Below are 53,536 nucleotides of genomic sequence, written 5' to 3'. Positions count from 1 at the left end.
CGGCCCACCCGCTCCGCCAGCTGCGCCATCGCCTCCTCCAGACGGCCCACCCGCTCCGCCAGCTGCGCCATCGCCTCCTCCAGACGGGCTTGCGCCTCCACCAGCTGCGCCACCACCTCCTCCAGACGGGCCACCCGCTCCGCCACGCCCGTCTGCGCCTCGATCAAGCGGGTTTGCGCCTCTATCGAACGAGTAAGTGCTTCAGCCAGCTCGGCAAACCGGCGATAGACCTCCGCCCGGAACCCCTCAAACTCCTGAGGCATTTGCAGCAGCTCTTCGGAAAACAGAAGAGCTCGCAGCGCTTCCCGCCACTCTGGATGCTGTTCCAGCAGTTTCAGGAGGACAGGCAGATCCTTGGATGCGATCGACATCTGGGCCTCCGGAGCACGAATCCGTTCTCAATTATATGATAGAAATTGCGCATTGCACGGCTGGCTTTCCTCCCTAATCTTCCAGAGCAACGGAGAGGGACTGCGCTTTCCCCGAGACCTGTTTTGCGACATTGATTCGCCAGCGGAATAGACCGGAGATCGCGGAGGTTCGCATGCACATTGGGATCCCGAAGGAGCGTCGGACAGAGGAATATCGGGTGAGCCTCACCCCTGCGGGGGTGGAGATGCTGGTTCAGGCCGGCCACACCGTATGGGTGGAGAGCGGGGCCGGCCTTGGCGCGGGTTTCACCGATGAGGACTATCGCCATGCAGGGGCTCAGATTGTATATTCCGGCCTGGAGGTCTACGGACGGGCAGATCTGGTGGTCAAGGTGGCCCGGCCGACTCCGGAGGAGTTCGAATGGCTCCGCGAGGGGCAGGCCCTGATGGGTTTCCTTCACCTGGCGGCTGCCCGTCGAGATAAGATCGACCTCCTCCTCCAGCGGCGGGTCACCGCCATCGCTTACGAAACCGTGCAGGCCGATGACGGAAGCCTTCCGATCCTCGCCCCGATCAGCACGATCGCCGGACGGATGGCCGCCCATGTCGCCGCGACGCTCCTTCAGAACGACCGCGGCGGCAAAGGGATCCTGCTGGGCGGTGCCCCAGGCATCCCCCCCGCTGAAGTGGTGATCCTGGGAGCGGGAGTCGTTGGATCGAACGCCGCACGGGCTTTCGCTGGCATGGGGGCCAGCGTCTACGTGCTGGATAAGGACATCCGCCGGCTCCAGCGTCTGGAAGAGCTGCTCGGCGGCCACGTCGTGACTATGATCTCGCATCCCTACAACCTGCGTAAGGTCGTCCGCTTCGCGGATGTGCTGATCGGCGCGGTGCTGGTGCCCGGCGCCCGCGCCCCCATCCTCATCACCCGGGAGATGGTCCGGACGATGAAGCCGCGCGCGCTCATTATGGATATCTCCATCGATCAGGGCGGATGCGTCGAAACCAGCCGCCCAACCACTCATCGGGACCCGATCTTTGTGGAGGAAGAAGTGATCCACTATGCGGTGCCGAACATGACCGGCGTGTTGGGGCGGACGGCAACCCATGCGCTGACGAACGCCCTGTGGCCGTTCCTGGAGGAGATCGCCCGGCTAGGCCTGGAGGAGGCCCTGGCCCGGAACCCGGCCCTGGCCCGCGGCGTCAACACCCGGGAGGGCCGGGTGGTGCATCCGGAGCTGGCCCGTGTTCTGGAACTGGAAGCCTCGGTCCGTCACTGAAGAATCCCTTTCCGGGAGGCCTCGGATGTCGTGGATGGAGATCTACCGGGAAAAACTGATGACCGCGGAAGAAGCGATCCGCCGCCACATCCGATCCGGGATGCGGGTCTTCCTGTCCGGAAACTGTGGCGTCCCCCAGCGGTTGCTGGCTGCCCTGGTGGAATACGCCCCCAACCTGGAGAACGTGGAGATCGTGCAGGTCCTCACCGTGGGCCCCGCGGATTACGTCGCCCCCGGAATGGAGCGGCACATCCGGGTGAACACCCTCTTCATCAGTGATAACGTCCGCCGGGCAGTCCAGGAAGGCCGGGCGGATTTCACCCCCTGCTTCCTTTCGGAGATCCCCGGCCTGTTCCGCAGCGGTCGCCTTCCCCTGGATGTCGCCCTGATCCAGGTCTCGCCACCCGATGAGCACGGGTTCTGCTCCTTCGGTGTGGAAGTGGGGATCACCAAGCCGGCGGCTCATTCCGCTCGCATGGTGATCGCCGAGGTGAACGAGCACATGCCCCGAACCCTGGGCGATAGTTTCATCCATATCTCCCGGCTCACCGCCATCGTCCCCGTATCGTATCCTCTCCCCGAAGTCCATATGGCCGAGCAGTCCGAGGTCGCCCGACGCATCGCGGAACACATCGCCGCCATGATCCCGGACGGCGCCACGCTGCAGACCGGGATCGGAGCCATCCCGGACGCGGTGCTCCGGTCCCTCATCCACCACAAGGACCTGGGGGTCCACACCGAGTTGTTCTCTGATGGGATCATCGACCTGGTGGAGAGAGGAGTGATCACCGGGGAGCGGAAGACCCTTCATCCGGGGAAGATCGTGGCGGGCTTTATGCTGGGCACGCGGCGACTGTATGAGTTCGCTCACGACAACCCGATTATCGAATTGCATCCCACCGACTATGTGAACGATCCGTTCGTTATCGCCCAGAACGAGCGCATGGTAGCCATCAACTCCGCCATTGAGGTGGACCTGACCGGCCAGGTCTGCGCGGATAGCATCGGCCATTTGTTTTACAGTGGTGTGGGAGGCCAGCTGGATTTCATCTATGGCGCCTCGCGATCCCGTGGGGGGTTGCCGATCATCGCCCTCCCCAGCACCGCCCGCCTGAAGGACGGCACGGTGGTCAGCCGCATTGTGCCCATGCTGAAACCCGGCGCCGGGGTCACCACCACCCGCAACCACGTTCGCTTCGTGGTCACCGAGTGGGGAGTCGCGGACCTCTATGGGAAGACCATCCGCCAGCGGGCCCGCGCCCTGATTGGGATCGCCCATCCGGATTTCCGGGAAGAATTGGAGCGCAAAGCCCACGAGCTCCGTTATCTGCGTGAAGATTAAGAGAGGCCGGCAGCGTGAATCCAGTCAGGAAGATGGGAAAGCCCTGCGGCCTCCCCCACGGTTGGGTGATCGCCTTCCCGATTCGCGCTAAAATCTCCCATGCACCGGACGTTCCATTCCTCACCGCCTCAGGGGACTCCCAACCTGATCCCGGGGGGCCTTATGAAGGAGTTAAACCTTCAGATCACGTGGCGTCCCGATCCCCAGACCGTGGAACACAGCAACGTCTTGGCGCAGATGCGCCGTCTGGGTTTCCCATCCTATGAAGCCTTCCTCGAGTGGTCCTTTGCCGACCCCGCAGGGTTCTGGAAAGCGTTCTTCGAAGATACCGGTTTCCGCTGGCGGACCCCCTATCGCGAAACTGTGGATCTCAGTCGTGGGGCCCCGTGGGCGCAGTGGTTTGTGGGCGGAACCCTGAACGCTACGGAGAACGCGCTGGATCGCCACCTGGAGGCCGGGCGAGGGGATCGGCTGGCGCTGATCTGGGAAGGGGAAGAGGGGGAGATCCGTCGCTACACTTACCGCCAGGTTTTCGAGGAGGTCGCCCGACTGGCGAGGGCGCTTCAGGCGATGGGTGCGCAGCCCGGGGATCGAATCGGTCTGTTCCTTCCGATGATCCCGGAGGTCGCTTTCGCCCTGCTGGCCGCCATGCGGATCGGTGCTATCGTCATCCCTCTGTTCTCCGGCTTCGGCCCTGAAGCGGTGGCGGTGCGCTTGCAGGATGCGGGGGCTCGTTTTTTGATCACCGCCGACGGATTCCCCCGGCGGGGGCGAATCGTGCCGATGAAGGAGATCGCGGATGAAGCCCTTCAGGGGGCCCCAGGTGTGGAAAAAACCCTGGTCGTCCGCCGGGCCGGGAATCTGATCCCGTGGCATGAGGGTCGGGATCAGTGGCTCCATGAGATCACCGCCCCCCATTCCCCCGGTGGTGAAGCCCCCGCGTTCCCCAGCGAAACGCCGTTCATGATCATCTACACCTCCGGGACCACCGGCCGGCCCAAAGGCACCGTCCACGTCCACGGCGGGGCGCCGATCAAAGCGGCCCAGGATATGTATCACCTCTTCGACCTCAAGCCCGACGACCTCATCCACTGGGTGACCGACATCGGCTGGATGATGGGGCCCTGGCTGATCCTGGGCAGCCTCACCCTGGGCGCGGCCTGCTTCCTGTATGACGGGGCGCCGGATTACCCGGAGCCGGACCGGCTGTGGTCCATGGTGGAGCGCCACGGGGTGACGATCCTGGGGATCTCCCCTACCCTGATCCGGGCGATGATGCGATATGGGGAGGAATGGCCTGACCGACATCCCATGCCCTCCCTGCGGCTTCTGGGATCTACCGGAGAGCCGTGGAATCCCGAACCCTGGCTGTGGACGTTCCGCCATGTCGGCAAGGAGCGCTGCCCCATCATTAACTACTCCGGCGGAACCGAGGTCTTCGGCGGCATCCTCGGCTGCACGGTGGTCCGCCCGCTGAAGCCATGTTCGTTTAACACCGTGGTCCCCGGCGTCCAGGCGGACTGCGTGGACGAAGAAGGGAAGCCGGTGCGGGAGGAGGTGGGCCTCCTGGTGATCCGCAATGTCAACCCCGGGATGACCCGGAGCTTCTGGGGAGACCCGGATCGTTATCTGGAGACCTACTGGTCGCGATTTGAAGGAATGTGGTATCACGGGGATCTGGTTTACATCGATGAGGATGGCTTCTGGTATATCCTGGGGCGGGCGGATGATACGTTGAAGGTGGGCGGCAAACGGCTGGGGCCGGCGGAGATGGAATCGGTGCTCGTGGAGCATCCGGCCGTCGCCGAGGCGGCGGTGATCGGCGTTCCGGATGAGATCAGGGGCGAGGTCCCGGTGGCTTTCGTGGTGCTGCGACCCGGCCATGAGCCGGATGAAACCCTGCGAGCGGCCCTGATCGAGCACGTGGCGCATCGGATGGGGAAAGCCCTGGCACCGAAAGAGGTTCGCTTCGTTCGGGATATCCCAAAGACGCGCAACGCCAAGCTGATGCGCCGGGTGATCCGCGCCATCTATCTCGGACGGGACCCCGGCGATCTCTCCGCCCTGGAGAACCCTCAGGCCGTGGAGGAAATCCGCCGCGCCCGGTGATGGGAGGAACGTCCAGCGTGCGCGCCCGCACCGTATGGGAAAGCTTCGGATTCGCCTTCGCCGGGTTGCGCTATGCCTGGCGAACGCAGCGGAACCTCCGGATCCACACGGTCATCACAGCGATGGTGGTGGCCCTGGCAGGGTTGCTTCGCTTCGACGCGCTCCGCTGGGCCATCCTGGTTCTGACCATCGCCATGGTCTGGGCGGCGGAGCTGCTCAACACCGCGCTGGAGGCCGTGGTGGACCTGACCAGCCCGCATCCTCATCCGCTGGCCCGGATCGCCAAGGACGTGTCCGCCGGGATGGTCCTGCTCTGCGCGATCGCCGCCGTCCTGGTCGGTCTGGCCCTCTTCGGGCCGGCGCTCTGGGTGTTCCTGAGCCCATAAGAGAGCACATCCCTGTCCCTGCCACCAGTACCCTTTACCTATGGATCGGAAAGAATCGCCGATGCAGCGGGCTCCGCTCGTCTTCCCACCTTCTCTTCTGATAGAACGTCCCTTCCGGATCCGCAGAGCCTGGGGTGGGGGCATCCTCTTCCTCCTGATCTTCGCCCTTTACATGCCCGTGCTTTCCGTCGGCTTCTTCTCCGACGATCTCCTGTTTTCCGTCCTCGCCCATCGAGATCCCCGCACCCTTTTTCAGGGCGCTCAGGGTTTCCTGCACTACCGGCCGCTCTCGATGTCGGTGTTCTGGATGGTCCAGCGGGGATTCGGTTACGACGGCGCCGTTTTCCACTTCCTCACTCTGAGCACGCACATGCTGAACACGGCCATGGGCTATGTGGTCCTCCGGCGCCTGGGAGCCTCGCCCGCCCTCGCCTGGAGCGCGACGGCGCTGTTCGGCCTCTTCCCCTTCGCGCACGAACCCATCGCCTTCGTGATGGGATCTGTCCACAGCCTCGCCCTGTTCTGGATGCTGATCGCCACCCTGGTGATCCTCCGTCCCGGCTCCCGGGGGACCATGGGAAGCGTCCTCGCCGGCCTGGGAGCCTATCTGGCCGCCATCCTCTCCCACGAGACCGGCATCGTCTGGCCGGCGTGGCTGCTGGGGATCGCAGTGGCGCGCCCAGGCCGGTTCCCCGTTTTGGGTCGCGCGATCCCGATGGGCTTCGCCCTGGGAGCCGGTTACATGCTGTTCTGGCGCACCCTTCCCCGGGGCGACCCGGGTGTCCTGGCCCTGCCCCTCTTCACCCTGGAAAGCAGCCTCTACGCCATGCAGGGCTGGCTGCATCCTCTGGGGCCGATCTTCGGGGCCCTGTGGAAGGCCCTGTTCGCGCCCCGACCGATCCTCCTGCGGGCGCTGCGACCCGAGGATTGGGCCTTCCTGGGGCTGGGGTTCGGGATCACGGTGGGGATGGCCCTATGGGCCCGGCCCCGATGGACAGTCCCCCTGGGGTTCTGGGGGTTTGGGGTCAGCATCGCCCCGGCACTGATCTTCTGGGGTCCCGCTTCCGGTATGATGAACTATCCGCGAATGCTGCTCATCCCCGGTCTCTGGAGCGCCCTGGCCTGGGCAGGCGTCCTGGAGGGCACCCGGCAGCGGGGAATATGGGGTCGTATCGCGGCCGGAGCGATCATGGGAGGCACGCTGACGATTGCCTTTCTGTTCCTCACCAGCTCGCTGGGCTATTACCGGGATGCAACCACGATCCTCCGGGGAATGGCCCAGGCCGCTAGGGCAGCGGAAGCGCACCCCATGATCTTCGTGAACCCGCCTTACAACGTGGGCTATCGCTGGTTCCGAGCCCGTTACGATCCCTATCCCTATGGAGGAGCAGGGGCCGTGCTGATCACGGACGATCGGCAGCTGGCCTGGTATATCCGGATCAACGGCGGGCCGGATCTGACAGATCGGCCGGCGGGGTGGGTGCGGAGCGCGCGAGTAGAGGCGCTCTATCCGAACTGGTTCACGCCAGCGTCCCCCATGGGCTTCCACGAGCTCCGGGATGCGCTGCCGGATCACGCCATCTATGTGTTCCGGGAGGATCTGAGCTGGATCCCGTTGCATCGCATCTGGCTGGTGAGAGAGGCTTCCACGGGGGAGGAGGGATTCAACCCGCTGGATCCAGCCCCGCGCCTGGATGGGGGAATTGTGCTTCGAGGCTGGCGGGTGGAGAGATCAACTGGAGAGCTGATCCTGCTCTGGGAAGCGGAGGCGGCGCCTGGCCGTCGATGGCAAGTGTTCGTTCACCTCCTTGACCCGGAGGGGCGGATGATCGGCCAGGCCGATGGACCGGTGGCCGGCGGGCTCGCGCCAGCCGACGCATGGCGCCCGGGGGATCGGATCATCGATCGCCACCCGATCCCGGCCGGCATACGACCCGCTGCCTTTCGGATTGGGCTCTATGATCTGGAAACCGGGGAACGAGCTGCGGTCGAGTGGAACGGAAAACAGCCGGAGGATCGCAGCGTGATCCTTCCGGCCCCCTGAGCGCGTGTTTGAAAAGGGGTCAGCTGCCTCCGGCTATCCATTCCTTCACCACAATCCCCACTCCGCCAGGGCTTCCTCTTCCATCATAGAGGGATCCCACATCTCCATGCTCAGCGTCACCTTCGTCGGCCGGCCCGTGACCTGCTCGGTCACATAACGCACCTGCTCCAGAAGGTAGGGGCCTGCCGGGCAGAAGGGGGTGGTGAGGATCATGGTAATCTGAATGAGGTCCGGCTGGATTTCAATGTTCCGAATCAGGCCCAGCTGGACCACATTCATGCCGATCTCGGGATCCACCACCGCCCGGAGGGCCTCCCGGATTTTCTGGACCAGCTCTTCATGGGATTCCGAGGATGGAGAAGGAGAGGCCGCATTCGGATTCATCTCGCTCATCGGCATCCTCCTTGATATTAGGCTCGGGATGTTCTCCTGGGAGCTTTGGAGGCCGGGGCGGATGGCTCCTCCGAGCCGTTATGGAAGGCACAAACGCACATGCGGAGCCACCCGTCTCCCCTCCCGCCTATCCGCGGGTTCCAGACGGAAGCTCCACAGAGAGCGGGCCGGACTGCGGCTTGATGATGAAGGTGCAGCATATATCCCCACTTAAGATGCAACTGGAGCGCTCCACATCGGCTCCCAGCGTCAGGGCGATCAGGGTGCGATCCAGATCACACACTTCCGGATGGTGATGGACCACATAGTTATATGGGCAGTTGTATTGATGCAGGCGCAGCTCATTGCCCAGCTGCTCCCAGCGGGCCAAGAAGCCCTCCTCCCCCAGCAGCTCGACCAGCGCCTCCAGCTTCTCCTCCAGGGTCTTACAGGCCCGCACCCGTTCTCCGTGTTCCACCGCGATCTCCCGGGCCATCGCGATGAACAGGCGGTGGATTTCTTCCTCCGGCAAACGGGCTTTCAATTCGTTCAGGAGACGGGCAGCCAGTCGATGATAGCCATGGGGAAACTGGGAGAGGGCCTCCTCCCGCAGGAAGAAGATCAGCCGGGGCCGCCCTACACCCCGACGCTCCAGCTGGGCATCCACTAGCCCTTGACGTTGCAGGATATTTAAGTGATAATGAACCGTAACCGGCGTCAGCCCCAGCTCTTCCGCGAGCTGAGCGACAGTCATCCGCCCCCGTTCCTTTAAACGCTGCAGGATTTGCTGACGGGTCTGGCTCATCGCCCGCTCCTTCTCCTACTCCGTTGCCCGACCAAGAGTTTCCTGCCTTAGAGCCCGGATAGGACTTCCAGGCTTTCATCCGCCCCGGACGGCTCTTTCTCTATCTTACCGGACCGCGCTCCCATTGTCAATTTCTCTGATTTCTATGAAAAGTATTGACAAACACAGATCGGCGTGGTAAGATAAGGCCTGAGTTCGGGAGCCAGAGGCGGGGGTCTTCCCTGCCCCAGGAGATCGATCGCTGGCTCCGGTTTCTCCTCCCCTCTTTGTGCCGACGAGGGCGTGGCAAGAGAGGAAGAGATCCCACACCTATCGATCGGGAGGTCATGCGACGATGGAGGATGCGCTGATCATTCGGGACCTGCACGTTCGGGTAGAGGGCAAACCCGTCCTGCGGGGGGTGAACCTGACGGTTCGCAAGGGGGAGATCCATGCCCTGATGGGCCCGAACGGTTCCGGCAAGACCACCCTCGCGTATGTTCTGATGGGGCATCCTGCTTATACCGTGGAGCAGGGGGAGGTGCTCTGGAAGGGGCGGAACATCCTGGAGCTTCCCCCGGATGAGCGGGCGCATCTGGGCCTGTTCCTGGCCTTCCAGTATCCGGTGGCGGTGCCCGGGGTCACGGTGGCGAACTTCCTGCGCACCGCCCTCAATGAGCGCCGCAAGCGTCTCAACCCGGAAGACAAGGGGATTCCGATCCCGGAGTTCCGGAAACTCCTTCGGGAGAAGCTGGCCCTGCTCGGGCTGGAGGATTCCTTCGCCGCTCGCTATGTTAACGACGGCTTCTCGGGCGGCGAGAAGAAGCGCCTGGAGATCCTCCAGATGGCCGTGCTCCAGCCGGAGATGGCCATCCTGGATGAGACGGACTCGGGGCTGGACATCGACGGGGTGCGCACGGTGGCCGAGGGGATCAACCGGATCTTCGGCCCTCACATGGGGATCCTGTTGATCACCCACTACCAGCGGATCCTGAACTATGTTAAGCCCCACTTCGTCCACGTGATGTATAACGGCCGCATCGTGGCCTCCGGCGGGCCGGAGCTGGCCCTGGAGCTGGAGGAGAAAGGCTACGAGTGGCTGCGGGAACAGTTCGCCGAGCAACCCACGGCATAAGGAAGGGAGGGATCATGGCGGCGGAGACCTTCGATCTGAGCGAGCTGGGCACGTATAAATACGGGTTCTCGATGCCCGAGCGTTACGTTTACAAGGCCCGCAAGGGCCTCTCCCGGGAGATCGTGGAGGAGATCTCCTGGCTCAAGGGGGAGCCGGACTGGATGCGGGAGTTCCGCCTGCGGGCCCTGGAGATCTTCCTCGCCAAGCCCATGCCCACATGGGGCGCGGATCTCTCAGGGATCAATTTCGATGACATCTACTACTACATCAAGCCCACGGACAAAAAGAGCCGCTCCTGGGACGAAGTGCCCGAGGAGATCCGGCGCACCTTCGAGCTCCTCGGGATCCCCGAGGCGGAGCGCAAGTTCCTGGCCGGGGTGGGCGCACAGTATGAGTCCGAAGTCGTATATCACAACCTCCAGGAGCATCTGCGCAAGCTGGGTGTGATCTTCGTGGACACCGATACGGCGGTGCGGGAGTATCCGGACCTGGTGCGGGAGTATTTCGGCACGGTGGTCCCGCCCGATGATAACAAGTTCGCCGCCCTGAACTCCGCCGTCTGGTCCGGCGGCTCCTTCATTTACGTGCCGCCCGGGGTCCACGTGGATCTGCCCCTCCAGGCCTACTTCCGCATCAACGCCCAGAACGTGGGGCAGTTCGAGCGGACGCTGATCATCGCGGAGGAAGGGGCGTTCGTGCATTATGTGGAGGGCTGTCTACCGGCTGGGGAACAGGTGAGCACAGGCGACCGCTGGGTGAACATCGAGGCGGTGAAGCCAGGGGACTTCGTGGTCACCGAGACCGGCCGCAAGGCGAAGGTGCGCGCGGTGATGGTCCGACCGTATCGAGGAGATCTCATCGAGATCCAGCCGGTCTCCCGCTATAACACCTTCCGGCTGACTCCCGAGCATCCCGTTCTGGTCGTGCGCCGGGAGGACGTCCTGGTCCGACGGCGGCCGCGCAACGGATGGCGGCCTGAGGTGGATACCCGCCGCCTGCTCCAGGCCCGGCCCATGTATGTGCCGGCTGGAGATCTGCGGGAAGGGGACTTTCTGGTCTTCCCGAAAGTCCAGGCAGAGGGCTATCATCCGGCCTTCACGCCGGAGCTTCTGCGGCTGCTGGGCTACTATCTGGCGGAAGGCTCCGCATACGTTCACAAGACGCTTCGCCAGCCAGTGGTCGCCTTCTCCTTCGGCGAGCATGAGGTCCATGCGATTGAGGAGGTCAAGCGCCTCATCCAGCAGGTGACGGGGAAGAAGCCCCAGGTGGTCCACATCCGGGGCAAGCATGCCGTCACGATCTCCGTATATTCCCGGGAGCTGATGGAGTTCTGCCTGGAGCATGCGGGCAAGGGCGCCGCGAACAAGCAGCTGAGCGAGGCGATCATGGCGCTGCCGCCGGAGCAGGTGGCCCCTCTCCTGGAGGCCTACTTCGCGGGGGATGGGAACCGCTCGCTGCGGCGCTCCGGGGAGCTGCGCCGGATCGCCACGGCTTCGGAGACGCTGGCCCGGCAGATCCAGGAGCTGCTGGCCCGCCAGGGGATCTACGCCAGCATCCAAGTCCGCAAGGGAGGCCCGGATGACATTCGGGGTCGTTCGATCCGCCGCAGGGACCAGTTCATCATCACCTGGACGCACGGGCGGCGCATGGGGGAGGTTCGCGACGCCGGGGATTACTTCCTGGTCCCGATCAAGGCCATCCGACGGGTTCCTTATGACGGGTTCGTCTTCAACCTGGATGTTGAGGAACCCAACTCTTACTTGGTGCGCGGGTTCGCCGTGCACAACTGCACCGCGCCGATCTACACCACGGACTCCCTGCACAGCGCGGTGGTGGAGATCATCGTCAAGCCGGGCGCTCGCGTCCGCTACACCACGATTCAGAACTGGTCCACCAATGTCTACAACCTGGTGACGAAGCGGGCAGTGGTTTACCGGGATGCGGTGATGGAATGGGTCGACTGCAACCTGGGGTCCAAGGTGACGATGAAGTATCCGAGCGTTTACCTGATGGAGCCGGGGGCCCGTGGGGAGATCCTCTCGATCGCTTTTGCGGGCCGTGGCCAGCATCAGGACGCGGGCGGGAAGGCAATCCACGCGGCGCCGCACACCCGTTCCCGCATCATCTCCAAGTCCATCAGCAAGGACGGCGGACGCACCTCCTATCGGGGTCTGGTGCGGGTTTACCCGGGCGCCGAAGGGGCTACAGTCAGCGTCAACTGCGACGCCCTGATCCTGGATGAGATCTCCCGCTCCGACACCTATCCATATATGGAGATCGAAGAAGACAACGTCACCATCGGCCACGAGGCCACGGTGAGCAAGATCAGCGACGAGCAGCTGTTCTATCTGATGAGCCGGGGTATCCCTCAGGAGGAGGCGGCGGCGATGATCGTCACCGGCTTCGTCGAGCCTCTGGTGAAGGAGCTGCCGATGGAATACGCCGTGGAAATGAACCGGCTCATCCGCCTGCAGATGTCCGGCTCGGTAGGTTAATCCTGCCGGGGTTGCAGGAGGAGGTCGGGCGATCGGCGGCGCTCCGGCCTACGGTAAAGATGGGCCGGGGCGCCCCGCGCCCAGCGAACGCTGGCTTCGCTTGACGCCTTCCCAGCAGACCCATCCGATGCCCTCAGCATCCTGCGCGCATGTCCACTTAGGGCGCAAGCTTCAAGGAGGTTCAAGCATCCCATGGCGGAAGCTCACCTTCTTCGAGAGGCCCGGGGCATTGGCCCCGAAGCGTTCGAAGCGTTTCTGGAAACCCGCGAGGAACCCGAATGGCTCCGTCAGGCCCGCCGGGAGGCCTGGCAGATCCTGCGCGAGACCCCCAAGCCAGGGCCGAACGATGAGGCATGGCGGCGGACCGATATCCGGGCTCTGGCCATCGAAGAGCTGGAGACGGTAATCGTGAGCGATGGGGCAACCCCGCCGGAGGAGATGCGGCAGATCCCGGAGCGGCGGGACGACCTGGCCGGGGGGTTATTGCTGTTCAACGGTCGTCCTCTGCTTCGCTGGGCGGACGAACGGCTGGAGCGCCGGGGGTTGATCTTCACGGATCTGCTGACCGCGATCCGGGAGCATCCCGATCGGGTCGCCCCCTATCTGGGGGAGATCGTGCGACCGGGGGATGGATTCTTCGCGGCGATGAACGCCGCGTTCTGGCGCAACGGGATCTTCCTCTATGTGCCCCGGGATCTGGAGATCCCACTGCCTTTGCGCGCCGTGATCGGGTTGCAGGGCGCGCCCACGGATCTCTCCCGCATCCTGATTGTGGTGGAGCCCGGCGCGCAGGTGACCTTTATCGATGAGCGCCTGGCCGACGATGCGGTGGGGGCCGCCTTTCATAACGGAACTGTGGAGATCCACCTGAAGGAGAACGCACGGCTGACCTACATCGCCCTCCAGAACTGGGGACGCTATATGTGGAATTTCACCCACGAGCGGGCCTTCGTGGACCGCGACAGCACCCTCGATTGGGTGGTGATCGGGATGGGCGGAGGGATCACCAAGACGTTCCTGGAGGTCGCCCTGATCGGCCGTGGCGCTACCGCTTATATGTCGGGCATCTTCTTCCTGGACGGCCAGCAACATGCGGATTATGACACGGAGCAGGATCATATCGCCCCTTATACCAAGAGCGATCTGCTTTACAAGGTCGCCCTCAAAGATCGCGCCCGCTCCGTATGGCAGGGGATGATCCGTGCGCACCCGGGGGCTCAGAAGACCGACGCCTATCAGGCGAACCGCAATCTCATCCTTTCCCCCCACGCCCGCGCGGATTCCATCCCGGGCCTGGAGATTATGGCCAATGACCTGCGGTGCACCCATGGCGCGACCGTGGGGCAGATCAATGAAGAGGAGCTTTTCTATCTGATGTCCCGCGGGCTCTCTCGCGCTGTCGCCACCCGCCTGATCGTGGAAGGATTTTTCGCTCCGGTTCTGGATCGCATCCCGGTGCCGGATATCCGACGCCAGGCGGATGCCATTATTCACCGCAAGCTGGGCGTCCCGCCTGAGGAAGAGTTCTGAAGATCCCTGAGTCGCTAGGAGGGCCTTCCGCATCCGCGGGTGAGGGTCTGGAATGAATGGGGTGGGCGGCCAAGCCCCCTGCTCTATCTACAACCGGCCGGGAGAAGATGGTTCGAGAACGAGTCGCGTTAAAATGAGATCGGTGCGAATCCTTGCGGAGGGCCGTATGAAGAGCGTGGCGCTGCGAACAGAACTGGATGTCGAACGCATCCGGGCGGATTTCCCTATCCTCCAGCAGACGATCCGTGGGAAACCTCTGGTCTTCCTGGATAGCGCAGCCAGCTCCCAGAAGCCGCTCCCGGTGATCGAGGCGATGAACGAATACTATCGGACCACCCATGCGAACGTTCACCGGGGAGTTTACATGCTGAGCGAACAGGCCACGGCCCTTTATGAGGAAGCCCGCCGTAAGATCGCCGCCTTCGTCGGCGCTGCCTCCCCCAGGGAGATCATCTTCACCCGGAACGCCACGGAAGCTATCAACCTGGTCGCCTACGCCTGGGCTCGTCCTTTTCTCCGGGAGGGCGATGAGATCCTCCTCACCGAAATGGAACATCACAGCAACCTGGTCCCCTGGTTCCTGGTTGCTCAGGAAAAGGGCCTTCGCATCCGCTACATCCCGATCGATGAGGAGGGCCGCCTGCGGCTGGATCTCCTGGATGCACTGATCACCGAACGGACCCGCTTGGTGGCGGTGACGATGATGTCCAATGTGCTGGGGACCATCAATCCGCTGCGGCCGATTATTGAGAAGGCCCATGCCGCGGGGGCGATCGTGCTGGTCGATGGAGCCCAGGGAGTGCCCCACATCCCGGTGAACGTGCAGGAACTGGGATGCGATTTCCTGGCTTTCTCCGGCCACAAGATGTGTGGGCCGACCGGCATCGGCGTGCTATGGGGGCGGCGGGAACTCCTGGAGGCCATGCCGCCCTTCCTGGGCGGCGGCGATATGATCCGCCGGGTCACCTTTGAAGGCGCGGAGTGGAATGATCTCCCCTATAAGTTTGAGGCCGGAACCCCGGCGATCGCCGAGGCGATCGGCCTGGGCGCGGCGGTGGATTACCTGAGCCGCATCGGCCTGGAGGCCATCCACCGCCACGAGCAGATGCTGGCGGCCTATGCGATGGAACGGCTAAGCGAAATCCCGGGCGTCCGGATCGTTGGCCCTCCCCCGGCCGAGCGCGGGGGCGTGGTGTCCTTTGCGATGGATCGGGTGCATCCCCACGACATCGCGACGATCCTGGATCGGGAAGGGATCTGTATCCGGGCCGGCCATCACTGCGCCATGCCCCTGCACGAACGCCTGGGGCTCACTGCGACCGCCCGGGCCAGCTTCTATCTTTACAACACGCTTGAGGAAGTGGATCGCCTTATCGAGGGATTGGAGGTTGTGCGGAGGACCTTTTATCGGACGGCATGAATTCCCCGGGTTCCGCGGTTGGGCAGGGGCGCTCACGGGCAGCCTGCCAGGCCTCCGGATGCGCCCTACGCCGCCCGGCGCAGCTCCACAAGCTGACCGGCTTCGTTCAGCAACAGCGGCATCCGCTGCCCCCGGATGGCCTCGGCGGTGACGATGCAGCGGCGGATCTGAGGATGGGAGGGGATCTCATACATCACATCCAGCAGGGTCCGCTCCAGGATCGATCGCAAAGCCCGCGCGCCCGTGCCCAGGCGCATCGCTTCCTCAGCGGCCGCCTCGATCGCATCCGGCGTGAAGATCAGCTCCACATGATCCAGAGCGAACAGCCGCTGGAACTGCTTCACCAGCGCGTTGCGCGGCCTTGTCAGCACCGCTTTCAACGATTCCCGATCCAGCGGGTCCACCGGGATCACCACCGGCAGCCGCCCGACCAGCTCGGGGATCAACCCGAACTTGATGAGATCCTCGGGAGTCACCTGCTGTAACAGCTCAGCCTCCGATAGCGAGACCCGACCTCGAACTCTGGCCTCGCCCGGGAACCCTATATGTCCCCGCAACCCTAGGCGCTCGGCGATGATCTTCGAGAGCCCCTCGAAGGCGCCGCCGCAGATGAAAAGGATGTTGGTGGTATCGATCTGAATGAACTCCTGATGCGGGTGCTTGCGGCCGCCCTGGGGGGGAACATTGGCAACCGTGCCCTCGATGATCTTCAGCAGGGCCTGCTGCACGCCCTCGCCGGAGACGTCGCGGGTGATGGAGGGATTATCGCCGGATTTGCGGGCGATCTTGTCGATCTCATCGATATAGACAATGCCCTTCTCCGCCCGCTTCACATCGTAATCCGCCGCCTGGATGAGCCGGAGGAGGATGTTCTCCACATCCTCCCCTACATAACCGGCTTCCGTCAACGAAGTGGCGTCGGCGATGGCGAAGGGGACGTCCAGAAAACGGGCGAGGGTGCGGGCCAGCAGGGTCTTGCCGCATCCGGTGGGGCCAATGAGCAGGATGTTGCTTTTCTCGATCTCCACATCCTCCCATCGTCCTCCACTGGCGATCCGCTTATAGTGGTTGTAAACCGCCACGGAAAGGACCCGCTTGGCCCGATCCTGCCCTACCACATATTGATCCAGATAGGCGTAGATCTCGCGCGGGGAAGGAAGGCGATGGGGGGAACCCGGGGAGGGGCAGGCATCCCTGCCCTCTCCCCGGAGGAGGCGATAACTCGTCTCCACGCAGCCCTCGCAGATGTAAACCCCCTCCGGGCCTGCGAGGAGCCGGCCCGTTTCGTCCGGATCCCGTCGGCAGAAGGAGCAACGAGGCGCCTCCCTGCGCGCGCGTTGCATCCCTCACTCCTTGCGGCCATCCGGGGTGGCGACCGCCTGGGTCGGCAGCGGCGGGAGCTCCTTGTGCGGCGGCGGCTTGAGCACCTCGTCGATGATCCCGTATTTGACGGCCTCTTCCGCCGACATGTAGTAATCCCGGTCGAAATCATCGGCGATGCGCTCCACCGGCTGGCCGGTATGGCGAGCCAGCAACTCAAAGATCAGGTTCTGCATGCGCATCAATTCTTTATACTGGATCTCCACATCGGGAGCATAGCCATGGGCGCCGCCGCCGGCCGGATGCATATGGATCGTCGCATGCGGCAGGGCAAAGCGCCGACCTTTCGTCCCCGCCGCCAGGAGCACAGTGGCCATGCTGGCGGTCCAGCCCACGGCGATCGTAGAGATCGGCGCGCGCACTTGCTGCATCGTGTCGTAGATCGCCAGGCCCGGATAGATCAACCCACCGGGCGAATTGATGTAAAGCCGGATCTCCTCCTCCGGGTCCTCCCGATCCAGATAGAGCAGCTGAGCAACCACCAGGTTGGCCACCTGATCCGTGATCGGCGTTCCCAGGAAGATGATCCGCTCCTTCAGGAGCAGCGAGTAGATATCATAAACGCGCTCGCCGCGCCCCGTGTTCTCGATCACCATCGGAATCAGCATCTCCGGCCATCCCTCTCGGGCCATCACCAGCCTCCTTTCAGTTTCCCGCGCTGCACGGAACTCAAAGAGCTGCTCAAACGTCCCTGCGGGGCTCAGACCTGCCAAGCGACCTGGCCCGCCCCAACCCCACGGCCTATTTGGGGGCTCCCGAAGTGGAGGCCCGCTCCACCACAGGGGCTTCCGCCTCACTGGTGAGCTCGGCTTCCGCCGTGACCTCCACGTCGCCCCGGACGATCTCCACCAGGCGCTCCAGCGCCCGGCGGGCCAGAAGCCGGGATCGAATCGTTGCAGAGACCTGCGCCTCCAGGTTCTTCCAGGCCTCCTCAGAGGCCTGGACCCGCTGGCGGAGGGCCTGGGCTTCCTGTTCCACCGCTTCTTCGGGGACGGAGAGCCCTTCCTCCTGGGCCAGCTGGTAGAGGACCAGCCCCCGGCGAATCCGGCGCTCGGCCTGAGGCCGGAGCTCCTCCCGCAGCGCCTCCATCGTCTGATTCCGCTCTTTCAGATAGCTCTCCAGATCCTTCCCCCTCCGTCGGAGGGATCGCTCCAGATCCTCGAGCAGATCGTTAATCTCCTCCTCCAGCATCTGCGGGGGGAACTCCACCTCCGCCTGATCCACCAGCGCCTCCAGCGCGCGCTCGGCATACTCCGCATCGTATTGACGGCGCTTGTGGGCCGCGAGATCCTGACGGATCTTCGCCTTCAATTCCTCAAGGGTCTCGAACTCGCCAATGGTCTGGGCCAGGGCATCATCAAGATCCGGGAGAAAATACCGTGCAATCCCGGTGAGGACAGCCTCCACCTGGAGCACACGGGATTCATCTCCCGGCCAGGGCAACTCAAACTGCCGCTTCTCATTTAAGGCCATGCCCGCGATCCGCTCCGCCAGCCCGGGCAGAGGAGGCTCTTCATGACCCAGCACGAACGAGACCTCATCTTCCAGAACGATCTTCCCTTCCGCATCCCTTGCCTGCAGAGCCACCGTGACCATCATCCCCGGCTCCGCCACTCCCTCCGAAAGCGGCTCGATAATCGCGTGATCCCGTCGCAACCGCTCGAGGACCTCCATGACCTCTTCCGCGGTTGGCTCCGGCGGTTCGTAGGGCAGGCGCATGGATCGGTAATCCCCCAGCCGGACCTCCGGCTTCAGGGGGACGATCACGCGGAACGTCAGGGGTTCCGGATCGACCCGTTCCAGCTGGCCCGGCCCGTAGGGATCCAGGCCCAGCTGATCCAGGGCCTCCCGGTAGACTTCCTGGCTCAGGACCTCCACCGCTTCCTCAAAGATCACCTCACGGCCGAAGGTCCGGACCACGATTTCATATGGAGCTTTGCCCCGGCGGAAACCGGGGATGTCATACCGTTCGGCGAAGCGCCGGGCCACCTGGCGCATCGCCTTCTCCACGCGCTCCGGGTCGACTTCAATGGTTAACGCCACCTGGCGCTGCGGAAGGGTCTCCGTCGTGATCCGCACCGATCATTCCCTCCAGAACCAGAATCGCCGGCCTCCCCGATTCCTGCCAGAAGCGGCTCCTTCAAGCGATGGATCTCCTCCGCCCATCGCCGGAACCGGAGGCTTCCGGAGGGTTTTCCGGGCTAGAACCGGTCACGTGGAATTATAACGGGCTCATGGAGGCATCGCAACAAAAGGCGACCGTTCAAATAAAAGCCACCTGTTTTAAGCTGTATTCAGGGCCTCCCGCACCACGTGAAGAACAGCCCCTCCGGCCACCAGCCGGTAAGCCTGCTCCATCCACGGCGCCAGCACCGTATCCCCGGCCAGGAAAGGGATATGCTGACGGAGGACCCGGTAGGCAGCCTCCGTCCCCCTGCCCATGCGCAGGGGGCGCCCGGCCTGTTGCTGGCGCAGATCGATCGCCTGGCCTGCGGCGAACCATTCGGCCGCCACCACCCGCTGCGCGTTGCGCAGCACCAGCTCCGCATGGCGCACCGCCGTGGCTCCCATGCTCACATGGTCCTCCGTGCCCGCGGAGGAAGGAATCGTGTCCACACTCGCCGGATGGGCGAGCACCTTGTTCTCCGAAGCCAGGGCTGCCGCCGTATACTGCACCAGCATGAATCCGGAATGCAGGCCCGGCTCCAGGGCCAGAAAAGGCGGATAGCGGCCCTCGTTCTCCGCCGGATCCAGCAAGCGGTTCAACCGCCGCTCGGAGATGTTGGCCAGCTCCGCCAGCCCGATGGCCAGGTAGTCCATCGCCAGGGCGATCAGCTCCCCATGGAAGTTGCCGCCGGAAAGCACGGTCGGCTCCTCCTCCCCTTCCTCCCAGAAGATCAACGGGTTGTCCGTGGCGCTGTTCAGTTCGATTTCCAGGGCCCAGCGGGCATACGCCACCACATCCCGCACGGCGCCATGCACCTGCGGCATGCAGCGCAAGGAATACGCGTCCTGCACCCGCGAGGGGTTTCGAGGATCGCTCAGCAATTCGCTTCCTTCCACCAGCTGCCGCAGGAAAGCCGCACAATCCATCTGACGGGGATGCGGGCGCACGCGATGGAGGCGCTCGTCGAAAGGCATTGCAGACCCTTCCAGCGCCTCGAGGGTCATTGCTCCTACGATATCCGCGGTCCGCACGAGGACCTCCGCATCATAGGTGATCAGCGCACCCAGCCCGGCCATGAAGGCCGTCCCGTTGATCAGCGCTAATCCCTCCTTGGCCTCCAGGCGCAACGGCTGCAATCCCACGGCGGATAGCGCATCCGCCCCTGGCATGCGACGGCCGTTCACCATTGCCTCCCCCAGCCCGATCATGGGCAGCGCCATATGGGCCAGCGGGGCCAGATCGCCGCTGGCCCCGAGAGAGCCCTGGGCGGGGACCACTGGATGGACCCCCCGATTTAACATTTCCACCAGCAGCTGAAGGACCTCAGGGCGAACTCCAGAGTAGCCTCGAGCCAGGGTGTTCAGGCGGGCTACCATCATCGCTCGGACCTGCTCTTCGGAGAGCTCGGGGCCCACCCCCACCGCATGGCTCTGGAGCAGGTTGTGCTGAAGCTGAGATGCTTGCTCGGGGGAGATTCGAACGTTTCGCAGATGTCCGAATCCCGTGGTCACACCGTAAACCACTGCGCCCCGTTCCAGCAGCCGCACCACCCCCTCCCGGCTGCGCCGGACCCGCGCCCAGGCGGCCGGGGCCAGCGCCACCGGTCGCCGCTCCCGAGCGACGGCCACCACATCCTCCAGGGTCAGGTGCTCACCATCCAGCTCCAAAACGGACATTGGATTCCACCCCCATCCTTGATGTCTGTTTCTAAGTGTGTGATACGTTCGCCTCACCGACAAAGTCCGAGCGAAAGGCCGTTTGCGCCGATTGGAAATCGGCCTCGCAAGGCGCTCCGCGCCCCGCGTCGGCCTGCGCCAACGCGAGAGGCTTTCTTTGGCCGGCGAAGGCCGGCCATGGGCCGAAGGCCTATCCAGGTCGAATTCATTCGACGCCCTAAGGCCGGCCACCGGCCAGAGGCCCCCCAGGTCGAATTCATTCGACGCATCCCAAGCGGCTCCTGCTGGTTTCGATGGGCACCCCTCCGGTAGGAGGGCCTTCACCCTGACCCTTTGCCCCTCTTCCGCCCTAACCCAAAGCCGCCCCGCTGGCGATACGCGGCCCTTGACCTCGGTGGTATAATCAAAGAGTAAGAAGCCGGACGGCGTCGGTGGATGGAACCGGGGGAGGCTCCGATGATTGAAGTGGTGATCGACAGCATCCGCGCCAGCCTGATGTCCCAGCACCGGGTGATCATCCTGCGGGAACGGGAGAGCGATCGCTACCTTCCGATCTGGATCGGCCCCTATGAGGCGGAGGCCATCAATATCGAGCTGCAACAGATCGAAGTCGCCCGCCCCCTGACCCACGATCTGCTGAAGAACGTCATCACCGAAATGGGGGGGACTGTCCTCTACGTGGTGGTCAATGACCTCCGCAACGACACCTTCTACGCCCGCATTGTGATCCAGATGGATTCCCGGCGTCTGGAGATCGATTCCCGACCCAGCGACGCCATCGCCCTCGCAGTCCGGGCCAGGGTCCCCATCTACGTTGACGAAGATGTAATGGAACGGGCGGGAGTCAACCCGCGCGAAGAGGAAATCGAAAGCGAAAGCCTCGAAAGCCCCGAGGCCAAGCTAGAGGAATCCCCCTTCCGCGACCTGATTGAATCCCTCGACCTGGATGATCTGGGGGAAGCCGGGGAGGAATAACATTTGCCCTGCCGCCCGGATAGTGTCTGATGAACCTTTATCTCCATACCCGGACGCGGCGGGCCTCCGCCTGAGGGCTCCGGGGACAGGTTGACCGCAGGGAAAAAGCTCTTTCTCACCGTGGCGGGGAGGGCCCCATTTCGAGTCCGCAACCGGCCAGACCCTTCCCACTGGGGAACCCGGGTTCCCCCTCCTCGCTTTCCACCCTCATGCTCTGTCTTTGACCAGCCCGCTGTCCATGCCCACCCCGACCTTACCCGCGCCGTCCGGGCTCGGCCGGACCGTATGGGCGGATCCGTCCGAACTCCTGCGGGCGAAGCGGTCATCTCCCCTTCGAGGCCATCGGTGGGGGGCGCGGACGGTGGCGACTGTCGAGGTGCTATGGTGTATGCTAATGGTATATTTTAGAGTGACGCCACCGCGGGCCTTCAGGCAGCCTGTGCCCCCCACAGCCATCTGCTCCTGCGGATGGGGTCTCCGGTGCCCGGCGCCTCATCGGCGCGCAGAAACGGGGCGCCGGGAACCAGCTGGCTGTCATCACCCTCGCCAAGCAACAGAGATGATCTTCCACGAAATCATAGAAGGAGGCATCGCGGATGCCTGATCTCGAGCAAGTGGAACAGGTCCCCCTGGCGCCTCATAACCTGGAGGCGGAAGAGGCGGTCCTGGGCGCTGTGCTCCTGGATCCAGAGCTCATGCATACGCTGGCGACGATGTTGCGGCCGGAGGACTTCTTCCTGGAAAAACACCGCTGGATCTGGGAGGCCTATCTGGCCTTGCACGATCGCCGGGAGGCGATCGACCCGGTCACGGTGGCCGATGAGCTGGAGCGCCAGGGACGTCTCCAGGAAGCCGGCGGGCGGGGCTTCCTGATCGGCCTGGCCGCGCGGGTTCCCACCACAGTGCACGCGATGGACTACGCTCGCCTGGTGGAACGGGATTCGATCCGCCGACGCCTGCTGGAGGCCGCATCCCAGATCGCCCGGATGGCCTACGAGGATGCCCACGGCGATGTAGATGAGTTGCTGGACCGGGCGGAAGCCGCCCTCTTCGCCGTGGCCCAGCGTCGCCTGATCCGCGATGTCCAGTCCATCCGGGATCTCCTGCGAACCTATTACGAGCACATCGAGTATCTCTACGAACATCGCGGGGAGCCCCTGGGGATTCCCACCGGGTTCCGGGATCTGGATCGATTGCTGGGGGGCCTGCAGCGCTCGGATCTGGTGATCGTGGCCGCCCGGCCGGGAGTGGGCAAAACCTCCCTCCTGCTCTCCTTCGCCCTGAACGCCGCCAAACGTTACCGGCAGCGGGTCGCCATCTTCTCCCTGGAGATGTCCGCTGAACAGGTCGTCCATCGCCTGGTGGCTCAGGAGACCGGGATCGAGGGGCAGCGCCTGCGTCTGGGAGAGCTACGGGAGGACGAGTGGCCGCGCTTTGTCCACGCCGTGAGCACGCTATCGGAGCTGCCCATCTGGATCGATGATACGCCGGCCATCTCCGCCATGCAGCTGCGGGCGAAAGCGCGCCGGCTTTACGCCGAGCACGGACTGGATATGCTGATCGTGGACTATCTGCAGCTGATGACCGCCGATATCCGGGCGGAGAACCGGGTGCAGGAGATCTCTTACATCTCCCGCGCGCTGAAGAGCCTGGCCCGGGAGCTCAACATCCCGGTGGTGGCGGCCTCCCAGCTTTCCCGCGCTGTCGAACAGCGCCACGATAAGCGCCCGATACTGGCGGATCTCCGCGAAAGCGGCAGCATTGAGCAGGATTCGGATGTGGTGATCTTCATCTACCGGGATGAGATTTATAATCCAGATACGGACCGCAAGAACATCGCGGAGATCATTGTGGCCAAACACCGGAACGGCCCGCTGGGGACCATCGAGCTGTATTTCCGGCCCTCTCAAGCTCAGTTCATCGACCTGCATAAGCAGGAGATCCGGCTGTGAAGACCCAGAGGGAACAGAAACCGTTCTCCGGCTTTCCCTCGGGCAGGGCCCGCATGGTGCCGATCCCAGAAGTCTTCTTCACGGAATTGCTCCCCCAGATCGAGCACCCCGGGGAACTGCGGGTCACGCTGGCCTGCCTCTACCACCTGGCTCGCCGGAGCGGGCCCCTGCGCTACGTCCGGCGATCGGAACTGGAAACGGATCCCGCCCTGACAAACGCGCTCTCCGCCGCTGAGATCCGGGAGAGCCTGAACCGGGCCGTGGCTCGAGGGACGCTCCTGCACGTCCGCCTGGAGGAGGACGGGCGGACCGATGATCTATATTTCCTCAACACCCCCAGGGGGCGCATGGCTTACGAAGCCATCCGCCGGGGGGATCGCCCTTCCAGTCTGGATCTGGGGGAGTCAGCAGTGCTGGTGGCCGATCGCCCCAATCTCTTCGCGCTTTATGAGCAGAATATCGGGCTGCTGACCCCGCTGATCGCTCAGGAGCTGGAAGAAGCCGCGAAGACCTACCCGGCGGAATGGATCGAGGAAGCCATCCGGATCGCGGTCTCCCGCAACATCCGCCGCTGGTCCTATGTCCGACGGATCCTGGAACGATGGGCTATAGAAGGTCGGGAGGCTGGAGGGATGGATGAAACACATCGGCGACGTGTTGTCGAGTCGTGGAAAAAGCTCCGGCGTTGAGGGGAAGCCACAGGACCGCCGGGGGGAAGAGGCGGTGCACCGCGAACCCTCTCCTCCTGTTCCCGGGACCTCTCCTCCCGTATCGCCGGCTCCTGGAGCGACCCGCGCGGAAGCGGGGGCTGCCCTCCCCGCTGAGGCAGGCCCGGAGGCCTGCCCTTACTGCGGGGGGCTGGGATATGTCTCTTACGATGTGCCCCCCGGCCATCCGTTGTTCGGTCGAGCGGTGCTCTGTGTATGCCAGGCCGAGCGGCAGGCGGGCGAGCTCCGCCAGCGGATCCGCTCCGCCAGCCCCCTGCGGGTGCTCCAGGACAAGCGCTTTGAGACTTTCCTCCCCGATGGGCTGGGACTGCCTCCGGACCAGGCTCGAAGCGTCCGGCGGGCCTGGGAACGGGCACGAGCCTTCGCGGAACACCCGGAGGGTTGGCTGGTGCTTCGCGGGGGAACCGGATGCGGCAAAACCCACCTGGCCGCGGCCATCGCCCATCGCCTCCTGGAACGAGGGGTGCCCGCCCTCTTCATCCATGTGCCGGATCTCCTGGACGAACTGCGGGCGACCTTCCATCCAGAATCCGAAAGCTCCTATGAGAAGCGGTTCTGGGAGCTGCGAGAAGCCCCTGTGCTGATCCTGGATGACCTGGGCGCTCAGCAAAGCACGCCCTGGGCCCAGGAGAAACTGTTCCAGCTTCTGGACTGGCGCTACAACGCTCGTCTCCCAACCGTGATCACGACCAACCTTTCCATGGAAGCCCTCGAGCCTCGCCTGCGCTCCCGGCTTCAGGATCCCCGCCTGGTGGAAATCATCGTAATCCTCGCCCCGGACTTCCGGCAGGGCACGCCTTCCACCGGGTCGGATCTCAATCTTCTTCCATTGCTACGGGAAATGACCTTCGAAACCTTCCGCGATCGGCCAGAGCTCTCCCCCCGCGAGCGGGATAATTTGCGGGAAGCCGTCCGGATGGCCCGGGCTTACGCCGAGGACCCCCATGGCTGGCTGGTCCTGGCCGGCCCCTATGGCTCCGGCAAGACCCATCTGGCCGCCGCCATCGCCCACGTCGTCGCCTCCCGGGGGATCCCTGCCCTCTTCGTGGGGGTGCCAGATCTCCTGGACTGGCTGCGGGCCGCTTTCCACCCGAAAAGCGATCAGCCCTACGACCAGCGCTTTGACGAGGTGAAACGGGCACCGTTCCTGGTGCTGGACGATCTGGGAACCGAGAGCGCCACCCCATGGGCGCGGGAGAAACTGTATCAGCTCCTGAATTATCGCTATCTGGCGGGCGCGCCCACGGTGATCACCACCGCAACTCCGCTGGAACATCTGGACGCGCGGATCGCCGCGCGACTGAGCGATGAGACGCGGGTGACCGTGATCACCCTGGATCTCCCCCCCTACCGCACCCCTCTCCGGCGTCGCGAGCCCCGCCGTGCGGGACGGGAGCCATGATCACCCGCTCGAAGCCCCATAAGTGAGGAGGGGGAGGTAGCGGTCGACCGGGCTGCCCCCATCCCCCAGAACCCCACCCATACGGGGAGCCATGGATATCATCGCGCAAGCCGACACCCGGTGAGTTGGGTTAAAATAGGAGATACGCAGTGGATCCCCTGAGGGCTCTTGGGGATGCAGGGCACACCGAAGGGGTCCCATGCCGCTCTCAAAGAGGGCGGAGAAAAGAGCGATGAGGCCAGGCGGGCCGCCTTCAGCGGCCCATCCGGCCTCCACCCCCTCCATCGTTTGCTACTCCAACTCCACCAGGAGGTCAGGCCGAATGACGCTTGCACGTCCGAGAACGCGCCTTTCCCCGGGCGGATCCTCCCCGTGGAAATGGATCCTTGGGCTGGGCGCGGTGGCGATCCTGGCCCTGCTCGGAGTGGGTCTGTGGTGGGTTCAGTCCACCCAGGCGGCCTGTGAAACCGCCACGGCCCAGCAGCCCTTCCAGAGCCCCACCTTCCAGCTCGCCCCTGCCGATCCCGCTCAGAGCGTGCGGGTGGCCGTCTGGCCGCTGGCGGAGCCGGACGCTCCGCTGCGGGAAGCGTTGACCCGCCTGCCGCCAACCCTGAAGCCGGTCGCGCCGTATTACCGGCTGCGCTTCTGCGGCGAGGTCCGCACGCCGCTGCGCATGACGGTGTATATCCCGGATGGTCTCGAGCCGTGGACGATCGCGGATCTGTGGGGCTGGACCGGACAGGGGTGGACATGGCTGGGCGGGGAGCGAGAGGAATCCCAGGGGCTTCTGAGCGGCGAAACTCGCGCTACCCCCCAGTATGTCCTTGTCACGGCCGCTCAGATTCCTATTCCCGCCTTTGGAGCAATTCAGGAAGCGGGGATCGCCCCGGATGCCCGGACCCTGGAGGTCGTGAATGAGGTGAGTGTGGCGGGACTCACCCTGGGCCTGGGCGGCCGCCTGATGGGAGATGAGAACGCCCTTCCACCGCCAGATCCCCAGGGGCGCAATGTCACGTGGCTGCTGGTGCGGAACTACCTCCCGGGCGGAGCGCCTAACACGGCAGCCCTGGCCGCCCTGCTGGCGGATCCCGCGGTCTATCAGGCTCATATTAAGGAAATCCTGAACATCCTCCAGGCCCGCAACTATAACGGCGTCCTGGTCGATTATCGCGGCCTCCCAGCGGACCAGCAGCACGCCTTCATAGACTTCCTTGGCCGGCTCGGCCAGGCCCTCCACGAGCAGGGGAAGGTGCTGGCTGTCGCGGCTCCCCTTCCCCTGCCCGGAGAGCGAGGGCATTTCCTCACCGGCGGCTACGATTGGAAGCAACTGGGCCGCCTCGCGGATGTCCTCTACGTGGAAGCCCCGGATGACCCCATCGCATATATGCCCGGCGGGCTGGTCGAGCAAAGCGTGCGGTGGCTGATCGGCCAGGTGAACCGCTATCAGCTGCAGCTGGTGGGGCCGGGCCTGGCCGTGGATCTGGGCCCTGCGGGCGCGCGGCTCGTTTCCTTTGATGAAGCCCTCGCCCATCTGGGCCGGCTGGAGTCCGCCGGTCCGCTGACCCTCACCGCGGGCATCACCCTCACCCTCGCTCCCATCACCGCCGCTCAGGATCTTCAGTTCCTGGCCGAGGCGGGTGTGTATCGGTATCAATATGTCGACGAAGCGGGGCATCTCCACACCGTCTGGATGCCCACGACCGGCCTTCTCGATCGCCAGCTGTCCCTCATCCAGACGTATCGGCTCCGGGGGCTGACCTTGCGAGGGCTGCTCAGTGGAGGCACCGCGCCGGGCACCGTAGAGGCCCTGCAAGCCTATCGCCAGAGCGGCCAGGCTCCGGGTCTCTCTGCGATGGAATGGGTCTGGCGGATCACCGGGCCGGACGGCCAGGTGGTGGCTGAGATCGCCCGCCCCCTGGCCGATGGACGCGCGGAATGGTCCCCGCCCGGGGAAGCGAAGGGCCCCTTCCATATCGCGCTGATCCTGCGCGCAGGTCCCAGCGAGAAGGCGCAGGGGGAGACCACCGGGATGGTGGCGACGGGAACCCCCATGCCCACCCTGACCCCCACCCGCACTCCCGGGCCTACACGGACCCCGGGGCCCAGTCCCACGCCGGGCCCCACCCCGACGCCTCGCCCCACCAGCACACCGCGTCCTCGCCCCATCGGCGGCGGCTTTGAGCTGGGCGGCCATGTGGACAGCTTCTCCCGGCCGGATCTCATGCGCTACGCCGGCATGACCTGGGTCAAACGCCAGGTCCGCTGGTCCCCGGGCCAGGATCCGAGCAGCGTTGCCGGGCTGATCCAGCAGGCCCACGCCAATGGCTTTAAGATCCTCCTGGGGATTGTTGGCTTCCCCGAACAGATGGGGGCCCCCAATCCGGGTTACTTCGACGCTTTCGCCCAGTTCCTGGGTGGCGTGGCCGCCCTGGGAGCCGACGGGATCGAAGTCTGGAATGAGCAGAACATCGACCGGGAGTGGCCGACCGGCCACATCGATCCCGCGAGCTACACCGATATGCTGCGGCGAGCTTACAGCGCCATCAAGAGCCGCAACCCGGGGACCATGGTGATCAGCGGGGCCCCCGCCCCGACCGGTGCGGAGGGCGCTTTTGGCTCCCATCGGGTGTGGAACGATGATCGCTATGTGGCGGGGATGGCGGCGGCGGGCGCAGCGAACTACGCCGACTGCATCGGCGTCCACTATAACGAAGGGATCGTCCCGCCGGATTGGACCAGCGGCGATCCCCGGGATAATTACTACACGCGTTACTTCTGGGGGATGGTGAACACATACTGGAATGCCTTCGGGGGCGCTCGTCGTTTATGCTTCACGGAGCTGGGGTATCTTTCGGATGACGGATACCCGCCTCTGGAAGCCGTGGCACCTTCCTTCGCCTGGGCGAAGGACGTCACGGTTCAGCAGCAGGCGGAATGGCTGGCCCGGGCTGCGCAACTCTCGGCTCAGAGCGGGAAGGTGCGATTGATGATCATCTGGAATGTGGACTTCAAGAACTACGGGGCGGATCCCATGGCCGGCTACGCGATCATCCGGCCGGACGGCTCCTGCCCCGCCTGTGAGACGCTGCATCAGGTGATGGGGGGGCGTTAAACCGTTCCGCGCCGCCGGGCAGGGCGGGTGCGAAAAGGGCCTGCCACCGGCATGGCTTGCGCGCATAGCGCTTCGGGGTCGTGGGGCGGGCGGCCCAGCCGCTCTTCCCACGGCCCCCGCCTCGTGATTCTTGCGGTCCGAGGAGGAGTCGCGGTTGAATCGAGCCATTCGCCACTGGATCCTACAACTGGCCGTCATCCTGGTCGCTCTGGAGATGGGCATCCTGGGTTTCGCGCTCTGGCGCTCCACTGCGCCTCAGCTGAAGACCTCTCCCACACCTTCTGCCCTTCCTACAGCCTCTCCCGGACCATCACCGACTTCGCGCTCCAATCCCGAGCCTTTTCTCATCGGAGTTCAGGTGCACGGATATGTGGGAGATCCGCGGGATACCCTTCGCGTGGTCCGTCAGGTGGGATTCCCATGGGTGAAGCAGCAGGTCCTCTGGTCGATGCACGAGCCGGAGCCCGGCCGCTACGATTGGGGCATCCTGGAGGGATTCCTGATCGTCGCCGAACGGGAGCACGTGAACGTTGTGCTCAGCGTGGTCACGGCTCCAGAGTGGAGCCGTCGGGAAGGCGGGATCCGCGGACCGCCGGACCGGCCGGAGGATCTCGCCCGCTTCCTCCGGACACTGATCCGCCGGCATCGCGGGCGGATCCATGCCATCGAGGTCTGGAACGAACAGAACCTGAAACGGGAATGGCAAACCTCCCGGGGACTACGCCCGGAGGATTACGTGGAGTTGCTTCGGGTTGCCTACACGACGATCAAGGCGGAGGATCCCGGGATCATGGTGATCAGCGGGGCGCTTTCCCCCACCGGGATCGACGACGGGGTGAACGCGGTGGATGATTTCCGCTACCTGCAGGGCATGGTGCAGGCGGGTTTTTTGAACTACGCGGATTGCGTGGGGGTTCACCACAACGGTTACAACATTGGCCCGGATGTGCTGGCGGAGGAGGCCCCGCTCCTGCCGGAAGCCCGAACCGCCCGCTTTCGAGGCCCCTTTGACAACCCCCATCATAGCTGGAGCTTCAAGTCGACCCTTTGGGGCTACCGGGAGATCATCAGGGATGCGAAGCCGCTATGCGTCACAGAGTTCGGATGGGCATCCGCAGAAGAATATGGAACCGCACCGCCGGGGTTTGAATTTGCCCTGGATAATTCCCTGGAGAAACAGGCTCGCTGGATCGTGGAAGGGTTCGAGCGGATGCGCAACTGGGGATTTGTTCGAATGGCGATCCTGTGGAACCTGGATTTTGGGCCGAAGGGATTCGGACCGAAACGGGACGATAATGTGCTCTACAGCATTCTGGACACACGCGGGGTTCCACGCCCCGCCTTCAGCGCTCTCCAGGCTTACCTCGCTGGGCTTCGCACCGGGGATCGGTGAAGTATATGCGTTAAAATTAGTAAGAGATGCTGTTGATAGGTCCGTGGGAGCTTCAGGGGGTCTACAAGGCGCCAGAAGCGCCTCACCAGCCTCCCAACAGCTTCTTCAAGGCCCCCGAGCCAAGTGGTAATTCGCAAAAAGAGAGGAGGATCTGGATGCCATCGGTGGAGACCCTGATAAATCATCTGAAGGATGAGGGGACCCCGCTTTCGATCGCTCGCCTCTACTGGCTCTCCGATTTAAACGATGAGGAATTCGCCCGGGTCGCCCAGGTCTGGCTGACGCTATCGCCATCCCGGCGTCGGGCGATCATAAGCCACCTGGTGGATATCAGCGAAGAGAACACAGAAGTGGATTTCGGTCGTGTCTTCCGCATGGCCCTGAGCGATCCGGATCCAGAAGTGCGAGCGATGGCTATCGATGGGCTGTGGTATGAGGATCATGATCTTCATCTCATGCGCCGATTTTTCGAGCTCTTTGAACAAGATCCTGCACCGGAGGTCCGCGCCCGCGCCGCTATCGGCCTGGGGCGTTACTTCTATAATGCCTGCATTATGGAACAAATTCCGCTCTCCGCCGTGCAGCCGGCCATTGAGGCGCTGCGTCAGGCCTTCTATAACCCAGAAGAGCCCCTGGAAGTGCGACGACGCGCCCTGGAGGCCTTGGGGAACACCCTGGAGCCTGACCTCCCGCAGATGATTGAACGGGCCTATACGGATCCAGATGAACGGATGAGGATCAGCGCGGTCTTTGCGATGGGTCGAACCGGCGAGGCCCGCTGGACACCTTATGTGATGGAAGCACTGCGCAGTCCCAGCCCGGCTGTGCGCTATGAGGCCGTGGTTGCAGCGGGCGAGATCGGGATCCGGCAAGCTGTTCCCCTTCTGGAGCGATTGATTCAGGAGGGGGATGCAGAGATCCAAGAAGCGGCGATCTGGGCGCTGGGGGAGATCGGAGGCCCACGGGCTCGCGAGATCCTGACGGAGATCGCCCAGGGTGAGGATGAGGATCTGGCCACGCTGGCCGAGGAGGCGCTGGAAGAGCTGGAGCTGCTGGAGGGCGGAGAGACCCTCATGCCCCTCCTGGAGCTGGATCTGGAGGCTGAAGAGGAGGAAGCGGAGGACTGGCTGATGGAGTGGGAGAGGAAGCACCTGGGCCTGGAGGAGTTGGAATTGGAAGAGGAGGAGAAAGAAGATCCCGACCCGGAAGACCGAGATCACAGGCAGCGCAATCGGCGCTGACGATAGGAGCATTGGCCGGTGAGCCTTCGCCTCGTCGCCGAGATCTTTTTTCATGATCTCATGCCAGTCCTCCTGGTGATCGCGGCGGGCTGGCTGGCGGGGCGCTGGCTGAAGATCCCCCCGCATCCCTTGGCGCGTGTTTCCTTTTACATCCTCAACCCCGCTCTGGTGTATATCTCCCTCATCCGCTCCGATATTACCGGGGCGGAGCTGGTGCGTTTCCTGGGGTTCTCGATCTCTATCCCCCTCCTCGCTGGCAGTCTGGGGCTTCTACTCAGCCTCGCCCTGGGGTTCTCCGCATCGGAGCGGACGGCCCTGATGATGACGGCGATGTTTGTCAACGCGGGGAGCTATGGGTTAGGGGTGATCCAGCGCGCCTTCGGCGAAGCTGCTCTTGCCCGGGCCGTGCTTTATTTCATGACCAACAATATCCTATTGAATACGCTTGGGGTGCTGATGGCCGTGCACACCGGCGGCCGAACGGGATGGAGATCCGTGCTGATCCTTCCCAGCTTTTACGCCGCGTTGCTGGCCGCCATGGCGCGCCTCAGCGGATGGATGCTCCCAGAGCCCGTGGAAGCCGGGATTGCCCTCCTCAGCCGGGGTGCGATCCCCGTCCTCCTGCTCGTGCTCGGCCTGGAGCTGGCCCATATTCAGCTGGAGGATCGGTGGATTGCAATGGGTCTGGGGGCCTTCCTGCGTCTAATGGTCATCCCGCTGGTGGCCATCCCCCTGGCTACTGTCTGGGGGCTGGAAGGACCAGCTCGACAGGCCGGGCTGCTGGAGAGCGCAATGCCCGCCGCCATCTCCAGCGTGGTCATGGCGGCGGAATTCGGGGTTTACCCCCGCACCATCGCCGGGATTATTTTCCTGTCCACCCTGCTTAGCCCGCTCACCCTCAGCCTGTGGATCGCTTGGCTGCGGGGATGAACGCAATCCGTTTCCTTACCATACCATGGGGCTTTCCCGGTTGGCCCGCCTCCCGGACGAGAGCCGATACGTTTCCGAAACTATGCTGGCCAATGTGGATGAAGATGGTCTTGGGCGTTCCAGGTTCTCCTATAAAGTTCGGGTTTTCTGCATCCAGGTCCCCAGGGTGGATCGCGATGGGGCTTCTGGGGCTTCTGATGATCGCTCCCCCCCTCGAGGTTCAGAGCCCGCTTCCGGCCCGAGTGGAGCTGGATTACACCTTCGGTCAGCGCATGCAGTTTATCCTGGAGCTCGAAAGCCCTCTCCCCATTATGGAGGCCATTCTTTACTACACCCTCCCCGACACCGAACTCCCCCAGCGAGTGCGTGTGGTTCCGGGATCCCAGATCCCGTCTCGAATCACCTACGAACGGGATCTCCGCCGGGATCCTTTGCCGCCTTTTGTGCCGCTCACCTTCTGGTGGGAAGTTCAGGATCACGAGGGGCGCTGGTGGTCTACGGAGCGGCGGACGGTTCGATATCTGGATAACCGGGTAGCCTGGCGCACGATCTCCTCAGGCCCTCTACATCTTTACTGGCATGCGGGGGATCCCGGGCTGGCCCGGGCAGTGCTGGAGCTGGCCCGTCAGAGCCTGGAGCGAATCAGCGAGCCCCTGGGATATCGAACATCGGAGCCCATCGAGCTGTTCTGGTATACCGATCGCGAACTGGCCCAGGCGGCGTTTCGACTGGCAGGGCTGGAGATCGGGGGGGAGGCTCGCCCTCGCTGGCGAGCCGTGATCCTGATCGCCTCCGCAGACGGAGCCGGTCTGGAAATCCTCCGCCGCCTGATCCCCCATGAGCTCACCCATGTGATCCTGGACGATCTATCCGGGGGGCAGCCCCTGCCCGCGTGGCTGGATGAAGGCTGGGCGTTGCTGAACGAAGGCTGGCCGGATCCAGCCCTGCTGCGGGCTCTTCAGGAGCCCCGCCTGGAGGGCGTCTCCCTGGCGAGCTTATGCGGGGATTTCCCCTCCGATCCTTTGCGTGCTCCCCAGGCTTACGCCCTTTCCTGGGCAACAGTTCGCTATATCCGTGATCAGGAGGGACTCGGAGGCCTCCGGCGGTTGCTGGAGGCCTACGCGGGAGGGGTCTCCTGCGAGAACGGGGTGCGTCGGGTCCTGGGGCGCTCTCTGGCCCGCCTGGAGGCTGAGGCGGAAGCCGCCCTGCAACCCCAACCGCCCTGGCAGTCCCTGACGGAGCGCCTCGGGCCATGGCTTCTTCTGTTTTTCTTACTCAGCCTGGGCCCCATTTTCCTCCCCTTCAGCCAGCCTGAGGAAGCCAAGAACCCACCGGGCTCACCATCCGCTCAGAGCGAGAAGCTTTGAGAGATAGGAGAGCCGCCTTCAGCGGCTCTCCTGCCCCCTGGATGTTCCGAGGTCTCCCCTCCCTAAAACCGCCTCTCGATGAACCCCTTTTGGCGCCGCCATCGCCAGAGGGCCCGGCGTGTGCTGGCGAAAACCAGCGGCGATGGAAGGCCATCGGGAGGGAAGAAACCGGCCTCCAGCGCATCATCCCCAGGCTGAAGGGAACCCCCGATGGGGATCCCCTGATATACGATGAGGACCGCAGGGCCCCGCGGATCCATAGACACGGCGAAGACATCCAGCAGGCTGCAGATACGGATGAGGAGCCCGGTCTCCTCACGGCATTCCCGAATCGCGGCCGCAACCGGCCCCTCATCGATCTCCACAAACCCAGCGGGAAGCGCCCATCCCCCCTTCCCCGGATCGTAACGCCGCCGCACCAGCAGGACCTTCCCATCCTGTTCCACCAGCACTCCGACAGCGACCTTCGGATCATAGAAAACGACATACCCGCAGGCCGGACAAAACGGGCGCTCCCGGCCGAACAGGAACCGATGCGTCAGGCGGGCGCCACAACGAGGGCAGAAAAGAAAGGACTCGGAACCCATTCCCGGATTTCTCGCCCCGAGCGCGGGGATGATCCGTTCGTATCGGCCACTGCAGTTGCCTGAACAGCTCCTTCCAGGGCTGTATGAAATATTACCCGAACCGCAATACGGGACCCTCCAGGCACAGCACCACGCCCTCCCGCTCGCATGAGCCGCACAGCCCGATGCCGCATCGCATGTAAGCTTCGTAGCTGAGCTGTGCCGGGATGCCCAATGTGGCGGCCAGCGCCCGGAGCCCCTCCAGCATCCCTTCAGGTCCACATCCATAAAGCGCATCATAGGAACCGGAGCGCAGCAAACGGGCCGCCACCTCGGGAGCTCGCCCCGGCTCCCCCGCAGAACCGTCTTCCGTCGCGATCACAACGGATGCTCCCAGAGCCCGAAAACGATCCCCATAGAGCACATCCTCGGCGCGCCGGGCGGCCGTCAGGGCGGTCACCTGGATCCCCCGCGCGATCGCCTCACGGGCCAGGAAAGCGAGGGGGGCGACTCCGTATCCTCCGCCGACCAGGAGGATCCGCCGGCCCTCGATCGTGAACCCACGGCCCAGGGGACCCCGGATCCATAACCGGTCGCCGGGATGCAGGGCATGCAGGGCGGCGGAAAACGGGCCCACCCGAGCCACCGTCAGAGTGACCGGATCGACCTCTGCCAGGCTGAACGGCTTTTCCTCGTAGCCGGGCAGCCATGCCATCACGAACTGACCCGGCTGAGCCTCGATGCGCGCGTCCAGAATCAGCGTGCGCACGCGTGGGCTCTCTTGAAGGATCCGCATCACCCGGATCGCCCGGGGATGCCCCCCTGCCCACCAGACGCCGCAGCTCGGTGGGGAAAGGATCTCCTCCGCCATGCCAGAGGCCTTTACCCGGTTTGCCTTGGGATCATCGGATCAGGTCTTGCGTTTTCGTAAGACATTTCCTCCGAAAGCCCCATCATGAGGGACGAAGGATCGCCGGCGCGGCGGCCACCTGTTCGGCCAGGGAGCGGATCGCGGCGATCCGCTCCGCGATCTCCGCCCGGCCTTCTTCCCGCATCCGCGCCTCCATTTGCTGCAACCACTGCTGGAACTGCGGCGTCAACAGCCGGCGATTTCGCTCCAGAATCTGCCGGCGGTGCTCCTCCGAGCGGGCGTTCAGCAGAGCGTTCAGCAGCCGGAGCTCCGGCGGCAACGCCTGCTGGAGGATCGCCATGGCGATCTGCCCCAGCAGATTCAACGCCTGAGCCAGCTGGGTATCGCCTGCCTCCAGAGCCGCTTCCACATTCATCTGAAGGACATCGAAGAACACGTCATCGATCTCCGCAATGCGCTGGATCAGGCGCTCCTGCAGCTCCCGCTCCGAGGGAGCGGTCAGGAGCTCCCGGATCAGACGCGCCCGCTCCTCGTAAACCCGCCGGATCTCCTGGTCGACCGCTTCCCGGGCTTCCAAAATCTCCCGACGCAGAGCGATCAGGCGCTCGGCTTCTTCCCCCCGACCGGCCGCCTCCGCCTCCTCAATGCGACGGGTCAGGTTCTGGAAGAACCGGTAATCCAGGAAGGGACGGCCCAGCGCCACCAGCGTCCGACGGGTCTCGGGATCCGGAGCTTCCAGAAGAGCCTCCAGCAAGGTCTCGCCGCTGGGGGCACGGGTGAACTTCTCAATGATCTGCGTCCGGGAACGAACCGTCCGCCCATAAGGCGTCAGCTCGAGCAGCCGGTCTCGAATCGCCATGATCCGGGCGAACTCCTCCGCCGATCCCTCCTCCTGAACGGTCGCCAGCGCTTCATGGAAGAGGCGGAAGAACTCCGCGTCGATTTTCTCCGCATTCTCTCGGATCAACTCCTCCACGTCCTCCATGCGCCGGGCGTTCAGGATCCGTTGCAGGAGGAGCGTCCGCTCCTCCATCGCCTTCAGATCTTCATCGGTATAGCCATCGGCCCGCAGGATCGCCTCCAGGAGGCTCTGAATGGTGAAGAACTCCTTCGGTTGAAGGAGATAGGCCTTGCGCTTCTCCCGGGGGAGCTGCCGCAGGATCGTATCCGTGAGCTGCCCGACGATCCGCTGGCGATCCACCTCTTTCAGGTTCGCCTGGATCGGGATGAACACGAGGGCGAGCTCCTTCTCCGGGTCGTGATAAAGGAAAGGCGCCGCGAAGCTCACCCGGTTGCCGCATCGGGGGCAGATAAAGGCGTTCAGACGCCCGGTGAGAAGCAGACGTTTCAGATGGGGCTCTTCGGAAACGTCGATGATCTGGCGAACCTGCACCTGAACCGGTTGGCCGCAGAAGGGACAACGAATGGTCATAGAAGTGGGTGGAAAGGGCATGCCGTTCCTCCTGATCTGAATACAGGGAAAGTAACCGGGTTAATTTTAACGCAACCTGCCCTCGCATAGACTCCAGTAAACCACAGGACCCCCTTCGAGAGCCAGATGAGCAGGCGGGGGACATCCCCCGCAGCTCCCCGGCAGGGGGCTTTGCCCCCTGCACCCCCATGGATGTTGCCCTTCGGTTGGAATTATTGAAAAGCCCCGGAGAAGCAGGATAGCCCCTCCCCCTGAGGTCAGCGGCGCGACTCGGATAGAGGCAAGTTGAACCTTTCTGAATCGCAGGAATACGCTCAGGTCCCGCCAGCGCCCCAACCAGCCTCCAGAACGCTCTTCTGGAGATCTCGCCCCAGGATCCCCCGGATCCGTGGAGGATATGATCTCCCTCATGGCGAATCCGTGAGGAATAACACTACTCGTCTGTGCCGGAAAGGGCCTATCCTCAAAGCGGACCACGTCGGTCCACAATGTCTGAATTTCACAGGAGGGGCGATGGAGATCAGCCGGCGGGCCGATTACGCGATGCGGGTGATTCTGGATCTGGCGATGCTCCCGCCGGGGATGCGCGCCCGGGCCCGGGATATCGCACGGCGACAGGCGATCCCCTACGCATTCCTGCAGAAGATCATCCGGGATCTCTGCACCGCAGGTTTCATTGAGGCCAGTCGGGGCCGGCGGGGTGGGGTGCGGCTGGCCCGACCAGCGGAATCCATCACCCTGCTGGAAGTCCTGGAGGCCATGGAAGGTCCCATCCGCCTGAACCGCTGCTCCCGGGAACCCCACCTCTGCCCCCGCTGGAGCTTCTGCGCCATCCACCCCATCTGGGCCCAGGCGCAGGCCTATCTCGAACAGCTTCTGGGCTCCACGACGTTCGCTCAGGTGGCGGAGCGGGGCCGTGAGATCCGGGCGATGCAATCCCGTAACGGGGCTAACGGCGCTGTCCCATCGATTCCAGAGGCCCTCACGGCTCACACTCTGGAGATCCGATGAGTGCCGCCTATCTCCAGGATCCTGGGGAAGGAGGTGAAGGATGCACGAGATGTTCCAGCCCCGAGCTGCCTTGCTTCTGTTCCTCAGTATGATTGTGTTGTTCGCGGCCATGTGGTTCGGCCTGTATCTCACCATCCTGCTTCCTCGAGGGATGACGGCATTCTGAACCCTCGGTGCGTCCCACGACCGCTATCGGGAGGTTCCACATGGTGAAAGATCCATTCGAGCGGGCAGCGATCTTTGGGGCCGGTTTCTTGATGACCGCTTTCTTTGTCGCCATTGTCATCAGCGCCTTCGGCCTGGGGATCCGCGTCCCTACCTGTGTCACCGACATCCCCCCCTTCGATCAGCCCGCCGTGGTGGAAGCCGCCCCAGGCCAGTATGTGGTGAACGTGGTCGCTCAGATGTGGGCGTTCAACCCTCGTGAGATCCGAATCCCCGCCGGCTCCACCGTAACCTTCAACCTCACCAGCAAAGATGTCCAGCACGGCTTTAAGATCCTCAACACCAACGTTAACCTGATGGCCATACCGGGCGTGGTAAACCGGGCGCAGGCCCGATTCGATCAGCCCGGGGAATATCTGATCGTTTGCCACGAGTATTGCGGGCTGGGCCATCACGCCATGTCAGCGAAGGTGATCGTCGAGCCGCGGACGGCGGAGGGGCCCTCTCTCCCGACGCCCCGGACGATGGCCTCAGCCCTGGCATGCTGGGCCCGTTGAGACATCCACACAGGGGGTGCGCCATGGGATTGAAGGCGAAGGACATCATGACCACCGAGGTGGTGACCATTGAGCCATCGGCCACGGTGGCCGAGGCGGTGGCGCTCATGAAGGAGAAGGGCCTGCGGGCGCTCATCGTCGAGCGGGCCAATGAGGAGGACGCCTACGGCATCGTCACGGAGACCGACATCGTTTATAAGGTAGTCGCCCAGGGCCTGAGCCCGCAGTCGGTGCTGGTGCGGGAGATCATGACCAAGCCGTGCATTGTGGTGAACCCGGATCTCTCGGTGGAGAACGTGGCCCGTCTCTTCGCCCTGGCCAGGATCCGGCGCGCGCCGGTGATCCGGGAGCGGCTGCTGGGAGTGATCTCGGTGACCGATATCATCCGTAAAGCCCTGTAAGAGGCATCCCCCCAGGTCAGCGAGGGGATGTCAACGAAAGTTAGGGCGGGCAAGCCGGGAAGCAGCATGGGCTGCTTCCCCAGCCGATGGGATCTCGGAAAAGCCATCGGGCGGATCCGATCGCCGGTCTCTACTCTATGGGGAGGTCACCATGGGAGCCTTCACGATGTTCGAGAGCGAGAAGCGATTGATCCGCTGGCATCTTTACATCGCTTATATCGCTATCGCGGTCGGCATCTTCTTCGGCCTGCTCCAGGCCCTGAGCCGGGCGAAGCTGTTGCCGCCCATGCCCTGGTATGATTACTATCAGGGCCTGACTTTCCACGGGGTGCTGAACGCCCTGGTGTGGACCACCTTTAACATCGTGGCCCTGCTCGCCGTGGCCGTGCGGGCTTCCCTAAGGCGGCCCCTTTACAGCCTGGCCCTGGGGTGGACCGGCTTTGGGTTGATGACCGTGGGGGTTGCCGCCGCCGGCTACGCCATCCTCACCCGTCAGGCGAATGTCCTCTACACGTTCTACCCGCCCCTGATGGCCCACCCGGCCTTCTACCTGGGCGCCACGCTGCTCATCGTGGGCTCCTGGATCAGCGGGGCCAACCTGATCCTCACGTATGTCGCCTGGCGGCGGGAGAACCCGGGGCAACGCACGCCACTGATGACCTTCGGCTCCATCGTCACTTTCACCCTGTGGTATATCGCCACTCTGGGGGTGGCCATCGAGGTCCTTTTCCTGTTGCTCCCATGGTCCCTGGGCCTGGTCAAGCAGACCAACCCGATGCTGGCCCGCACCCTGTTCTGGTATTTCGGACATCCCCTGGTTTACTTCTGGCTCCTGCCGGCCTACGTAGCCTGGTATACAATGGTCCCCCGGCTGGCGGGCGGCAAGCTATATAGCGATCCGATGGCCCGCCTGGCCTTCCTGATGCTGCTGATCTTCTCCACTCCCATCGGCCTGCATCACCAGTACACAGACCCTGCCATCGGCCAGGAATGGAAGCTGCTGCACGCTTTCGGAACGTTCCTGGTGGCCATTCCCAGTCTGCTGACCGCCTTCAACCTGATGGCCTCCCTGGAGCATGCCGGGCGGCAGCGGGGCGGGCGGGGGTGGATCGACTGGATCTTTCGCCTTCCGTGGGATGAGCCGGCCTTCGCTGGCGCAACGCTCTCCATGATCGCTTTCGTCTTCGGCGGGATCAGCGGGATCGTCAATGCCTCCTACAACGTCAACTTGGTGGTCCACAACACCTCCTGGGTCCCCGGCCACCTGCACCTCACCGTGGGCACCGCAGTGACCCTGACCTTCATGGCCATGGCCACGTGGATGGTTCCCTATCTCACCGGCCGGGCCCTGTGGAGCCGGAAGGTGGCCCTGGCGAACATGTACCTGTGGTTCATCGGCGTGATGATCTTTGCGGTGGGGATGATGCGCGGCGGGCTGGAAGGGGAGCCCCGACGGACGAATCTGGGATTCTCGCCGTATCTGTTGCCGGAGTGGAGGCCCTTCCTGATCATGGCGGCGGTGGGCGGGACCCTGATGTTCATCGCCGGCGTGCTGTTCCTGCTGAATATGGCGATGACCCTGTGGTTCTCCCGACAACCGGCCCGGGTGGAGGTGCCGATCGCCGAGGCTCTGCATACGGCTGCGGACGCGCCCACTGCCTTCGAGCGCTGGCGGGTGTGGCTGGCCGTGGCCGTCATCCTGATCGTGATCGCCTATACGCCAGTGCTCACTCAGGTGCTGCAGACTTCACCCTTCTCCGCTTACGGCTTCCTGCCCTCCAGCGCAGTGCCCATCCGGTAGAACCGATATCATATTCCAGAGAGGCCGATCGCTGGTTTGTCCGTAGGGGCGCACGGCCGTGCGCCCCTACCCTGGACCTCACCCCCCGGCCCCCTTCCCTACAAGGGAAGGGGGAGCCTAAAAAATCCCCCCTCCCCGAAGCGGGGAGGGGCCGGGGGAGGAGTCGCTTCTCTCAGAGGCCCTCTGGGTCTCAGACAGAGGGAAATCAACCCGAGGAGGCTTGAGCAGAATGCCGCGCTGGTTCTGGGGGGGAGTAGGCATCGGTCTGCTCTTTGTCGCCGCCGCGGGAGCGGTGAAGATCGCCCTGGACGTCCGGGCGGAATCCCTCCCGGTCTACATGACCATCCCGGACTGGCCGTTCACAGATCAGGAGGGCCGCACCTTCTGGCTGGGCCAGACCCGGGGCAAGGTGGTGGTCCTGGGGATGATCTACACCCATTGCCCGGACGTCTGCCCGCTGATCACCGCCCGGATGCGGGAGATCCAGGAACAGGTTGCCGCAGAGGGCCTGTCGGATCAGGTTTTCTTCGTCACCATCACCTTCGATCCAGAGCGGGACACGCCGGAGGTCATGCGCCGATACGCCCAGGCCCGCAAGGTGGATTTCACGAACTGGGCCTTCCTCACCGGCGATCCCTCCACTATTCGCCACCTGACGGAGGTCCTGGGGATCTACACGGAGCGGGTGTATCTCATCAACGGCACGCCCGCCGCGGAGACGCCGCAGGCCTCGGGCGGCGCCGCGACTTATTTGATCAACCACACCGATCGCATCTTCCTGGTGGACCGCCAGGGGCGGGTGCGGGCGCTCCTGCCGGGAAGCCGAACCGAACTAAAGGATGCGATGGAGAAGATCCGCCGGCTGGTGCGGGAACGCTCCGGCTCGTGATGGGTCTCTCCTCATGGGGTGATCTGGAGACCTGTTTGAGAGGAGGCGACCATGTCAAAGCTCATTCGTTCAACCATGATCCTGCTTGGTCTTCTCGTCGCCGCATGCGCCGCTCCGGCAGCCACCAGCCCGAAGATTCACATTCAGGACGCATGGGCGCGCCCCGGGGCCATGGGGATGGGCCAGGAGATGGGGCATGGGATGAGCCATGGAGGGGAGAGCACCAGCGCTGTCTATTTCGTGGTGGTGAACGATGGCGGCCAGCCCGATGCGCTGATCCGCGCTGTTTCCGATGTGGCCGAAAAGGTGGAGTTTCACGAAACTCGCATGGAAGGGGATGTGGCAAAGATGCAGCCGGTCCCCCGTGTGGAGATCCCGGCCCGGGGGCGGGTGGAGTTTAAGCCCCGCGGCCTGCACGTTATGCTGATTGGCCTGAAGCGGGAGCTCCAGGTAGGGGACACCTTCACCCTTACGCTTCGTTTTGAGAAAAGTGGAGAGATCCCCGTAACAGTGACGGTGAAGGAGATGAACCCATAACGGGAGGCACGGGAGATGAACCGGTGGCTGCCCTGGATTCTCCTGCTCTCTTCGGTCCTGATGGGAGCCAGCGCGTGCGGAGGCGGCCCGCCTGCGCCCCGCTCCCCCGGCGCGGGGGAGACCGCACCGGTGGCCCTGAAGGGGAACGCGGAGCGGGGGAAGGAGCTGTTCCTGGGCACATGTGCCTCATGTCACGGGCCGGATGCCAAAGGATTGCCCGGGTTGGGGAAGGATCTGACGGCGAGCGCCTTCGTGCGGCAGCAGACCGACGCCCAGCTGCTGGAGTTCATCAAGAAGGGGCGGCCGGCGACGGATCCGGCGAATACGATCGGGGTGGATATGCCGCCGAAGGGCGGTAACCCGGCTCTGACCGATCAGGATCTGGCCGACATCATCGCCTTCATTCGCACCTTCAATCCGCACCAACCCTGAAGGCGGGAGACAGAACGGTGGTTGGCCCCGAAGGCGACGCTGCGCTATAATGAAGGTGAGCCTTGGGGAGTCGTCTAAGGGGCAGGACACCGGCCTTTGGAGCCGAGGGTGGAGGTTCGAGTCCTCCCTCCCCAGCCAACCGGGCCCGGCGAAGGCTGTCGGGCCCGGTTGCGTTCATGCACCATGGCAAAGAAGGGCTTTCACGCATGCCATCGCCGCAAGATCTCCCGGGCCATCCCCTCGATGTAGCGGGCATCGGAGGCGACGGCCAGGAACTGGAACCCCTGAGCCCGCCGCTGCAATGCCTCCTCAACAGACACGCACATCATCCCAGCCGGCCGGCCGGCCCGCTGGGCCGCCCGCAGGACGGTTTGGACCGCTTCCTCCCAATCGGGGTTCTCCCGAAAATCGGTTCCCCGCAGGCCCATCGAGGAGGCCAGGTCATTGGGGCCGATGAAGATCACGTCCACCCCTTCTGCCGCGCAGATCTCCTCCGCCCGCTCCACCGCCTGGATGTGCTCCATCTGGACCACCACCAGGATCTCCTCGTCGATGGCCTGCAGGTAATCCTCCCCATGCAGGCGGGGCCCCAGCCAGGCCCCCACCGAGCGGATCCCGCGAGGCGGGAAGCGGGCGGCCTCCGCCGCCCGTCGAGCCTCTTCCCCATTCATGACCATCGGCACCACAATCCCCAGCGCCCCGGTGTCCAGGGCCCGTTTGATCCACGCGGGATCGTTCCACGGCACCCGGACCAGGGGAGTGGTGCCCGTGGGGAGAATCGCCATCACGCTCTGGACCATCGCATCGTAACCGAAGGGGCTGTGCTCGACGTCCACCACCAGCCAGTCGAAGCCCAGGCGGGCCATCAGGGCGGCTGCATACGGGCTGCCCAGGCCCAGCCAGGCGCCGATGGTCGCTTCTCCCCTCCGCAACCGATGCAGAGCCTGATTGGGGATCACGGAGAAATCCCTCCCGGATCGATATGAATGACGCCGAAAAAAGGCTATCATAATATAAGAGGGGCCCCGCGAAGCTGACAAGCCCTTATATCATCCGAATGCGGGAGGTGGTTCGTGCCCTTCAACACCGGGGACTTCCAGGATCTGCTTCGGGCATTAAAGGAGCACCCGGAGTGGCAGGAGGAGCTGCGCCGTCTCCTGCTGGCCGAGCCCATGGCGGAGCTGGCCGGCGTTCTGCGCGCGCTGGTGGATGCGCTTGACCAGATGCGGGAAGTGATCCGCACGCTGGCGACCTTCCAGCAACAAACCAGCGGGGTCCTGAACCGCCTGATCGAAGCGACGATCCGCCTCGCCGAGGCCCAGACCCACACCGAGGAACGCCTCGCCCGCCTGGAGGAAGCCCAGGCCCGCACCGAGGAGCGCCTCGCCCGCCTCGCCGAGGCTCAGGCCCGCACCGAGGAGCGCCTGACCCGCCTGGAGGAAGCGATGGCGCGCCTCGCCGAAGCCCAGGCCCGCACCGAGGAGCGGGTGGCCCGTCTGGAGGAAGGCCAGCGCCGCCTGGAGGAAGCCCTGGCCCGCCTCGCCGAAGCCCAGGCCCGCACCGAGGAGCAGGTCGCCCGCCTCATCCAGACTCAGGAGCACATCCTGCAACGCCTGGATCGCCTGGAGGGGATGCGGCGGGAGTTTGAATCCTACAAGGCGATGTTCGGGGCGACCCTGGAGGAGGAAGCAGAGTCGATGGTGCGCTGGGTCCTGGAGCAGAAAGGATATCGGGCCATCGGCCAGGGCCATCCGGTGATCCTGCCGGTCTACGAGGAGGGGGAGAAAGGGGAAGTCGATGCGGTGATCCCCGTGCAGGCGCCGGATCGGCGGATCCTGTGGGCGGTCGTGGAGGCAAAGGCCCGACAAAGCCCCCGGTCCATCCAGGCGTGGGCTAACCGGATGCGGTCGGAAGGATTCCGCAAACGCCTCGCTGAGGCCGGCGTCACCGGACCTTATCTGGTCTACGCCTATGGGATCCGCGTGGATCCCAGCTGTGAGGCGATGGCCGAACAAATGGGGATCGGGCTGGTAACCGGCCGCGGGGAGCGGGTGCCGCCCGCGGAGGAGATCCCAGCGGTTTCGTAAAACATCGGGGTGGGCCGCTGGTGGCCCACCCCTCGCTTGGTTCAGCGCTTCCCGCGCCGCCGCCCGTTGGAAGAGACATTCCCCCCTCGAAGGATCCGGCGCAGGAATTGCCCGGTATATGAGGCCTCCGCCTGAGCAACCTCTTCAGGAGTGCCCTCCGCCACCACATACCCGCCCCGCTCTCCCCCCTCTGGCCCCAGATCGATGATCCAGTCGGCCACCTTGATGACATCCAGATTGTGCTCGATGACGATCACCGTGTGGCCCTGGTCCACAAAACGCTGCAGGACATCGATCAATTTCTGGACGTCGGCCGCGTGCAGACCCACCGTGGGTTCATCCAGGATGTAGAGGGTATGGCCGGTCGGCCGGCGGGAGAGCTCCTTCGCCAGCTTCACCCGCTGCGCCTCGCCGCCGGAGAGGGTCGGCGCTGGCTGGCCCAGCCGGATATAACCGAGCCCGACGTCCCGGAGGGTCTGGAGCTTCCGACGGATGGAGGGAAAGGCCTCGAAGAACTCATAGGCTTCGTCTACCGTCATGTTCAGCACATCGGCGATGCTCTTCCCGCGATAACGGATCTGCAACGTCTCCTTGTTGAAGCGCGCTCCCCGACACACCTCGCAGGTCACAAACACATCGGGGAGAAATTGCATCTCGATCTGGATCTGGCCCTGGCCTTCGCACGCCTCACAGCGGCCACCCTTGACATTGAAGGAAAAACGCCCCGGGCCATACCCCCGCAGCTTGCTCTCCGGCAGGCTGGCGAAGAGATCGCGGATGTCGGTGAACACACCCGTGTAGGTCGCCGGGTTGGAGCGCGGGGTTCGTCCGATCGGAGACTGATCGATGTGGATCACTTTATCGATGAACTCGACGCCTTCGATCGCCTCATGGACCCCTGCCGGGTCACGGGCACCGTAGAGGATCTGAGCCAGACGCTTGTAGAGGATCTCCACCACCAGGGTGCTCTTGCCGGAGCCCGAGACGCCGGTCACACAGATGAAGCAGCCCAGGGGGAAGCGCACGTCGATGTTCTTCAGGTTGTGCTCCCGAGCCCCCCGGACGATCAGGGAGCGTCCGTTGCCGGGACGACGGCGGGCCGGGATCGGGATGGTGAATCGACCCGTTAGGTAGGCCCCGGTGAGGGAGCGGCGGTTGCGCATGATGGCTTCAACCGGACCCTGGGCCACCACGTAACCCCCATGCTCCCCTGCCCCCGGCCCCAGGTCGATCACCCAATCGGCAGCCCGGATCATGGCTTCGTCGTGTTCCACCACCAGCACCGTGTTCCCCAGATCCCGGAGCCGCTTCAGGGTCCGGATCAGGCGCTCATTATCCCGCGGGTGCAGGCCGATGCTCGGCTCGTCCAGCACGTAGAGCACGCCGGTGAGCTGGCTCCCAATCTGGGTGGCCAGGCGGATGCGCTGCGCCTCGCCCCCGGACAGGGTCGCCGTCGGCCGGTCCAGCGTGAGATAATCCAGGCCCACGTCCACCATGAAGCGCAGCCGGTTGTGCAGCTCCTGCAGCACCTGACCCACGATGGCCCGCTGCCGCTCGGAGAGCAGCGGCGGCTGCCCGTGATCCCCCCGCAGGGCCTCAACCCAGCGCATGGCCTCGACAACCGACATCCGGGTGACTTCGTAGATGTTCTTGCCCGCTACGGTGACGGCCAGGGCCTCCGGGCGCAGCCGCGCTCCGCCGCAGGCCGGGCATGGCCGCTCGCTCATCCATCCCTCCACCCGCGCCCGGAAATAGTCCGAAGTGCTCTCCTCATACCGGCGGCGCAAGTTGGGGATCACCCCTTCGAAGGGTGCCTCATAAACCCGCCAGCTCCCATCCCGGGCCTGATAGCGAACGGGGACCCGCACGCCCTCGCCCGCCCCATAGAGGAGGAGGTGCAGCTGATCCGGGGAAAGGGTCCGCACGGGAACGTCGGTGGGGATGCCGAAGGCGCGGCAGGCCGCTTCCAGCAGCTGCCAGTAATAGCCGCCTTCCTCTTCCCCACCCCAGGCCACAATGGCGCCTTCTGATAAGGAGAGGTCCTTGTTGGGAATGAGGAGATCCGGATCCAGCTCCAGCTGCACCCCAAGGCCTTCGCAGGTCGGGCAAGCGCCCTTCGGGCTGTTGAAAGAGAACAGGCGGGGCTCCAGCTCAGGCAGGCTGAGGTTGCAGTAGGGGCAGGCGAAGTGCTCGCTGAACAGCAGGTCCTCCGGCGGCTCCGCCGAGGCGTTGTGCACGATCACCAGCCCATCCCCCAGCCGCAGGGCCATCTCCACCGAGTCCTGCAGCCGCGAACGATCCGCCCCGTCCCGACGCACGACCAGGCGATCCACCACCGCCTCGATGTGATGGATCTTGTAGCGATCCAGCTCGATGGGCTCATCCAGATCCCGGATGGCTCCATCCACGCGGGCGCGGACAAAACCCATGCGGCGGAGCTCTTCGAAGACGGGACCGTGGTGGCCCTTGCGGCCCCGCACCACGGGGCCCAGGATCATGATGCGGGAGCCCTCCGGGAGGGCGAGGATGGCCTCCACGATCTGCTCCGGGCTCTGCTTCTGGACCTCCCGGCCGCAGCGGGGGCAGTGGGGGATCCCGGCGCGGGCGAAGAGCAGGCGGAGATAGTCGTAGACCTCCGTCACCGTCCCCACCGTGGAGCGAGGGTTATGGGACGCGCCCCGCTGATCGATGGAGATGGCCGGGGAGAGCCCCTCGATCTGATCCACATCCGGCTTCTCCATCAGCCCCAGGAACTGACGGGCGTAGGCGGAGAGCGACTCCACGTATCGCCGCTGGCCTTCGGCGTAGAGGGTGTCGAAGGCCAGGCTGGATTTCCCGGAGCCGGAGAGGCCGGTGATGACCACGAGCTTCTCGCGGGGGATCTCCACCGTGATGTTCTTGAGGTTGTGCTCGCGGGCGCCACGAACGATGATCTTCCCCTTCGCCATGGCCGCACGGCCGCCTTCTCACCAGGATGGGCCAGTTTCTCAGCATAGCACGGCCCTTTGTTCCTTTCCAGTTCAATCGTTCAATCGAACCGGGCTTGAGGGAGGCTCAATGGGGGAGGGAGACCGCCGCGCGATCCCCCTCCCCTGGAGGCTGGGACGGAGGCTTCGGCTCAGCGGGGCTCCGGCTGACCCAGCAGGGCGCGGACAGCTTCCAGAACCGCATCGTAGTTGGGATGCTGGGCGATCTCCGGAACATATTCTGCATACCGGATCGTCCCATCGCGGTCCAGCACGAAGACGGCGCGCTGCTCCAGGCGAAGCTCCTTCACATATGTGCCGTAGGCCTGCCCGAAGGCCATCTCCCGATGATCCGAGGCCAGGATCCCATGCTGGGCGTTGGCCTCAGCCGCCCAGCGCCGCTGGGCAAAGGGGAGATCGGCGCTGACGGTGATCAGCACGACTTCGTCCCCCAATCGGGCTACCTCCTGATCGAACCGGCGGGTCTGGGCATCGCATACCCCGGTGTCCAGCGAGGGGACCACGCTGAGGATTCGGATCTTTCCGTCGGTGCTGCGGATCCGGAAGGGGGTCAGATCGGGGGCCACCAGCTCCACATCGGGGGCCGGATCGCCCACCCGCAGGGGCTCCCCGATCACCGTCAACGGCTTGCCGCGAAACGTGACCGCTCCAAAGCGCTCCACGGCCATGCGACACCTCCTGAGGGGTTCAGATCCACCCGGGCCGGAAAACTCCTCCGAGGCGGAAGGAGCGCCCGGATTTCGGATAACCGGGGTTATTGTAATCGGGGCGCAGGATAGCGGCCACTTTTCCCTGGGGGAAAAATACGTTCTGGGGTCCGCTCCGGGAAGATCCCGGATGAACGCTACGGAGCGGACAGAGACTCCGCGATCCGCACGGCTTCCTCCATCCCCAGATCGGTCTCCAGCCGGTAAGTCACCTCCCCCTCGGTCCAGAGGAGCACATGGCCTTCCACCAGCCGCCGCAGCTCCCAGCGGCCGGATCGGGTCTGCAGGAGGTAAGGGCCTTCCGCCCACAGGGCCGGCCGGCCGTGCACCGTGGTGGCGGTGAGCACCTGCGGCGTGATCTTTTCAATCAGCGCTCCCGGGCCGATCTCGAACAGGGCCAGCCGGATTCGATCCGGCCGCATGGGATCCCGCCACACCAGGATCACCGCCGGCCCGCCCATGCCTTGCAGATAAACATGATCCGGGCGCCCGAGATCCGGCGGATAAGTGGGCAGACGAATGGGGAAAGGCACGCGGGCCTGCGCCGCCTCCAGGGTCGTCTCCCCCGCCAGGTCCAGGATCCCCGGCATGCGGGTCTCCGGGATGGCCTCGGAGGCCGGCGAGGGAGTTGCGGCCGGCTTCGATGGGGTTGGGAGAGGCTGGAGCTGGATCCGCACGGCTCCGATCTGGAGGAACTCCAGGAGCCCTGCGCGGGCCGGGGAGGCCAGGAGGATCCCCAGCGCCAGCATGAAAGCGCCGAAGGCCCCAGCCGCCCAGGCCCCGCGCCGGCCTCGGGGCCGCCTCACCCCGGGACGCAGGATCCGGCTTCGGAGATCGGGAGCCGGAGGGTAAGGGAATTGCCGGGCGAGCTCCCGGACGCGATCTTCCCATTCGGAAGGCGGACGAGGCTCCATTTCAACCCTCCCCATGAGGCCTGCCGATGAGATCAGGGAATTCCCGCTCCACCACGGCGCGCAATCGATGGAGCGCGCGATGCAGACGGGATTTCACCGTGCCGATGGCCACGTTCTGGACCTGAGCGATCTCCGCTTCGGACAGCTCCAGGAAATAGCGCAGATAGATCGTCTCCTGATCGATGAGCCCCAGACGCCGGATCGCCCGCCAGAGGCGCTCCGCCTCCTCCTGCCGCGCGACGGTCTCCAGGATTTCATCCCTCATTCCCGAGGGCGGGCTCTGGAGCCGGGCCCAGCGCTGGAGGGCCCTCCAATAACGCCCGAGGGCACGGCGGCGGTTCCGGGCCAGATGGGCGGCGATGCGGAGCAGCCAGGGACGAAGCGGGCGGTTCGGGTCCCGACGGTCCCAGGCCCGGAACGCCCGGAGGAAGGTCTCCTGGGCCGTATCGGCGGCCTCCTCGGCGTCGCCCAGCATGAGATAGAGCAACCGGAAGACCGGCTCCTGATGCTGGCGGATCACCTCTTCCCACAGCGCCTCATCCGGCCCCTCCAGCGGATGCACCCGATGCTCCCGCTCCAACCGCACCTCCCGACCGTGGGGATTTCAAGGAGCAACAGGGTGGAAGCTCTTCGAAGATCCGGGCGGTGTCTCCCTTCGCAGGCCCTCTTAGAGAAGGCTGGACCCCGGCGTCAAGGGCACAGCCGCCTTGCGTCCCCACATCCCGTCTCTGAAACAATAACCCCGGGAACGAAGCGGGTGTTCCCATTCCCCGGGAATCCTTTGTCCACCGGCCGGTGGACCGGATGCTCCCTTGCCCGATCGATCTCCAGGGCCACGGAAGGGCTATCATGGGAAGCAGGAATCGAACAGGGGCCAGGAGGGCGCCCGGGTCCTTTTCGCGGGGGCTCTCCGGGCAAGCGTTCGGATGGCAGGTTCCTCGGGCGGCGACCACCGGACCGGCTGGGGGATCGCGTTCCCAGGTGCCATGCTCGCCCGGCCCTGGGATCCGGGGGCTCTGACCTGAAGACGATGCGTGGGACAGCCTGCTAACGATCGCCCGCTTCGGCTCCGCCGTCCCCGCCCATGTGGATGCGGTGCGACGGATCTTCCGGCGCGCGGCCCGGACCCCCGACGGCCAGCCCGAGGTCTGGTCCACCCAGTGGGAGCTGCATACGGTCAGCAACAACCTGAACTGGCGGGGAATCGACTGGCGGGCAGCGCTGGCCGCTGTGGAGGCCCGATCCGTCGGCGAAGGAGATGCCTACTTCCCTCTCCATCGGTCAGAATAGAGCATGGACACGTTCTCCCTGATCCTGGCCCTCGTGGGGCTGCTGGTTCTTTTCCATAGCGTGCTGTTGTGGCGGATCTTCGTCTGGTTATCCGCATCCACGCCGCCCGTGGATCCGCCGCGGCCGATCCCCCGGGTGGGCGAACCGGCTCCTCTGTTCCGGCTGCGGTCTTTCGAAGGGGAACAGGTGGAGAGCGCGGCCCTGGCCCATGGCCCGATGGCCCTGCTCTTCGTCTCCTCCGACTGCAGCGCATGCGCGGAATTCCTCGAGGCCACGAAGAGATTGCCCGCTCCTGTCCGGCGCTTCCTCGTGGGGATCTGCGAAGGGGAAGAGGCCGCCTGCCGCGATCTGCAATCGGCCGGGGCTTCCGAGATCCGCTGGCTCCATGATCCGGAGGGAGATCTGTGACGACAATACGGATTCAACGTCTTGCCAGCTACCGCGGTTCTGGATCGATCCCACCGTCTCCACGCATGGGGATGGATCCCTCTGGAGGATCTGGAGCGAATCCTCGAGGAGCTGAACGAAGAACAAGAGTAAGGACGTGGGCGCTCCATGCGCAGGAGACTGCACAAAAGTCCACGCCTCTTATGGGGAATACGCGGGCCGTTACTGCCAGGGCGCCTCGCCGGCGGAAAGGTAGGAGCGCCATCCTGTCGTGGAAGTAGGGCCACTGCAAGCAGTGGCCCTACTCGGTTCTCGTATTAAGGTGGTTCGTGCGGCAGCATCCCCGCGAGGGCGGAGACTGCGGCGGAGGTTGAGCGCTGCGAGAGGAGGTCCGGCTCCCGACCGGCGAGATACGCCTCAATGGCTTCGGACCAGCCGATCCTTCCCTCCTCGAACCGCACGATGCCCAGCTCATGGGCCAGGAGGGCAGCGGCCCATCGGTCCGCTACTCCCAACCGTCGATATAGCCGCAGCAATCCCTTCACCGCTCCCTGGCGAGACAACCCCCAGCGGCAGGCCAGAGCTTTCACCGGCAGCCCAGTGGTCAGATCCCGCCATCGCTGCCAGTCCGCCGGGCTCAGGCTTCGCAGCCGCCTCCCCCAGGCCGGTTCGAAGGCCTGCCGGGCGGTCCAGGAATGGGGGGACCAGGCGGGCTCCCCCCGGAGCAGGGCCTCCACCCGCTCCATGAAGCGAGGCCAGGGCTCCTGCTTATCGATCACCCCCTCCAGGCCCAGCTCCCCGATCACCCACCCCTCCAGGGGAGTAGGGTTGGTGGTCATGACGGCAAGTAGTGCTGGTATTGTATGCATTCCGACGGTCTTTGCTACAAATGCTGCGAATGCATCATGCCTGGTGCTCAGGCGATGTGTGCGCGAACATGTCAGAATGTAGTGTCCTCTTATCTGGAATATGCCGGTCGTTATTGCCAGGGGGCCTCGCCTGGGGAGGGATAGGGAATGCGCCGGGCGCTGGGGACCATCATGATCGTATTGCTCGGGATGGAAAGCTGTTGCGCCGGAGGACGTTCCTCTCCAAATGGCTGGCTTCCGTGGGAGGAAATCCGACGTCTCGCCCGCTCCTGCCCGGTTAGCCGGCCCATGCCCTTCCTCCAGAAACCCCTTGGAGTGGGCGGCAATTACAGCAATCCGCAGCGCACCTTGTTTACTGATGTCCCGGAGGGCGGAAAGTTGCTGTTCACGCCTGAATATCATCTGCAGCCGGGTGGATCTTTGCGGATGAAGTGGGGATGGGATCGAGTGGGCATCACCGGGACCCTGCAGATCGAGGGGCGGCGCCTGGATGCCCCGGCTCCGCCCCTCCGGGCGGATATCCCCCCGGGCTATGGTGACACCGGCTTTCAGGTCTCCACACTCATCTTCCCAACCGAGGGCTGCTGGGAGGTCACGGGCCGGGTGGGAGCCCATTCCGTGACCTTCATCCTTATGATGCTGCGCCTTCCCGTTCCGCTCTTGAGGATCGATGCCCACTCCATCCCTTCGGGGTGGGAACCCATCGACAGTGACGTGATCTTTCTGGATGCCCCCTATCACGTGCGGCGAACCTTCCGATTCCGCGAACAGCTGGGAAAGCGGGAAGGCATGTTGTGGGTTGATCTTCTGTATCCCCCTCCGTTCCCATGGCCGCCCGTTCCCCCTGGAAGGGTCGCCCAGGCTCTGACCGTTCAGGGAGCGCCGGCGCGTTGCTGGCAAAGCGCAAACCAGGAAACAGTGGTCGAAGGTCCGATGCTGGAGGGGGAATGGCCCGCTCGCGGTTATGGCTATCGGGTTGGTCAGCAGGGATTGGGATGGGATTGCCTGGTTCTGGCCCGGATCGCTGATTCCCTTTCACCCCTTCGGGTCGAGGGTTCTACTCTCCCATAAAGGGCGAATGAGGGGATTAAGGACCTACCGGCTTGTAGGCTAAATGCACCATTCCAGGTGGATCCATGGGGCTCTGGGGTGGCTAGGATGGGAGTGAGAGCGGATCCCCTTCGCCGGCTATAGAAGGCGAGCTGGTTTCTGACCTGGCAGGGGGACAGCGCCGCAGTGGTTTCCCAGCCTGACGGTTCCGTTGGCTGGAATGGACGCCGGGAGCGGCAACGCCTGCATTTCCAGGACCTGCATCGGCCAGGGCAGGACTTGAGGATCCTCGGGCTCTTTGGACGCATCAGTGGCCGGGCGTTCCCTCGAATGGAGGAGGCGGGGATGTTCTTGAAAAATCCGAATACAGCCCTGCTTGGGATCATCGGGATCAGCCTGATGGGGCTCAGCCTGCTGGGCTGGATGCAGACTCCGGATCCCGCCCTGGCGAAAGGGCCGCCGGACAAAGTCACCATCCGCGCCCCAGGGATGTCCGAGGAAGTGGAGATCACAGATCCCCAGCTCCTTCAGGCCTTCGCCTTCTTTGGCTTCGAAGACATCCCCCATCCCGTGGATCCTCCCCTCCATCCGGGAGAAGGCGTGGTCATCACCCGCTACATCCGGGAAGGAGAGCAGCGGATCCCATGGGATCGACTGATCTACTATCCGCCCCGGAACGGCGCTCCGGGCGTGGTGTTCCTGGAAGGCCTGATCGGTCCCGCTTCCACCCCGTTCGACGGCTCCTGGTATTTCGCCTCTCCGGAAGGCGATCGGGCGATGCGGCAGATCCTCCAGGAGCGGGGCACCCGGGGGACTCCAGGAGCGAACCTTCGAGGGCTCGCGCTGGGGGGAGCCCTCCTGTTGCTGGGAGTTCTGGGCATCTTCCGGGCCTGGCGAAGGAGCTGAAAGGATAAAGGACAGAAGACATCCTCTTGCCCCGCCATGAATCCCATCCTCTCCGTGTGGAAAGATGATTTGACGTTGAATTCATT

45 protein-coding genes, 1 tRNA gene and 2 pseudogenes are annotated in these 53,536 nt (G+C 64.4%); 32 read left to right on the top strand and 16 right to left on the bottom strand.

The window, feature by feature from the left end; translation table 11 throughout:
* Positions 1–371 (bottom strand): annotated as a pseudogene (locus tag VAE54_RS11530) (hypothetical protein); the annotation flags it as partial.
* A 173-nt stretch (positions 372–544) separates the two neighbouring features.
* Between VAE54_RS11530 and ald the strand changes: the two are divergent.
* The 5 genes from ald to VAE54_RS11505 all read left to right on the top strand — a co-directional run bounded on the left by ald (position 545) and on the right by VAE54_RS11505 (position 7,532).
* On the top strand, positions 545–1,651 hold the full coding sequence (gene ald, locus VAE54_RS11525; RefSeq protein WP_322802113.1) for an alanine dehydrogenase: 1,107 nt from the start codon (positions 545–547) through the stop codon (positions 1,649–1,651).
* Positions 1,652–1,685: 34 nt separating this feature from the next.
* Positions 1,686–2,993 (top strand): acetyl-CoA hydrolase/transferase family protein, encoded by a 1,308-nt coding sequence (locus VAE54_RS11520; protein ID WP_416223799.1) that lies wholly within the window; start codon positions 1,686–1,688, stop codon positions 2,991–2,993.
* 162 nt (positions 2,994–3,155) lie between these two features.
* Positions 3,156–5,102, top strand: a complete 1,947-nt coding sequence (locus tag VAE54_RS11515; RefSeq protein WP_322802111.1) for an acetate--CoA ligase — start codon at positions 3,156–3,158, stop codon at positions 5,100–5,102.
* A 17-nt stretch (positions 5,103–5,119) separates the two neighbouring features.
* Positions 5,120–5,488 carry a diacylglycerol kinase family protein gene (locus VAE54_RS11510; RefSeq protein WP_322802110.1) on the top strand — a complete coding sequence of 123 codons (369 nt, stop codon included), beginning with the start codon at positions 5,120–5,122 and terminating at the stop codon, positions 5,486–5,488.
* A 61-nt stretch (positions 5,489–5,549) separates the two neighbouring features.
* Positions 5,550–7,532: a hypothetical protein gene (locus VAE54_RS11505; RefSeq protein WP_322802109.1), complete on the top strand. Its 1,983-nt coding sequence runs from the start codon at positions 5,550–5,552 to the stop codon at positions 7,530–7,532.
* Between the two features lie 45 nt (positions 7,533–7,577).
* Here the strand turns inward: VAE54_RS11505 and VAE54_RS11500 are convergent, their stop codons facing one another.
* Entirely contained in the window at positions 7,578–7,925 is a 348-nt protein-coding gene (locus tag VAE54_RS11500; protein WP_322802108.1) for a metal-sulfur cluster assembly factor, read from the bottom strand.
* A 127-nt stretch (positions 7,926–8,052) separates the two neighbouring features.
* A complete protein-coding gene (locus tag VAE54_RS11495; protein ID WP_322802107.1) occupies positions 8,053–8,709 on the bottom strand; it encodes a helix-turn-helix transcriptional regulator in 657 nt (218 codons plus the stop codon).
* 334 nt (positions 8,710–9,043) lie between these two features.
* Between VAE54_RS11495 and sufC the strand changes: the two genes are divergently transcribed.
* From sufC to VAE54_RS11475, 4 genes are all read left to right on the top strand, one after another.
* Complete coding sequence (gene sufC / locus VAE54_RS11490) at positions 9,044–9,823, top strand: Fe-S cluster assembly ATPase SufC (RefSeq protein ID WP_322802106.1); 780 nt, start codon at positions 9,044–9,046, stop codon at positions 9,821–9,823.
* 14 nt (positions 9,824–9,837) lie between these two features.
* Entirely contained in the window at positions 9,838–12,318 is a 2,481-nt protein-coding gene (gene sufB / locus VAE54_RS11485; RefSeq protein ID WP_322802105.1) for a Fe-S cluster assembly protein SufB, read from the top strand.
* Between the two features lie 192 nt (positions 12,319–12,510).
* Entirely contained in the window at positions 12,511–13,848 is a 1,338-nt protein-coding gene (gene sufD / locus VAE54_RS11480) for a Fe-S cluster assembly protein SufD (protein ID WP_322802104.1), read from the top strand.
* A gap of 166 nt (positions 13,849–14,014) precedes the next feature.
* Positions 14,015–15,268, top strand: coding sequence for a cysteine desulfurase (locus VAE54_RS11475; RefSeq protein ID WP_322802103.1), 1,254 nt, complete (start codon positions 14,015–14,017; stop codon positions 15,266–15,268).
* Positions 15,269–15,333: 65 nt separating this feature from the next.
* Here VAE54_RS11475 and clpX read toward each other — a convergent pair whose 3' ends face one another.
* From clpX to hutH, 4 genes are all read right to left on the bottom strand, one after another.
* A complete protein-coding gene (clpX, locus tag VAE54_RS11470) occupies positions 15,334–16,611 on the bottom strand; it encodes an ATP-dependent Clp protease ATP-binding subunit ClpX (protein WP_322802102.1) in 1,278 nt (425 codons plus the stop codon).
* Positions 16,612–16,614: 3 nt separating this feature from the next.
* Entirely contained in the window at positions 16,615–17,280 is a 666-nt protein-coding gene (locus VAE54_RS11465) for an ATP-dependent Clp protease proteolytic subunit (RefSeq protein WP_322802101.1), read from the bottom strand.
* Positions 17,281–17,389: 109 nt separating this feature from the next.
* Positions 17,390–18,727, bottom strand: coding sequence for a trigger factor (tig, locus tag VAE54_RS11460; protein ID WP_322802100.1), 1,338 nt, complete (start codon positions 18,725–18,727; stop codon positions 17,390–17,392).
* A gap of 204 nt (positions 18,728–18,931) precedes the next feature.
* A complete protein-coding gene (gene hutH / locus VAE54_RS11455; RefSeq protein WP_322802099.1) occupies positions 18,932–20,491 on the bottom strand; it encodes a histidine ammonia-lyase in 1,560 nt (519 codons plus the stop codon).
* A gap of 456 nt (positions 20,492–20,947) precedes the next feature.
* Here hutH and VAE54_RS11450 point away from each other — a divergent pair, with 456 nt between their 5' ends.
* The 9 genes from VAE54_RS11450 (at position 20,948) to VAE54_RS11410 (ending at position 33,591) form a co-directional block, all read left to right on the top strand.
* On the top strand, positions 20,948–21,466 hold the full coding sequence (locus VAE54_RS11450) for a bifunctional nuclease family protein (protein WP_322802098.1): 519 nt from the start codon (positions 20,948–20,950) through the stop codon (positions 21,464–21,466).
* A 596-nt stretch (positions 21,467–22,062) separates the two neighbouring features.
* A complete protein-coding gene (gene dnaB / locus VAE54_RS11445; protein WP_322802097.1) occupies positions 22,063–23,418 on the top strand; it encodes a replicative DNA helicase in 1,356 nt (451 codons plus the stop codon).
* Between the two features lie 53 nt (positions 23,419–23,471).
* The gene (locus tag VAE54_RS11440; protein ID WP_322802096.1) at positions 23,472–24,107 is read left to right on the top strand and encodes a DnaD domain protein; all 636 of its coding nucleotides are present in this window, start codon (positions 23,472–23,474) and stop codon (positions 24,105–24,107) included.
* A 34-nt stretch (positions 24,108–24,141) separates the two neighbouring features.
* Positions 24,142–25,548 (top strand): ATP-binding protein, encoded by a 1,407-nt coding sequence (locus VAE54_RS11435; protein WP_322802095.1) that lies wholly within the window; start codon positions 24,142–24,144, stop codon positions 25,546–25,548.
* Between the two features lie 322 nt (positions 25,549–25,870).
* Positions 25,871–28,660, top strand: coding sequence for a hypothetical protein (locus VAE54_RS11430; RefSeq protein ID WP_322802094.1), 2,790 nt, complete (start codon positions 25,871–25,873; stop codon positions 28,658–28,660).
* Positions 28,661–28,814: 154 nt separating this feature from the next.
* A complete protein-coding gene (locus VAE54_RS11425; RefSeq protein ID WP_322802093.1) occupies positions 28,815–30,053 on the top strand; it encodes a beta-galactosidase in 1,239 nt (412 codons plus the stop codon).
* Positions 30,054–30,208: 155 nt separating this feature from the next.
* Complete coding sequence (locus tag VAE54_RS11420; protein ID WP_322802092.1) at positions 30,209–31,294, top strand: HEAT repeat domain-containing protein; 1,086 nt, start codon at positions 30,209–30,211, stop codon at positions 31,292–31,294.
* 18 nt (positions 31,295–31,312) lie between these two features.
* Positions 31,313–32,224, top strand: a complete 912-nt coding sequence (locus VAE54_RS11415) for an AEC family transporter (protein ID WP_322802091.1) — start codon at positions 31,313–31,315, stop codon at positions 32,222–32,224.
* 176 nt (positions 32,225–32,400) lie between these two features.
* The gene (locus VAE54_RS11410; protein ID WP_322802090.1) at positions 32,401–33,591 is read left to right on the top strand and encodes a peptidase MA family metallohydrolase; all 1,191 of its coding nucleotides are present in this window, start codon (positions 32,401–32,403) and stop codon (positions 33,589–33,591) included.
* Between the two features lie 62 nt (positions 33,592–33,653).
* Here VAE54_RS11410 and VAE54_RS11405 read toward each other — a convergent pair whose 3' ends face one another.
* The 3 genes from VAE54_RS11405 to VAE54_RS11395 form a co-directional block, all read right to left on the bottom strand.
* On the bottom strand, positions 33,654–34,178 hold the full coding sequence (locus tag VAE54_RS11405) for an NUDIX hydrolase (RefSeq protein ID WP_322802089.1): 525 nt from the start codon (positions 34,176–34,178) through the stop codon (positions 33,654–33,656).
* 91 nt (positions 34,179–34,269) lie between these two features.
* Positions 34,270–35,028, bottom strand: coding sequence for a dihydroorotate dehydrogenase electron transfer subunit (locus VAE54_RS11400; protein WP_322802088.1), 759 nt, complete (start codon positions 35,026–35,028; stop codon positions 34,270–34,272).
* 82 nt (positions 35,029–35,110) lie between these two features.
* On the bottom strand, positions 35,111–36,481 hold the full coding sequence (locus tag VAE54_RS11395) for a CpXC domain-containing protein (RefSeq protein ID WP_322802087.1): 1,371 nt from the start codon (positions 36,479–36,481) through the stop codon (positions 35,111–35,113).
* Between the two features lie 492 nt (positions 36,482–36,973).
* On the opposite strand from VAE54_RS11395, the gene VAE54_RS11390 reads away from it, so the two are divergent.
* The 9 genes and pseudogenes from VAE54_RS11390 to VAE54_RS11350 all read left to right on the top strand — a co-directional run bounded on the left by VAE54_RS11390 (position 36,974) and on the right by VAE54_RS11350 (position 42,391).
* The gene (locus VAE54_RS11390) at positions 36,974–37,471 is read left to right on the top strand and encodes an Rrf2 family transcriptional regulator (RefSeq protein WP_322802086.1); all 498 of its coding nucleotides are present in this window, start codon (positions 36,974–36,976) and stop codon (positions 37,469–37,471) included.
* 40 nt (positions 37,472–37,511) lie between these two features.
* Positions 37,512–37,637 carry a hypothetical protein gene (locus tag VAE54_RS11385; RefSeq protein ID WP_322802085.1) on the top strand — a complete coding sequence of 42 codons (126 nt, stop codon included), beginning with the start codon at positions 37,512–37,514 and terminating at the stop codon, positions 37,635–37,637.
* A 40-nt stretch (positions 37,638–37,677) separates the two neighbouring features.
* On the top strand, positions 37,678–38,193 hold the full coding sequence (locus VAE54_RS11380) for a cytochrome c oxidase subunit II (protein WP_322802084.1): 516 nt from the start codon (positions 37,678–37,680) through the stop codon (positions 38,191–38,193).
* Between the two features lie 23 nt (positions 38,194–38,216).
* Positions 38,217–38,588: pseudogene (locus tag VAE54_RS11375) on the top strand (CBS domain-containing protein); the annotation flags it as partial.
* A gap of 157 nt (positions 38,589–38,745) precedes the next feature.
* On the top strand, positions 38,746–40,395 hold the full coding sequence (locus VAE54_RS11370) for a b(o/a)3-type cytochrome-c oxidase subunit 1 (protein WP_322802082.1): 1,650 nt from the start codon (positions 38,746–38,748) through the stop codon (positions 40,393–40,395).
* 229 nt (positions 40,396–40,624) lie between these two features.
* Positions 40,625–41,284 carry an SCO family protein gene (locus VAE54_RS11365; RefSeq protein ID WP_322802081.1) on the top strand — a complete coding sequence of 220 codons (660 nt, stop codon included), beginning with the start codon at positions 40,625–40,627 and terminating at the stop codon, positions 41,282–41,284.
* A gap of 51 nt (positions 41,285–41,335) precedes the next feature.
* A complete protein-coding gene (locus VAE54_RS11360; RefSeq protein ID WP_322802080.1) occupies positions 41,336–41,821 on the top strand; it encodes a copper chaperone PCu(A)C in 486 nt (161 codons plus the stop codon).
* A 15-nt stretch (positions 41,822–41,836) separates the two neighbouring features.
* Positions 41,837–42,253, top strand: a complete 417-nt coding sequence (locus tag VAE54_RS11355; RefSeq protein ID WP_322802079.1) for a cytochrome c — start codon at positions 41,837–41,839, stop codon at positions 42,251–42,253.
* 63 nt (positions 42,254–42,316) lie between these two features.
* Positions 42,317–42,391 (top strand) — tRNA-Gln (locus VAE54_RS11350).
* 62 nt (positions 42,392–42,453) lie between these two features.
* On the opposite strand, the gene VAE54_RS11345 is transcribed toward VAE54_RS11350, so the two are convergent.
* Positions 42,454–43,212 carry an HpcH/HpaI aldolase family protein gene (locus VAE54_RS11345; protein WP_322802078.1) on the bottom strand — a complete coding sequence of 253 codons (759 nt, stop codon included), beginning with the start codon at positions 43,210–43,212 and terminating at the stop codon, positions 42,454–42,456.
* A gap of 114 nt (positions 43,213–43,326) precedes the next feature.
* On the opposite strand from VAE54_RS11345, the gene VAE54_RS11340 reads away from it, so the two are divergent.
* Positions 43,327–44,340: a hypothetical protein gene (locus VAE54_RS11340; protein ID WP_322802077.1), complete on the top strand. Its 1,014-nt coding sequence runs from the start codon at positions 43,327–43,329 to the stop codon at positions 44,338–44,340.
* A 41-nt stretch (positions 44,341–44,381) separates the two neighbouring features.
* Here the strand turns inward: VAE54_RS11340 and uvrA are convergent, their stop codons facing one another.
* The 4 genes from uvrA to VAE54_RS11320 form a co-directional block, all read right to left on the bottom strand.
* Positions 44,382–47,288, bottom strand: coding sequence for an excinuclease ABC subunit UvrA (gene uvrA, locus VAE54_RS11335; RefSeq protein WP_322802076.1), 2,907 nt, complete (start codon positions 47,286–47,288; stop codon positions 44,382–44,384).
* A 170-nt stretch (positions 47,289–47,458) separates the two neighbouring features.
* Positions 47,459–47,995: a thiol peroxidase gene (gene tpx / locus VAE54_RS11330; RefSeq protein WP_322802075.1), complete on the bottom strand. Its 537-nt coding sequence runs from the start codon at positions 47,993–47,995 to the stop codon at positions 47,459–47,461.
* A gap of 176 nt (positions 47,996–48,171) precedes the next feature.
* Positions 48,172–48,948 (bottom strand): hypothetical protein, encoded by a 777-nt coding sequence (locus VAE54_RS11325; protein ID WP_322802074.1) that lies wholly within the window; start codon positions 48,946–48,948, stop codon positions 48,172–48,174.
* 1 nt (position 48,949) lies between these two features.
* Positions 48,950–49,528: an RNA polymerase sigma factor gene (locus VAE54_RS11320; protein ID WP_322802073.1), complete on the bottom strand. Its 579-nt coding sequence runs from the start codon at positions 49,526–49,528 to the stop codon at positions 48,950–48,952.
* Between the two features lie 515 nt (positions 49,529–50,043).
* Here VAE54_RS11320 and VAE54_RS11315 point away from each other — a divergent pair.
* Positions 50,044–50,238 (top strand): hypothetical protein, encoded by a 195-nt coding sequence (locus tag VAE54_RS11315; protein ID WP_322802072.1) that lies wholly within the window; start codon positions 50,044–50,046, stop codon positions 50,236–50,238.
* A 3-nt stretch (positions 50,239–50,241) separates the two neighbouring features.
* Complete coding sequence (locus tag VAE54_RS11310; protein ID WP_322802071.1) at positions 50,242–50,646, top strand: hypothetical protein; 405 nt, start codon at positions 50,242–50,244, stop codon at positions 50,644–50,646.
* A 296-nt stretch (positions 50,647–50,942) separates the two neighbouring features.
* On the opposite strand, the gene VAE54_RS11305 is transcribed toward VAE54_RS11310, so the two are convergent.
* Positions 50,943–51,431 carry a hypothetical protein gene (locus VAE54_RS11305; RefSeq protein ID WP_322802070.1) on the bottom strand — a complete coding sequence of 163 codons (489 nt, stop codon included), beginning with the start codon at positions 51,429–51,431 and terminating at the stop codon, positions 50,943–50,945.
* A gap of 210 nt (positions 51,432–51,641) precedes the next feature.
* Between VAE54_RS11305 and VAE54_RS11300 the strand changes: the two genes are divergently transcribed.
* Positions 51,642–52,565 (top strand): hypothetical protein, encoded by a 924-nt coding sequence (locus VAE54_RS11300; RefSeq protein WP_322802069.1) that lies wholly within the window; start codon positions 51,642–51,644, stop codon positions 52,563–52,565.
* 324 nt (positions 52,566–52,889) lie between these two features.
* Positions 52,890–53,450: a hypothetical protein gene (locus tag VAE54_RS11295; RefSeq protein ID WP_322802068.1), complete on the top strand. Its 561-nt coding sequence runs from the start codon at positions 52,890–52,892 to the stop codon at positions 53,448–53,450.
* Positions 53,451–53,536: the final 86 nt, after the last annotated feature.

Origin of the sequence: Thermoflexus sp., assembly GCF_034432235.1 — a bacterium.
Lineage (GTDB): Bacteria > Chloroflexota > Anaerolineae > Thermoflexales > Thermoflexaceae > Thermoflexus.
The sequence above is the reverse complement of the archived record's forward strand: the minus strand, read 5'-3'. Positions and strand labels throughout refer to the sequence as shown.

What these genes read in the sequence shown, in the direction of transcription:
- VAE54_RS11405 (WP_322802089.1), bottom strand. Translation starts at nt 34,178, where the DNA reads ATGGGTTCCGAGTCCTTTCTTTTCTGCCCTCGTTGTGGCGCCCGCCTG.
- VAE54_RS11500 (WP_322802108.1), bottom strand. Translation starts at nt 7,925, where the DNA reads ATGAGCGAGATGAATCCGAATGCGGCCTCTCCTTCTCCATCCTCGGAA.
- VAE54_RS11390 (WP_322802086.1), top strand. Translation starts at nt 36,974, where the DNA reads ATGGAGATCAGCCGGCGGGCCGATTACGCGATGCGGGTGATTCTGGAT.
- VAE54_RS11360 (WP_322802080.1), top strand. Translation starts at nt 41,336, where the DNA reads ATGTCAAAGCTCATTCGTTCAACCATGATCCTGCTTGGTCTTCTCGTC.
- VAE54_RS11300 (WP_322802069.1), top strand. Translation starts at nt 51,642, where the DNA reads ATGCGCCGGGCGCTGGGGACCATCATGATCGTATTGCTCGGGATGGAA.
- VAE54_RS11520 (WP_416223799.1), top strand. Translation starts at nt 1,686, where the DNA reads ATGGAGATCTACCGGGAAAAACTGATGACCGCGGAAGAAGCGATCCGC.
- VAE54_RS11380 (WP_322802084.1), top strand. Translation starts at nt 37,678, where the DNA reads ATGGTGAAAGATCCATTCGAGCGGGCAGCGATCTTTGGGGCCGGTTTC.
- VAE54_RS11325 (WP_322802074.1), bottom strand. Translation starts at nt 48,948, where the DNA reads ATGGAGCCTCGTCCGCCTTCCGAATGGGAAGATCGCGTCCGGGAGCTC.
- VAE54_RS11450 (WP_322802098.1), top strand. Translation starts at nt 20,948, where the DNA reads ATGATTGAAGTGGTGATCGACAGCATCCGCGCCAGCCTGATGTCCCAG.
- VAE54_RS11295 (WP_322802068.1), top strand. Translation starts at nt 52,890, where the DNA reads ATGTTCTTGAAAAATCCGAATACAGCCCTGCTTGGGATCATCGGGATC.
- ald (WP_322802113.1), top strand. Translation starts at nt 545, where the DNA reads ATGCACATTGGGATCCCGAAGGAGCGTCGGACAGAGGAATATCGGGTG.
- sufB (WP_322802105.1), top strand. Translation starts at nt 9,838, where the DNA reads ATGGCGGCGGAGACCTTCGATCTGAGCGAGCTGGGCACGTATAAATAC.
- VAE54_RS11440 (WP_322802096.1), top strand. Translation starts at nt 23,472, where the DNA reads ATGGTGCCGATCCCAGAAGTCTTCTTCACGGAATTGCTCCCCCAGATC.
- VAE54_RS11410 (WP_322802090.1), top strand. Translation starts at nt 32,401, where the DNA reads ATGGGGCTTCTGGGGCTTCTGATGATCGCTCCCCCCCTCGAGGTTCAG.
- VAE54_RS11385 (WP_322802085.1), top strand. Translation starts at nt 37,512, where the DNA reads ATGCACGAGATGTTCCAGCCCCGAGCTGCCTTGCTTCTGTTCCTCAGT.
- VAE54_RS11475 (WP_322802103.1), top strand. Translation starts at nt 14,015, where the DNA reads ATGAAGAGCGTGGCGCTGCGAACAGAACTGGATGTCGAACGCATCCGG.
- VAE54_RS11365 (WP_322802081.1), top strand. Translation starts at nt 40,625, where the DNA reads ATGCCGCGCTGGTTCTGGGGGGGAGTAGGCATCGGTCTGCTCTTTGTC.
- VAE54_RS11310 (WP_322802071.1), top strand. Translation starts at nt 50,242, where the DNA reads ATGGACACGTTCTCCCTGATCCTGGCCCTCGTGGGGCTGCTGGTTCTT.
- hutH (WP_322802099.1), bottom strand. Translation starts at nt 20,491, where the DNA reads ATGTCCGTTTTGGAGCTGGATGGTGAGCACCTGACCCTGGAGGATGTG.
- clpX (WP_322802102.1), bottom strand. Translation starts at nt 16,611, where the DNA reads ATGCAACGCGCGCGCAGGGAGGCGCCTCGTTGCTCCTTCTGCCGACGG.
- VAE54_RS11400 (WP_322802088.1), bottom strand. Translation starts at nt 35,028, where the DNA reads ATGGCGGAGGAGATCCTTTCCCCACCGAGCTGCGGCGTCTGGTGGGCA.
- VAE54_RS11515 (WP_322802111.1), top strand. Translation starts at nt 3,156, where the DNA reads ATGAAGGAGTTAAACCTTCAGATCACGTGGCGTCCCGATCCCCAGACC.
- VAE54_RS11430 (WP_322802094.1), top strand. Translation starts at nt 25,871, where the DNA reads ATGACGCTTGCACGTCCGAGAACGCGCCTTTCCCCGGGCGGATCCTCC.
- sufD (WP_322802104.1), top strand. Translation starts at nt 12,511, where the DNA reads ATGGCGGAAGCTCACCTTCTTCGAGAGGCCCGGGGCATTGGCCCCGAA.
- VAE54_RS11355 (WP_322802079.1), top strand. Translation starts at nt 41,837, where the DNA reads ATGAACCGGTGGCTGCCCTGGATTCTCCTGCTCTCTTCGGTCCTGATG.
- VAE54_RS11465 (WP_322802101.1), bottom strand. Translation starts at nt 17,280, where the DNA reads ATGGCCCGAGAGGGATGGCCGGAGATGCTGATTCCGATGGTGATCGAG.
- VAE54_RS11495 (WP_322802107.1), bottom strand. Translation starts at nt 8,709, where the DNA reads ATGAGCCAGACCCGTCAGCAAATCCTGCAGCGTTTAAAGGAACGGGGG.
- VAE54_RS11395 (WP_322802087.1), bottom strand. Translation starts at nt 36,481, where the DNA reads ATGCCCTTTCCACCCACTTCTATGACCATTCGTTGTCCCTTCTGCGGC.
- VAE54_RS11505 (WP_322802109.1), top strand. Translation starts at nt 5,550, where the DNA reads ATGCAGCGGGCTCCGCTCGTCTTCCCACCTTCTCTTCTGATAGAACGT.
- sufC (WP_322802106.1), top strand. Translation starts at nt 9,044, where the DNA reads ATGGAGGATGCGCTGATCATTCGGGACCTGCACGTTCGGGTAGAGGGC.
- VAE54_RS11420 (WP_322802092.1), top strand. Translation starts at nt 30,209, where the DNA reads ATGCCATCGGTGGAGACCCTGATAAATCATCTGAAGGATGAGGGGACC.
- dnaB (WP_322802097.1), top strand. Translation starts at nt 22,063, where the DNA reads ATGCCTGATCTCGAGCAAGTGGAACAGGTCCCCCTGGCGCCTCATAAC.
- uvrA (WP_322802076.1), bottom strand. Translation starts at nt 47,288, where the DNA reads ATGGCGAAGGGGAAGATCATCGTTCGTGGCGCCCGCGAGCACAACCTC.
- tpx (WP_322802075.1), bottom strand. Translation starts at nt 47,995, where the DNA reads ATGGCCGTGGAGCGCTTTGGAGCGGTCACGTTTCGCGGCAAGCCGTTG.
- VAE54_RS11370 (WP_322802082.1), top strand. Translation starts at nt 38,746, where the DNA reads ATGGGAGCCTTCACGATGTTCGAGAGCGAGAAGCGATTGATCCGCTGG.